The 49,375-nt window shown below is 63.8% G+C and carries 41 protein-coding genes, 1 pseudogene and 2 riboswitches; of the genes and pseudogenes, 16 read left to right on the top strand and 26 right to left on the bottom strand.

What is annotated here, in order from left to right; genetic code table 11:
- The 4 genes from motB to flhD form a co-directional block, all read right to left on the bottom strand.
- A partial coding sequence (gene motB, locus HV675_RS26350) for a flagellar motor protein MotB (protein WP_175114393.1) occupies positions 1–981 on the bottom strand: 981 nt, incomplete at its 3' end.
- A gap of 118 nt (positions 982–1,099) precedes the next feature.
- Positions 1,100–1,960 carry a flagellar motor stator protein MotA gene (gene motA, locus HV675_RS26345; RefSeq protein WP_175114392.1) on the bottom strand — a complete coding sequence of 287 codons (861 nt, stop codon included), beginning with the start codon at positions 1,958–1,960 and terminating at the stop codon, positions 1,100–1,102.
- A 432-nt stretch (positions 1,961–2,392) separates the two neighbouring features.
- Positions 2,393–2,938: a flagellar transcriptional regulator FlhC gene (gene flhC / locus HV675_RS26340; RefSeq protein ID WP_175114391.1), complete on the bottom strand. Its 546-nt coding sequence runs from the start codon at positions 2,936–2,938 to the stop codon at positions 2,393–2,395.
- Positions 2,939–3,022: 84 nt separating this feature from the next.
- Positions 3,023–3,352, bottom strand: a complete 330-nt coding sequence (gene flhD / locus HV675_RS32800; protein ID WP_281364143.1) for a flagellar transcriptional regulator FlhD — start codon at positions 3,350–3,352, stop codon at positions 3,023–3,025.
- A gap of 691 nt (positions 3,353–4,043) precedes the next feature.
- On the opposite strand from flhD, the gene HV675_RS26330 reads away from it, so the two are divergent.
- Positions 4,044–5,111 carry a glycosyltransferase family 4 protein gene (locus tag HV675_RS26330; RefSeq protein WP_175114390.1) on the top strand — a complete coding sequence of 356 codons (1,068 nt, stop codon included), beginning with the start codon at positions 4,044–4,046 and terminating at the stop codon, positions 5,109–5,111.
- Positions 5,112–5,514: 403 nt separating this feature from the next.
- Here the strand turns inward: HV675_RS26330 and HV675_RS26325 are convergent, their stop codons facing one another.
- On the bottom strand, positions 5,515–5,817 hold the full coding sequence (locus tag HV675_RS26325; RefSeq protein WP_175114389.1) for an H-NS histone family protein: 303 nt from the start codon (positions 5,815–5,817) through the stop codon (positions 5,515–5,517).
- Between the two features lie 649 nt (positions 5,818–6,466).
- Here HV675_RS26325 and HV675_RS26320 point away from each other — a divergent pair.
- Entirely contained in the window at positions 6,467–6,754 is a 288-nt protein-coding gene (locus HV675_RS26320) for a PXPV repeat protein (RefSeq protein WP_175114388.1), read from the top strand.
- A 285-nt stretch (positions 6,755–7,039) separates the two neighbouring features.
- Here the strand turns inward: HV675_RS26320 and HV675_RS26315 are convergent, their stop codons facing one another.
- Both HV675_RS26315 and HV675_RS26310 read right to left on the bottom strand, forming a co-directional pair.
- Positions 7,040–7,864: a Cof-type HAD-IIB family hydrolase gene (locus tag HV675_RS26315; protein ID WP_175114387.1), complete on the bottom strand. Its 825-nt coding sequence runs from the start codon at positions 7,862–7,864 to the stop codon at positions 7,040–7,042.
- Positions 7,865–7,937: 73 nt separating this feature from the next.
- Positions 7,938–8,828 carry a glucosamine kinase nucleotide-binding domain-containing protein gene (locus tag HV675_RS26310; protein ID WP_175114386.1) on the bottom strand — a complete coding sequence of 297 codons (891 nt, stop codon included), beginning with the start codon at positions 8,826–8,828 and terminating at the stop codon, positions 7,938–7,940.
- A gap of 214 nt (positions 8,829–9,042) precedes the next feature.
- Here HV675_RS26310 and HV675_RS26305 point away from each other — a divergent pair, with 214 nt between their 5' ends.
- Positions 9,043–9,642, top strand: a complete 600-nt coding sequence (locus HV675_RS26305; RefSeq protein ID WP_175114385.1) for a DNA-3-methyladenine glycosylase I — start codon at positions 9,043–9,045, stop codon at positions 9,640–9,642.
- A gap of 223 nt (positions 9,643–9,865) precedes the next feature.
- Here the strand turns inward: HV675_RS26305 and rpsU are convergent, their stop codons facing one another.
- Entirely contained in the window at positions 9,866–10,078 is a 213-nt protein-coding gene (gene rpsU / locus HV675_RS26300) for a 30S ribosomal protein S21 (RefSeq protein ID WP_075155305.1), read from the bottom strand.
- A gap of 667 nt (positions 10,079–10,745) precedes the next feature.
- Positions 10,746–10,916, bottom strand: a complete 171-nt coding sequence (locus HV675_RS26295; RefSeq protein WP_175114384.1) for a hypothetical protein — start codon at positions 10,914–10,916, stop codon at positions 10,746–10,748.
- A gap of 26 nt (positions 10,917–10,942) precedes the next feature.
- Between HV675_RS26295 and HV675_RS26290 the strand changes: the two genes are divergently transcribed.
- The 4 genes from HV675_RS26290 (at position 10,943) to HV675_RS26275 (ending at position 17,784) form a co-directional block, all read left to right on the top strand.
- Positions 10,943–12,412 carry a flagellin N-terminal helical domain-containing protein gene (locus HV675_RS26290; RefSeq protein WP_175114383.1) on the top strand — a complete coding sequence of 490 codons (1,470 nt, stop codon included), beginning with the start codon at positions 10,943–10,945 and terminating at the stop codon, positions 12,410–12,412.
- 236 nt (positions 12,413–12,648) lie between these two features.
- A complete protein-coding gene (fliD, locus tag HV675_RS26285; protein ID WP_175114382.1) occupies positions 12,649–14,262 on the top strand; it encodes a flagellar filament capping protein FliD in 1,614 nt (537 codons plus the stop codon).
- 52 nt (positions 14,263–14,314) lie between these two features.
- The gene (locus HV675_RS26280) at positions 14,315–14,614 is read left to right on the top strand and encodes a flagellar protein FliT (protein WP_175114381.1); all 300 of its coding nucleotides are present in this window, start codon (positions 14,315–14,317) and stop codon (positions 14,612–14,614) included.
- A gap of 269 nt (positions 14,615–14,883) precedes the next feature.
- Positions 14,884–17,784 carry a tetratricopeptide repeat protein gene (locus HV675_RS26275; protein ID WP_175114380.1) on the top strand — a complete coding sequence of 967 codons (2,901 nt, stop codon included), beginning with the start codon at positions 14,884–14,886 and terminating at the stop codon, positions 17,782–17,784.
- 38 nt (positions 17,785–17,822) lie between these two features.
- Here HV675_RS26275 and HV675_RS26270 read toward each other — a convergent pair whose 3' ends face one another.
- The 4 genes and pseudogenes from HV675_RS26270 to HV675_RS26255 form a co-directional block, all read right to left on the bottom strand.
- Positions 17,823–20,243, bottom strand: coding sequence for a sulfotransferase family protein (locus HV675_RS26270; RefSeq protein ID WP_175114379.1), 2,421 nt, complete (start codon positions 20,241–20,243; stop codon positions 17,823–17,825).
- A gap of 37 nt (positions 20,244–20,280) precedes the next feature.
- Positions 20,281–21,003, bottom strand: a pseudogene (cysC, locus tag HV675_RS26265) (adenylyl-sulfate kinase); the annotation flags it as partial.
- Positions 21,004–21,476: 473 nt separating this feature from the next.
- Positions 21,477–21,929 (bottom strand): hypothetical protein, encoded by a 453-nt coding sequence (locus HV675_RS26260; RefSeq protein WP_175114377.1) that lies wholly within the window; start codon positions 21,927–21,929, stop codon positions 21,477–21,479.
- 276 nt (positions 21,930–22,205) lie between these two features.
- Positions 22,206–23,969 (bottom strand): thiamine pyrophosphate-binding protein, encoded by a 1,764-nt coding sequence (locus HV675_RS26255; protein ID WP_175114376.1) that lies wholly within the window; start codon positions 23,967–23,969, stop codon positions 22,206–22,208.
- A gap of 236 nt (positions 23,970–24,205) precedes the next feature.
- On the opposite strand from HV675_RS26255, the gene HV675_RS26250 reads away from it, so the two are divergent.
- On the top strand, positions 24,206–24,859 hold the full coding sequence (locus tag HV675_RS26250) for an acetyltransferase (protein WP_175114375.1): 654 nt from the start codon (positions 24,206–24,208) through the stop codon (positions 24,857–24,859).
- A gap of 271 nt (positions 24,860–25,130) precedes the next feature.
- Here the strand turns inward: HV675_RS26250 and HV675_RS26245 are convergent, their stop codons facing one another.
- The 3 genes from HV675_RS26245 to HV675_RS26235 all read right to left on the bottom strand — a co-directional run bounded on the left by HV675_RS26245 (position 25,131) and on the right by HV675_RS26235 (position 28,880).
- A complete protein-coding gene (locus HV675_RS26245; RefSeq protein WP_175114374.1) occupies positions 25,131–26,246 on the bottom strand; it encodes a DegT/DnrJ/EryC1/StrS family aminotransferase in 1,116 nt (371 codons plus the stop codon).
- Positions 26,247–26,328: 82 nt separating this feature from the next.
- Entirely contained in the window at positions 26,329–27,717 is a 1,389-nt protein-coding gene (locus tag HV675_RS26240) for an L-serine ammonia-lyase (protein ID WP_175114373.1), read from the bottom strand.
- Between the two features lie 26 nt (positions 27,718–27,743).
- Positions 27,744–28,880, bottom strand: coding sequence for an alginate lyase family protein (locus HV675_RS26235; RefSeq protein WP_175114372.1), 1,137 nt, complete (start codon positions 28,878–28,880; stop codon positions 27,744–27,746).
- Positions 28,881–29,254: 374 nt separating this feature from the next.
- Between HV675_RS26235 and HV675_RS26230 the strand changes: the two genes are divergently transcribed.
- From HV675_RS26230 to HV675_RS26215, 4 genes are read left to right on the top strand one after another with little or no spacing between them, the layout of a single operon-like run.
- Entirely contained in the window at positions 29,255–30,121 is an 867-nt protein-coding gene (locus tag HV675_RS26230) for a phytanoyl-CoA dioxygenase family protein (RefSeq protein WP_175114371.1), read from the top strand.
- The gene (locus HV675_RS26225) at positions 30,118–30,840 is read left to right on the top strand and encodes a TylF/MycF/NovP-related O-methyltransferase (RefSeq protein WP_175114370.1); all 723 of its coding nucleotides are present in this window, start codon (positions 30,118–30,120) and stop codon (positions 30,838–30,840) included. The genes HV675_RS26230 and HV675_RS26225 overlap by 4 nt, the downstream gene beginning before the upstream one ends.
- Positions 30,841–30,877: 37 nt before the next feature.
- Positions 30,878–32,620, top strand: coding sequence for a hypothetical protein (locus HV675_RS26220; RefSeq protein ID WP_175114369.1), 1,743 nt, complete (start codon positions 30,878–30,880; stop codon positions 32,618–32,620).
- 29 nt (positions 32,621–32,649) lie between these two features.
- A complete protein-coding gene (locus HV675_RS26215) occupies positions 32,650–33,195 on the top strand; it encodes a dTDP-4-dehydrorhamnose 3,5-epimerase family protein (protein ID WP_175114368.1) in 546 nt (181 codons plus the stop codon).
- 198 nt (positions 33,196–33,393) lie between these two features.
- Here HV675_RS26215 and HV675_RS26210 read toward each other — a convergent pair whose 3' ends face one another.
- The 4 genes from HV675_RS26210 to HV675_RS26195 form a co-directional block, all read right to left on the bottom strand.
- Positions 33,394–34,617, bottom strand: a complete 1,224-nt coding sequence (locus HV675_RS26210; RefSeq protein WP_175114367.1) for a class I SAM-dependent methyltransferase — start codon at positions 34,615–34,617, stop codon at positions 33,394–33,396.
- Between the two features lie 27 nt (positions 34,618–34,644).
- On the bottom strand, positions 34,645–35,772 hold the full coding sequence (gene rfbG / locus HV675_RS26205) for a CDP-glucose 4,6-dehydratase (RefSeq protein WP_175114366.1): 1,128 nt from the start codon (positions 35,770–35,772) through the stop codon (positions 34,645–34,647).
- Positions 35,766–36,542: a glucose-1-phosphate cytidylyltransferase gene (rfbF, locus tag HV675_RS26200; protein WP_175114365.1), complete on the bottom strand. Its 777-nt coding sequence runs from the start codon at positions 36,540–36,542 to the stop codon at positions 35,766–35,768. Before rfbF ends, rfbG begins: the two co-directional genes overlap by 7 nt.
- A 73-nt stretch (positions 36,543–36,615) precedes the next feature.
- On the bottom strand, positions 36,616–37,386 hold the full coding sequence (locus HV675_RS26195; protein ID WP_175114364.1) for a cephalosporin hydroxylase family protein: 771 nt from the start codon (positions 37,384–37,386) through the stop codon (positions 36,616–36,618).
- Between the two features lie 252 nt (positions 37,387–37,638).
- On the opposite strand from HV675_RS26195, the gene HV675_RS26190 reads away from it, so the two are divergent.
- Both HV675_RS26190 and HV675_RS26185 read left to right on the top strand, forming a co-directional pair.
- Positions 37,639–37,836, top strand: coding sequence for a type II toxin-antitoxin system VapB family antitoxin (locus tag HV675_RS26190; protein WP_175114363.1), 198 nt, complete (start codon positions 37,639–37,641; stop codon positions 37,834–37,836).
- On the top strand, positions 37,833–38,204 hold the full coding sequence (locus HV675_RS26185; protein WP_175114362.1) for a type II toxin-antitoxin system VapC family toxin: 372 nt from the start codon (positions 37,833–37,835) through the stop codon (positions 38,202–38,204). Before HV675_RS26190 ends, HV675_RS26185 begins: the two co-directional genes overlap by 4 nt.
- Positions 38,205–38,234: 30 nt before the next feature.
- Here the strand turns inward: HV675_RS26185 and gcvP are convergent, their stop codons facing one another.
- The 5 genes from gcvP to HV675_RS26160 all read right to left on the bottom strand — a co-directional run bounded on the left by gcvP (position 38,235) and on the right by HV675_RS26160 (position 44,984).
- Entirely contained in the window at positions 38,235–41,165 is a 2,931-nt protein-coding gene (gcvP, locus tag HV675_RS26180) for an aminomethyl-transferring glycine dehydrogenase (RefSeq protein ID WP_175114361.1), read from the bottom strand.
- Positions 41,166–41,246: 81 nt separating this feature from the next.
- Positions 41,247–41,627: a glycine cleavage system protein GcvH gene (gene gcvH / locus HV675_RS26175; protein WP_175114360.1), complete on the bottom strand. Its 381-nt coding sequence runs from the start codon at positions 41,625–41,627 to the stop codon at positions 41,247–41,249.
- 113 nt (positions 41,628–41,740) lie between these two features.
- Positions 41,741–42,859 carry a glycine cleavage system aminomethyltransferase GcvT gene (gcvT, locus tag HV675_RS26170; protein WP_175114394.1) on the bottom strand — a complete coding sequence of 373 codons (1,119 nt, stop codon included), beginning with the start codon at positions 42,857–42,859 and terminating at the stop codon, positions 41,741–41,743.
- 97 nt (positions 42,860–42,956) lie between these two features.
- Positions 42,957–43,077: riboswitch (glycine riboswitch) on the bottom strand.
- Between the two features lie 28 nt (positions 43,078–43,105).
- A riboswitch (glycine riboswitch) is annotated at positions 43,106–43,236 on the bottom strand.
- 148 nt (positions 43,237–43,384) lie between these two features.
- Positions 43,385–43,741: a hypothetical protein gene (locus HV675_RS26165; RefSeq protein WP_175114359.1), complete on the bottom strand. Its 357-nt coding sequence runs from the start codon at positions 43,739–43,741 to the stop codon at positions 43,385–43,387.
- A gap of 193 nt (positions 43,742–43,934) precedes the next feature.
- Positions 43,935–44,984: an oxidoreductase gene (locus tag HV675_RS26160; protein WP_175114358.1), complete on the bottom strand. Its 1,050-nt coding sequence runs from the start codon at positions 44,982–44,984 to the stop codon at positions 43,935–43,937.
- Between the two features lie 194 nt (positions 44,985–45,178).
- On the opposite strand from HV675_RS26160, the gene HV675_RS26155 reads away from it, so the two are divergent.
- Positions 45,179–46,528 (top strand): MFS transporter, encoded by a 1,350-nt coding sequence (locus tag HV675_RS26155; protein WP_175114357.1) that lies wholly within the window; start codon positions 45,179–45,181, stop codon positions 46,526–46,528.
- 261 nt (positions 46,529–46,789) lie between these two features.
- Positions 46,790–48,883, top strand: coding sequence for a UvrD-helicase domain-containing protein (locus tag HV675_RS26150; protein WP_175114356.1), 2,094 nt, complete (start codon positions 46,790–46,792; stop codon positions 48,881–48,883).
- A 173-nt stretch (positions 48,884–49,056) separates the two neighbouring features.
- On the opposite strand, the gene HV675_RS26145 is transcribed toward HV675_RS26150, so the two are convergent.
- On the bottom strand, positions 49,057–49,375 hold a 319-nt coding region (locus HV675_RS26145), incomplete at its 5' end, for a c-type cytochrome (RefSeq protein WP_175114355.1).

Raw genomic sequence — 49,375 nt, 5'->3', positions numbered from 1 at the left:
CGGCGTGCCCGCCGGCGCCGCGATGTTCTGCAGCGGCGGGGCGAGCGCGGCCGAACCGCCTGCGTCGTTCGACAGCGTCGTCGTGGTCGTGTCGTCCTGCATCATCTGGTCCTCGGACTTCTTGTTGAGCACGATGATGCTGATGCGCCGGTTCTCCGGATCGAGCGGGTCGGCCTTGTTCAGGTTCTGCGTCGACGCGAGGCCGATCACGCGCAGCACCTTCGACTCGTCCATCCCGCCTGCAATCAGTTCGCGCCGCGATGCGCTCGCGCGGTCCGCGGACAGTTCCCAGTTGCTGTAGCCCTTTTCACCGCCCGCGTACGGCACCGCATCGGTGTGGCCCTGCACGACGAGACGGTTCGGCACGTCGTTCAGCGTCTTGCCGATCTCGCGCAGGATGTCGCGCATATACGGCTCGACCTCGTCCTTCGCGGTCGCGAACATCGGGCGTTTCTGCGAATCGACGATTTCGATGCGCAGACCCTGCAGCGTCGAGTCGATGCGGATCTGCTGCTTGAACTGGCGCAGCACCGGGTTCGCCTGGATCGCGGCCATCAGCTTCACCTGCAGGTCGTGCAGGCGCACCTGTTCGCGCCGCTCGAGCTGGCCTTGCAACTGCGCAGCCGCTTCATCGTCGTTGTGCGTCACCGAATGCGTGCCGTTGCGCGTCGTGCCTTCGGTCTGGCGCATCACGCCCTGACGGTCGGTCGACACGTCGCGGCCGCCCGCGCGCAACACGCTCGAATCGGTCGAGCTGCGATCGCCGCCCGACAGCGAGATGCGCAGCGGCTGGTTGAAGTAGTCGGCGATGCCCTTCAGTTGCACGGTGCTCGCCGAGCTGAGCAGCCACATCAACAGGAAAAACGCCATCATGGCGGTCATGAAGTCCGCATACGCGAGCTTCCATGCGCCGCCATGATGGCCCTTCTTGTTCGGCGCCGAGCGTTTGACGACGATCGCGCGATCCTTATCCTTGCTCATTCGGCTGCTCCGCCTGCCCTGCCTGTAGATCTGCTTGCCTTGACCTGCCGGATCGCGGCCGCCTGCTTGCGACGGCTTGCGCGGCTCCCGCGTTATTTCGCCTGCCTGTTTCGCCTGCTTACTTCGCCTTCACGCGGCGCACGTGCTCTTCGAGCTCCGAGAACGACGGACGCTCGGTCGAGAACAGCACCTTGCGGCCGAACTCGACGGCAATCGCCGGCGCGTAGCCGTTCAGGCTCGCGAGAATCGTCACCTTGATGCACTGGAACATCTTGGTCGACTCGGTCACGCGCTGTTCCGCGACGCTCGCGAGCGGCCCGATCAGCCCGTACGAAAGCAGAATGCCGAGGAACGTGCCGACCAGCGCCTGCGCGATCATCTGGCCGAGAATTGCGGGCGGCTTGTCGGCGGACGCCATCGTGTGGACCACGCCCATCACCGCCGCGACGATACCGAAAGCCGGCATCGCATCGCCGATCTTCGCGAGCGCATGGCTCGGCGCTTCGCCTTCCGCGTGATGCGTTTCGATCTCTTCGTCCATCAGGCTTTCGATCTCGAACGCGTTCATGTTGCCGCCGACCATCAGCCGCAGATAGTCGGTCAGGAATTCGACGATGTGCCGGTCCGCGAGAATCTTGGGGTACTGCGTGAAGATCGGGCTCTTCTCCGGATCGTCGATGTCGGCTTCGAGCGTCAGCGTGCCTTCCTTGCGCGCCTTCGCGAGCAGGACGTAGAGCAGCGCCATCAGCTCCATGTACACGTCCTTGTTGTACTTCGATCCTTTGAAGAGCGTCGGAATCACGCGCATCGTCGCTTTGATCGTCTTCATCCCGTTGCCGAGAATGAACGCCCCGACGCCGGCTCCGACGATCATGAGCACCTCGACCGGCTGCAGCAGCGCTGCCAGATGGCCGCCCTCGAGCATGTAGCCGCCGAAGACGGACAGCAGCGTCACGAGTGTTCCCAGGAAAATCAGCACCGCGGAGCCCCCAAAATAGGCGACGGAGATCGTCGTTAATTGGGTTTACGGCAGGGCAACGAAAAACCTTTGACGGAAAAACGCCCTGCCGCCCCCGTGTAAACGTTGGGGCGGCGGCACTTTGCGGGCCCCCGCGGCGGGTGATCCGGCGGCGGCTGGGTGGGCATCGCGGGCGGTCGCTGCCGGGGCGCGCCGCGCCTCGCCGGGTCGGCCTGAATGCGCCGGTCCGGATGGGCTGGACCAGAGGAGCCGGTCGGGATGCGCCAGTCCGGATGGGCCGGTCGGGACGGGCCGGCGCCGATCGGCCAGCCCAAACTGGCCAGCCCGGAGCGGCCAACCCACCAGGCCAGCCCAAACCGGCCACCCGAATTTGCCGCCCTGCCGGGCCGACCCGAACGGGCCAATCCAAATGGGCGCCCCCACCGGGCCCGCTCAAACCGCCGCGCGCGTCCGTTCGTCGGCGGCCTTGCGGGTCTTGCCCGCCCGCGAAGGCGGCTGGCACAGCCCGCACACGAATCCGGCGCGCGGATCGTGCGCATGTGCGACGAAATGCCCACCGCAGCGCGTGCACGGCGTGAGCTGCAGCATCCCGGAATCGAAAAAGCGCACGAGCGTCCAGGCACGCGTGAGGCTCAGCACCGGCTCCTCGCCGTGCATCTGCACGTGTTCGCGGTACAGCCGGTAGCCCTTGACGATCGACTGGATCGTCTCGCAGCCGCCGCGCGCGGACATAAACCGGTAAATGTTGTAGAAGAGCGACGAGTGAATGTTCGGCTGCCACGTCATGAACCAGTCGGTCGAGAACGGCAGCATGCCCTTCGGCGGCGACTCGCCCTTCAGTTCCTTGTACAGCTTGATCAGCCGGTCGCGCGACAGGCTGGTTTCCGCCTCGAGCAGCTGCAGGCGCGCACCGAGTTCGATCAGCTCGATCGCGAGCGTGATTTCGCGCACCTCGTGCACGACGCTCTTAGTGGCCATGAGCGATGCGCTCCGTCTGGCGGCGGGCGGCCGGTTGAACCCGATACGGCCCGCGGCGTGTGCCTGCCTGCGACGCAGCGCGCATCAGCCGATCTGCTCGACGGGCTGCCCCGCCATCAGGATCGCGGAGTGCGCCTGGCTGACGGAAGTCGGCTTGCCCTTGTCGGCGAGCGAAGAAAGAATCGTGTGGTCGTCGAACCGGAACCGGCATAGCAGCTGGTTCGATGCGCAAAGCTTGACCGTCTGCGCAAGTGTCAGATTCACGAGCACGTTGGCGAGCTGCTCCGAGATTCCCATGCGGAACATGCCCATCGGCTTGTCCTCGCGCAGCAGTCGTTGCGCGAGCAGCAGATACGACAGGTTCACTTCCTTGATCTCATTGAGCATGTCACTACTAGCGACGGTAGCGCTCATGATTTCCCCCGAATTTGATGCCTGATTGAAGCCCGATTGGTCTTGACTGGTCTTGTCTGGCCGGCACGAAATCGTTTGCCTGTCGACGTCCACTTTCTTCCAAGGGACACGATCGGCAGTGTGATGACCGTGCCAAGATTGTCGCCTTAGCGGATTCGCACGAAAAGCGGACAACCGCCCCGCCTTCGCGACGGAATCGTCCATTAATTCTGTAGGAATTTTTCCTACAAAACGGGGCGAGAGACTTCGGGGATTTTTTAACCGGGCGAATGCGCCGGTCGGGGGAATAAAGAGCCGAAATTATAGGGCGATTTCATCCTGCCGCAACAAAGAACCTGTAACGGCCGACGCGGCGCTTGCCACGAGGCGGCCCCCTCGCCGATCATGTCGGGCGGTCGCACAACGTTGCTGCGCAAGGCTCGCGGGTCGCGCGAGGCAATTGCAACCGCCGGTGTTTCCCGCTGTAACAACATTAAGCGTTTGAAAAATAGGTCGAATTATCGTGCTGGATACCGATAATGGACCTTAAGGGATAACCCGATCCGGCCCGCTTCGGCTTCAGGCCGCCCTCGGGCGAGCGCACCCCACATTTCAGTCCGGGAACGCGCCGCCCGTCCGTCCGACCGGCATTCGCCTTTCGCTGCGCCTCTCGCGCCGTCGTGCGAAATAGCCTCTGAACAGGAGTCATACAATGCGAATCGCACAAATCGCACCGCTTTACGAAGCCGTCCCTCCGAAGCTCTACGGCGGCACGGAGCGGGTCGTGTCCTATCTTACCGAGGCGCTGGTCGACCTCGGCCACGACGTCACGCTGTTCGCGAGCGGCGATTCGGTGACTTCCGCGAAGCTCGAAGCCGCGTGGCCGCGCGCGCTGCGTCTGGATCCGACGGTGCGCGATACGATGGCGCCGCACATGCTGCTGCTCGAGCGCGTGCGTCGCGTGGCGCACGAGTTCGATGTGCTGCATTTTCACCTCGACTATTTGCCGTTTCCGCTCTTCACGCAGCTCGATACGCCGTTCGTCACGACACTGCACGGCCGGCTGGACTTGCCCGAGCTGCAACCGATGTTCGACACGTTCGCCGACGCACCGGTCATTTCGATTTCCGATTCGCAGCGCCAGCCGCTGCCGCAGGCGAACTGGCTGAACACCATCTATCACGGCCTGCCGGCGCAGCTGCTCACGCCGCGGACCGACCGCAAGCCCGAATATCTGGCGTTCCTCGGCCGCATCTGCCCGGAAAAGCGCGTCGACACGGCAATCCGTATCGCCGCACAAAGCGGGCTGCCGCTGAAGATCGCCGCGAAGGTCGACAAGGTCGACATGGATTACTTCAAGACGGAAATCGAGCCGCTGCTGTCGCAGGCGCATGTCGAATTCATCGGCGAGATCAACGAGGCGCAGAAGCCCGAGTTCCTGTCCGGCGCGAAGGCGCTGCTGTTCCCGATCGACTGGAGCGAGCCGTTTGGCCTCGTGATGATCGAGTCGATGGCGTGCGGCACGCCGGTGATCGCGTTCAACCGCGGTTCGGTGCCGGAGGTGATCGACCACGGGCTGACCGGCTATATCGTCGAAGACGTGCAGGGCGCGGTGGCGGCGCTGCAGCGAATCGACGAGCTGTCGCGCGAACAGATCCGCGCGCAGTTCGACAAGCGCTTCAGCGCGAAGACGATGGCGCAGAACTATGTCGACGGCTATATGACGCTGGTCGAGGCGGCGCGCCGCCCGATTCTGCGCCGCGTCGCGGCTGCCGGCTGAAATTGGCGCGGCGGCGCTGCGCAACCGGCGCCGCCGTCGCATATTGCACGGCTCGCCAATGTTTCGGGCCGGACGGTCGCCGCATGCAGTCCCGGTGAATATCCTGATGTAAAACGTTTGCGCACCACGTTCTGTAGCGAAACAGTCGATAAGTCGTAAAAAAGCCGCCTGGAAAAGGCGGCTTTTTATTGCCGGCTGCGCGAACCGGTTTCCGACCGCAGTACCGTTTTTGGCAGATCGTTTGCCGGGCGCTTTCGTATCAGCTTTCAGAACGCATTAGCTGCGCTCGAAGAATTCCGAATTCACTCCGACACGCGTCGGATTTCAGCGGATACGGGATAACAATTGCGTAACCGGCTATGGATGGGTCTGTGAACGGTTACGCAATACCCACGCACCGGGATTACGCCTCGCCGATCAGGAACCGCTCGCGGCTCTTGCCGGCAATCCATTTCGGCGGCTTACCGCGGCCGCTCCACGTATTGCCGGATTTCGGATCCCGGTATTTCGCCGGCAGCGGCGCCTTCTTCGGCGGGCGCCCGCGCCGCGCCGCCGCGGCAAAGCCGAGGTCTTGCGGCGTCAGACCATACTCGGCAATCTGACGTTGAATCTCGGCAATCACATTGCCCACTTCCACGCGGCGGGCTTCCTCCGCCTGCGCTTGCAGCTTGGAGATCTGAACCTTCAGATCAGCATATTGCGACATTTCGGCCTCCCTTTTTTTCCAACCCCGTCGGTTCGGAGATTAGCGTCGTTTAATAAAGTCCGCAACGGACCTAAATCATTTTACGCGAAAACTTCTGATAATTTTATCGAAAGAAACGGTTAAATGCCCTGCAAATTTTACGAAGAATATGGGGGGCACGAGTGCGGAATTAACAAAAGTTGACATCCCGATTGGAAATGCGTCTGTTCGAATCCACTCCAATCGCGATATATCCGGGTATTTACGGGTTCCGTTAGGCGGGTGCGCCAAAACACTTGTCTGCGGTTCATCCGGGTTTGCATTTGCCTGAAGCATCGGTGGCGGACCGGTGTGAGACGGCGGCGAAGATTAAACAGGCGGCACAGATGTAAGGCGGGTTTACGGCGCAACGGATGGGCTGCGCGTGCCGTGCGCGCGTCGGCCTCGCCAGGCCGCGCGCCGGGCGAGGCCGCGGCGCGGCGCGGCGTTCATGCATGCGTCGGGCGGCAAAGAACCGCTTGCACTCCGTAACAACCTGTCTCAGTACGCAACGGGCGCAGCGCGTAGATTGAACTCGTGCGGCCTCGTGGCCGCGTTCGCAACGATGTTGCACAGGACTGGAGTAAGCGTCGAAGCGCTATTCCCGTCGACTCGCCGCAAGGAGGAACATATGAAGCGCATTGTCACTCATCTGCTCGTCGCAGCCGGTCTCGCGGCCGGTGCTGTCGGGGTTGCGCAGGCACATAGCAGCCTCAGCATCGGGTTGTCGCTCGGCGCGCCCGCTTATGTGCAGCCGGCGCCCGTCTACGCGGCTCCGCGCCCGGTCTATTACCCGCGCGATGACCACGGCTGGGACCAGCGCGGCTGGAACCGGGGTGATGATCATCGCTGGGAGTATCGCGATCAGAATCATCGCAGCGGGGATTATGGCCGCACGTGGGGCCATTGGCGTGACTGACGCGGGGCGCCGTGAGGCGGCCGTATAAGGCGGTCGCTAAAGGCGGCAGGTTGGGGCCGCAATTTGAGGCCGCAACCTGAGACCTCAACTTGAGGCTGCGACCTGAGGCGGCCACCTCAGGCAGCCACCTCAGGCGGCCACCTCAGGCGGCCACATGCTCGCCTTGCTTGAACCACCGCCTGAACGCCGGCTCGCCGTCCTGAGCTTGATCATCGTGACCCAGCCATGATCGGCTGGGCCGACCAGCAACGCACTGCGGGCGCAACGGAATGCGCCGCCTTCCGGTCATGAAGGCATCACTTCGTCGGGCAGTTCGAAGAGCTTGCGCAGATGGTGAGCAACGCCCGCCTCGAAGTTATTGCCGATGCGCGGCACGGCCGGCAGCCGCGCGATCAGATCCGGATTCGCGTTGTTCATCATGAACGGGTGGCCCGCGGTTTCCAGCAGATCGATATCGTTCATGTTGTCGCCGAACGCGACGCAGCGCGCCGCATCGATACCGAGGCGATTCAGCACGACCTGCAACGCACGCCCTTTCGACACATTCGGCGCCATCACCTCGAGGCAGTCCGGCATCGAATACGTCACGTAAAGCGACGCGCCGAATTCGCGTTCGAGATTGACCGACACTGCGGCAAGATCGTCGGGCTCGCCGATATAGAGCACCTTCGCGACGCCATCGCCATCGTGCGAATTCAGATTGACGACCTCATAGACGAAGCCCGAGTCCTGGTGATAGCGCAGCAGATGCGGCGCGGCGCGATCGATAAACCATTCACGGTCCGCGAACAGATTCGCGATCACACGGCCATGCGCACCGGTGATGGCCGGCTGCACGAGGCGCTGCACGGTGGCCGGCAAAAGATTCTGCGCGTGAATCATCGTGCCGTCGGGCGCATGGATGCGTGCGCCGTTCGACGTGACCAGATACGGCCGGATGCCAAGCACATCGCAAATGCCGGCGACATCGCAGTAATGCCGCCCGGTCGCGATCACGAAGTGCAGACCTTGTGCTTCGAGATTGCGCACGGTCGCGACCGTGAACGGATCGACCTGGTGATCGGCGTTGAGCAGGGTGCCGTCGAGATCCGTGGCGATGACGTTATACATAGTGTGGGCAGCGAACGACTTCGGAGTTCATCTTGACTTCGGAGTTCGTATTTTATCGCCGGCCGCCGCCGCTTCACGCTCCCGACGGGAAAACCTTGGCGGCTTGCTGCTGCGCGAGCTGCAACGCGCCGTGCGCCGAGTCGGCCAGCGGCGCGCGCAGACGCGCTTGCAAATGAGCGGGCACGAACTCGCGCAACGGCACCGAGAGCCCGCCGCACAGCGCAACGGGCAACGCGCCGCCCGGGTCCAGCGCGCTCGCCATCTGTTCGATCTGCTCGCCGGCCTGCGCGAGCAGGCGCGCCGCGACCGGATGAGCGCGATGCGCGAGCACCACCGGCGCGAGGCTCGCGTACGCGGTCTGATTGGCATTGCACAGCCACACGACGAGACTGTCGCGGTCCTGCGCGCCGACCTTCTCGAGCAGCGCGCGCGCCAGTTCGTCGAGCGGCGCGCGGCCGTCGAGCGCGCGCTGCGCGTGGACGATGATGCGCAGCCCCAACCAGGCGCCGCCCGCTTCGTCCGCAGTCGGATAGCCGTAGCCGCCGGCAATCCGGCACGTGCCGTCATGATCCAGCGCGGCCGCGATGCTGCCGGTGCCGATCGCGACCACGACGCCCGGTGCGCCGCCATGCGCGCCGAGCAGCGTCGTGTAAGCGTCGCTTTCGACGGCGAGGCCCGCGACCGCCGGCGCCCGCTCGCGAAACGCGGCGAGCCAGTCACGATTATTGACGCCGGCCAGCCCGCAGCCGACCACGCAGCGCGACCAGTCGAGCGTCAGCCCGGCGCGCGCGAATGCATCGGCACTGGCCGTTTCAATCGACTGCCATGCACGTTCGACGCCAAGCGCGAGGCCCGATGGGCCGCTCGTCGCGATCGCGAGTTCACGGCCTTGTGCATCGCCGAGCACGACGCGCGTGCCCGTGCCCCCACCATCGACGCCAATCAGATAGAAGTGCGTATCCATCGGATAAAGATTGATTGAGAGTAATGCCGCAGTTTGCCCGTGCTATGCCCGTGCTGTCTGCTTCGCCGGTGCATCGGATGGGCGGGCGCCGCGATCGTGCAAGCAGTCACATGGTGGATCGGCCAGTTGGCCGGCTTGCGCAGCGGGCTCGATCCGCTATGCTTGCAAAGCCTTTCCCACCCCACCTCACACGATTTCCGCAGGAGCGAACACCGTGACGCAGCGATGCACCTGGGCAACAAGCGAAGCACTCGCACACTATCACGACAAAGAGTGGGGTGTCCCCTCCCGCGACGATCGCCACCTGTTCGAGATGCTGGTGCTCGAAGGCGCGCAGGCCGGCTTGTCGTGGTCGACCATCCTGAACAAGCGCGAAGGGTATCGCCGCGCGTTCGCCGGCTTCGATGTGGATGCGGTCGCCCGCTTCACGCCGAAACAGATCGACGCGCTGATGCTCGATGCGTCGATCGTACGCAATCGCAGCAAGCTGGAATCGGTTGTCGCGAACGCGCGCGCGGTCCAGCAGATTCGCGACGAACACGGGTCGCTGTCGAACTTCGTCTGGTCGTTTGTCGACCAGACGCCGATCCAGAACAGCTGGACTTCGTACCAGCACGCGCCGGCGTCAACCGAAGTCTCCGACGCGCTCAGCAAGGGCCTGAAGGCTTACGGCTGCAAATTCGTCGGCACGACGATCTGTTATGCGTTCATGCAGGCGATCGGCATGGTCAACGACCATCAGGGCGACTGCGAATTTCATGCGAAATGCGCGGCGCTCGGCAAGAAGGGACGTAACCGGAAGGCGAGCCGCTGACGAACGCGCGGCTCAACACGCCACGCAACCCGAGCCGCGCCATGCAACCCGCGCGGCGCAACCGCGACGCACATGGACCGCGCCGGCACACATGGCGCAAGTACGCGCTACACGCAAAAAAGCGGGTGAACCTGAAAAGTTCATCCCGCTTCCTGGACTGAGCTGAAACTGTGCCCCGCGCGCCCGACGTTCAGGTCTTATCGCGTGGACGTGCCGCCACTGTTTAGTGGAGCTTCTTCGGCAGCATCTGGCTGCGCAGGCGCTTGTGCAGGCGCTTCACCGCAGCAGCCTTCTTGCGCTTGCGCACGGCCGTCGGCTTTTCGTACGACTGACGCTCACGCAGTTCGGCGATCAGGCCGTTCTTCTCGATGGCACGACGAAAGCGGCGAATCGCCACTTCGAACGGCTCGTTTTCCTTCAAAAAAATGGTCGTCATGAGTTTCCTAACTCGATCATTGATACGTTTTAACAGCGTGAACGTTCACTGCCGGATGCCTGCGGGCAGCCTGATTTGCACTGATCACGCGCCGGCGCTCCGGTGATGCCCCGCTCGACTCACGTCCGGCGACTCACGTCCGGCTCATCGCCTTTCAAAGCCGGCACTACGGGACAAACAGCTTACGAAGCGGCCCGGAGGCCGGAAAAGAGAGGCGGAAATTCACCGCAGACGCCGGCTTGCGCTGACCCCGCCTGATCAACCCGACCAGACCGGCTTGCCGCGCCGCGCTTGACTGTCGCCGGACCGCACGCGCCTCTGACATCATGCGCAGCCGCCCATAAGCGATCTCAATCCAATCCGCGATTATATCAGGAAGATCGGCTCGAGACCAATCATTTTTCCGCTTTTCCTCGCTCCAACGGCGACTTGCAGCACGCGGCCGACGCACGGTAAACCGAGCCGGCTCGCCGCCGTCCTGTCCATTGCTTACCGCCCGTTACACCCGCCCACGCGGCCACGTCCAACCCGTTGAGGATCGCAACACATTCGCAAAAATCCAGCCTCATCGGCCGCGGCAACGGCAGGTTGGCCGCCGTCATCTGAAAGCCTCGATGCGCGCCGTCGACCGCACGGGGCCTCCCGTCAATCAATCTAACCATTTGAATCAGAAAGATTTTTCTGAAATTTCCGAAGCACCCGCATGACGTGCGCTCCGGGCAAATCCGCGCAGTCCCGTTTTCTCCCTCAAGTTTTTTTTCTCAACGCCGTCAACCTTCACTGAGGCGGCCAGCAATGAACGAGTGCTTCCGCCGATCTCAACGTTGCCTTGATTCAAGACTAAACGCCTCTACGGAGAACCTCATGCTCAGCCTTCTTACAAACAACCCTTCACTGACCGCTCAGCAGAACCTGAACGCGTCAGGCAATGCACTCAACACGGCGATCACGCGCCTGTCGTCCGGCAAGCGCATCAACAGCCCGTCGGATGACCCGGCAGGTCTGGCGATTACGACGTCGATGCAAACGCAGATCAACGGCCTGAACCAGGGCGTGAAAAACGCGAACGCGGCCGTGTCCGTGGTTTCGACGGCAACGACCGGCCTCCAGGTTATCACCAACGCTCTGCAGTCGATCCAGACGCTGGCCTTCGAAGCAGTAGGCGGCACGGAGTCGCCCCAAAACCAGCAGGCACTGCAAAAGACGGTTGCGCAAGAGATCCAGGAAATCAACCAGACTGCTCAAGGCACGTCGTACAACGGCATCACGCTGCTGACCGGCACGAACGGCATCCTGAACATCCAGATCGGCGCGACGCTCGGCGACACGGTCAGCCTCGACCTGAGCCAGGGCGTCTCGGCAGCATCGCTCGGCGGCGGCTTCGTCCAGGCAGGCAACACGCTCAGCACGATCTCGGGCCTGAACCTGAACGCGAACGGCACGGAGTACACGGGCGCGGCAGGCACGCACGGCGCGATCACGTCGATCAGCATCAACTCGAACGGCACGGGCGGCTTCACGTTCACCGACCAGAACGGCATCGCTCTTTCGTCGGCTGCTACCGCAGCGCTGTTCTCGACGACGACGACGAACGGCTTCGGCGCACTGTCCGTGAACAGCAGCGGCGCGCTGTCGACGACGACTGAAATCAACACGATCTCGGCCGCTGTCGCCGCCGGTAGCGGCGCGGCCCAAGGCACGGTCTTCGGCACGATTTCGGGTATCAGCATCGATCCGAACACCGGTCTGAACGCGAGCGCGAACACGCCGGGCGCGATTACGTCGGTGACCGTCGAAGCGAACGGCAGTGGCGGCCTCGAGTACTTCGACCAGAACAACCAGCAAATCCAGGCGAGCGCAGTCTCGGGCCTGTTCAACGTGACGTCCAACGCAAGCAACGTAGCCACGGCCATCGGCTTCGCCGCGGCGCCGACCAGCACGATCGGTTCGACCTCGACGGGCGCTCAGCCGGCCAACTCGAGCCTCGCGAACGTGAACACGCTGAACCAGCCGACCTCGGTTGCGGACATCGACATCAGCACGACGACCGGCGCGAACAACGCAATCAACGTGATCAACAACGCGTTGGCGGCGATCAGCAACCTTCAGGCATCGTTCGGCGCTGCACAAACGCACTTCAACGATGTCGCGCAGTCGCAGCAGGAAGAGTCGACCGACGCAACGACCGCACAGGGCCAAATCGCGGACGCAGACTTCGCTGCAGAAACGGCGAACCTGAGCTCGGCGCAAGTGCTGCAAAAGGCCGGTATCTCGGTGCTGGCGCAAGCGAACAGCCTGCAACAAAACGTGCTGACGCTTCTGCAGAATCTGTAATGCAGTAACCGCGGACGATCCGGCAGTCACGCAACACGGCTCGTCCGCGCGCAACGGTGGCAAAACGGGGCTATGCCCCGTTTTGCGCTCACCGTCGCAAGCGGCGTATGGCAAGCCGTCAAGCAATTGCCGCAAAAATACGGTAAAACACACGGTCGTATTGCAGGCACCACCACCATGCCTGTGCCGAATTGTCGTAATTTACGTGGCCGGACAGGCCGCATGGAGCCTCTCAGATGTCGTCGACCTCATCCTTAACGCCTCTTCAACAGCAGGCAGCCTCCAATGCTGCCGCGCAGGCAGCGCTTCAGGAAGCTGCCCAGTCACTGATTTCCGCTTCGACCGGCACGCCGCTCGACACGTCCTCGATCATCAGCGCACTGGTGAACGACAAGGTCTCCGGCCAGGGCACCGCGATCAAGACAAAGCAAGGCATCGACACGACGCAATTCACCGCGCTCGGGACGCTGTCCTCCGCGCTGTCGGGGTTGCAATCCTCGCTCAAGCCATTCCTGAGCGGCGCCGCACTGTCGTCGCTCACCGCCACGGCAAGCGCGTCCGGCATCACGGCGACAACCGGCACCGGCGCCACGGCAGCCACCTACCAGGTCACCACGTCGCAGATCGCCACCGCGCAAACCATCACGTCCGGCGCCTTCAGCTCGGCCGATGCAAACGCGATGGGAACCGGCACGCTGACCATTTCGCTCGGCACCGGCACGCCGTTCACCGTCAACATCGATTCGTCGAATGACAGCCTCAGCGATATCGCAACGGCGATCAACCAGGCTGCAGGCAATACCGGCATCAAGGCGCAAGTCATCAAAGGCGCGAATGGCGGCGAGGCGCTCAGCTTGCAGTCGACGTCGCCTGGCGCGGCCAACACGATCAGCGTGTCGGTTGGGAGCGGGGCGACCGGCCAGCTCGCGAACCTGGGGGTAACGTCCACCCCGGGTACCGACTTGACCGCGTCCGGCCAGCCGAACACGGCAGGCTCCCCGCCGGGTTCCCTCTCGACGATTACGTCGACTTCCGGCGGTTGGACGCAGTCGCAGGCCGCGGGCGATGCGCTATTGACCATCAACGGCACGGTCGTGACGAACTCGACCAACACGATCAGCAATGCGGTTACCGGCTTGACGCTGACGCTCTCCGCGGCAGCCACCCAGACCGACAATCAGTCGCAAACGATCACGGTCTCGCCGGACAACGATTCGGTCGACACCGATCTGTCCTCATTCGTCTCCGCATACAACGCGGTGATCGAAGAGATGAATTCGCTCGCCGCGCCAATGGTCAACCAGAATGTGCCAGGCAGCGGCGGCGCTCTGCTCGGCGACGAAATGATCAACCAGCTTGGCGCGGCCCTCGGCAACATCGTCGGCAGCCAGGTGTCGAGCGGCGGCTTGAAGGACACGCTCGCGTCGCTCGGCATCACGTTCCAGGCGAATACAAACGGTCAGCCGTTCGCGGAACTGCAAATCGACGCCAACCCGGACAATCCGTCGCTTGACGATGCGGTCGCAACGAATCCGGCCGCCCTCGCCAACCTGTTCAACAGCACGAACGGCATTGCGGACAAACTCAACTCGCTCGTCACGACCTATACGGATCCGCAAAAGGGTCTGATCACGAGCCGCACGCAGGCGCTGACCGATGACCTCGCGAATCTCGCCAAGCAGCAGGACGACCTGCAGGACTACACGAATCAGCTGACATCGATGTACCAGGATCAGTTCACCTCGCTCAATACGCTGATGTCGACCGCGAACACGAACTCGAACTACCTCGACGCACTGTTCGGTAGCGGCAACAACCCGGGCGCGCTGTCACAAGGCAGCGGCGGCTGACCCCCGCATCGTCGGCACACACTCCGTTCAATAACCGGGAATTCGCAACGCCATGGACCAGAATCAGCTGCTCGAGCGAGTCGTCGACTTCACTCGCATGATCGAAGAGGCCGCGGCGATCGCCGACTGGCCGCGCGTCGCGCGGCTCATGGAGCGGCGCTCGCCTCTGCTTGAATCGCTGACCTTGCCGACCTCGCCCGCCGCGCTGCAGGCGCTGCGCCAGGTGCGGGCATCGATCGACACGTTGCGCGCGCGGGCACAGACGGCACGCACCGAACTCGAAGTGGAGTTCGGCGCCTCGTTCAAAAACGTGCAGGCCGCCAACGCCTACGTCAACGTCGGCATGCTTTGACCCGACATCAATAAGAAAAACGCGCCGGTTGCCACGGCGTGCTCGTTCGACTCAGGCCCGCCCAAGCGGGCCTTTTTTCTTCGCGCGTCCGCCCGGTGCGCTGGTGCGCTGCCCGGGCGATCCGGGTGGTTCGCACCGCCCGCCCCGCGCCCGCAACGCGCCGAAAAGCGGGGAAATCCAGCGTCTGCTTGCCGGATCGTGCATCGACTCAGGTCTCTAGACTGTTCATGGGGCACTGTGCCTCGATGTCCGATGCCAGGAAAGGAACCATGACGCTCGACGCCACTCTGCAGCAGGCCGTGCAACATCATCAGGCCGGTGCTTTCGCGGAAGCCGAACAACTGTACCGTGTGATCCTGCAGGCGCAGCCGGATCACGCGGACGCGAATCATCAGCTCGGCATGCTGGCTGTGCAACTCGAACAGCACGCGATGGGGTTGCCCTTCCTGAAGGCCGCGCTCGACGCCAGCCCGCAGCGCGAGGACATCCGGCGCGACTATATTCGCGCACTCGAACTGGCAGGCCAACCCGACGAGGCCGCGCGCGTGCGCGACGCCGGACCCCGGCACGGCACGGTGGCAAACGCCGGTGTGCGCGGGCTGGCCGAAGATTTCATCGACACGATCACCCGACTGATCTCGCAAGGCGACCACGCGAACGCTGAAGCTGTCGGCCGCCAGATGACGCAGATGCTGCCCGAGCACGGCTTCGGCTGGAAAACGCTCGCGCACAGCGCATTGTCGCGCGGCGACCTGGACGGCGCGCGGGTCCCGCTGCAGCACGCGGCCCGGCTGTCGCCGGAAGACACGTCGTTGCACGGCCACCTGAACGCCGCCAACGCGATGCACGACGCGCGCGCACTGGACAGCGCCGGCGACTATGCGGGCGCGGAGCCGTTGTACCGCGTCGTCGTCGCCAGCTATCCGCACTATCCTGACGCGCTGCACAAGCTCGCCGTCGTGCTGCTACGCCTGCGCCAGCCGGAGGGCGCCATTCCGCTGCTGCAGACCGCGATAGGCGTCAACCCGCATCAGCCGCAGTACTGGCTGAACTACGTCGACGCGCTGCTGCAAGCCGGTCAGACGCGGGCCGCGTGGATCGCACTCGAAATGGGTCAGCAGCGCGGCATGAGCGGCCCCGCCGTCGACGCCCTGATTCAGTTGATGAGTTCGCTCCCGGAAGGCGTGACGGTCAGGCAGAGTCCGTTGACCGAGCCGTCGCAAGCCGCCGCCGATAAAGCGGCGCTGACGCCGGTGCAAGCGGCGTCCGGCGCGCCGGCGGCGCCCGCACGCGCGACGCATGCCGCTGCCGCCGGCGAGCCTCGCCCGTCGCAGAAGGAATGCGACAAGGCGGTCGCTCATTTCAACCAGGGGCGCCTCGAGCAGGCGGCGGCCGCCGGCCGCTCGCTCACCGAACGATTCCCATCCCTGCCGCTTGGCTGGAAGATACTCGGCTGCGGCTGCTACCGCCTCGGGCAATATGACGAAGCATTTGGCGCGCTGCGTACCGCGAACCAGCTCGCGCCGCTCGACGTCGAGGTACTGCAAGCCTGGACCAGCATTCTGCTCGGAAAGGGCATGCATGCGGAGGCCGAATCATCCTGTCAGGCGATGCTGAACATCGAGCCGAACAACGAGCATGGACATCGCATCATGGGCATCGTCCTGCTCGCGCAACGCCGCCTGAAAGAAGCGGAGCAGCATACGCGCCAGTCGCTCGCCGCCAACGACGACGCATCCGGCACGCACGTCACGCTCGGCGCGATCCTGCTGCATCAGGGACGGCAAAACGATGCCGCGGCGGCCTTCCGCCGGGCGCTGGAAGTGAATCCGGACCACCATGTCGCGTTCGAAAATCTCAACTTTTGCCTGACGCACAGCGAGGAGATCGGACCCGACGAACTCTTTGCCGAGCACGTGCGCTACGCCGAGCAATACGAAAAGCCGCTGAAGAAAAAGTGGCTGCCGCACCGCAACCGCAAGGACACGGACCGGCCGCTGCATATCGGTTTTATTTCGGGGGACTTCCGCGCGCATGCGGTGATGAGCTTCCTCGAGCCGATGCTCGAGCATCTCGCGAAGGACAAGACGCTGATCTTGCATGCGTATTCGAATACGACCGGCGAAGACCACGTGACCGCGCGGCTGCGGCCTTACTTCGCGCACTGGCATTACATCTTCGGCGCCGCCGACGACGTCACGGCCAGGGAGATTCGCGCCGACGGCATCGACATTCTGGTGGACCTCGCGGGCCATACCGCGCACAACCGCCTGCTCGCGATGGCGCGCAAGCCGGCGCCGGTGCAGGCGACCTGGATCGGCTATCCGGGCACGACTGGCCTCAGCTCCATCGACTATTTCCTCGCTGATCGTTTCTGGGTGCCGTCCGACGCATTCCGCGACCGTTTCACGGAAAAAATCGTCTACTTGCCCGCTGTCGCGCCGTTCCAGCGCGAAGCGCTGTCGCCGCCGGTCAACGGCCTGCCCGCGCTGCGCAACGGCTACGTGACGTTCGGCAGCTTCAACCGCATCGAGAAGTTGCGGCGCGATGTGATCGAACTGTGGGCGCAGGTGCTGCACGCGGTGCCGGGCTCGCGCATGGTGCTCGCGTCGATGCCGAAAGACAGCGTGCCCGACGAGTTGATCGAGTGGTTCGCCGGTGCGGGTATCCCGCGCGAGCGGCTCGAGTTCAAGCCCCGCTCGTCGGTCGCCGTGTATCTGCAGCAGCACTACCACGTGGATATCTGCCTCGACACGTTCCCATTCACCGGCCTCACGACAACCATGCAGGCGTTGTGGATGGGCGTGCCGACGCTGACGCTGCCGGGCCGAACCGTGCCGGGCCGCAGCGGCGTGACGGCGCTCTCGCATGTCGGGCTGCAGTCGTTTATCGCCGACGATCGGGACGACTACGTGCGCAAGGCGGCCGCTCACGCGAGCGACGTGCCGGCGCTCGCGGCGCTGCGCGCCGGCATGCGCGCGCGCTGCGAACAATCGCCGATGTTCAAGCCGGAGCTGATCGCGGCAAGCTTCACGAAGGCGCTGCGCGTGATGTGGCGCCGCTGGTGTGAAGGCAAGCCGGCGGAATCGTTCGATGTCGCGCAGCTGGAGGACGCAAGCCTGGCGCCGCACGCGGACGATCGCGAAACCGCCGACGTGGCCGCGCGATAAGCGGGCGCACGTCAGGCGGCTTGCCTTCGATCACGCTGTCACGCTTGCGCGGCGGAGTCGCGCAGAGACTGGAAGACAGGATTTTCGACGCCCGCGCCGATCAGCCGGTTCGCTGCTTCGATCGCGCGGCGCTCGAGTTCATTGTGACGCGCGTTCACTTGCAATTTGCCGAGCGCGTCGAGGCTCGACTCGTGATAGCGGATCATCTCGATGCCCACGCCGCGGTCGAAATACCGATGCTCGCTGTTCAGATGCACGGTGTAATTCACGTTCGACGGCGCGGCGCTATACGGAATGCGGTCCATCACGATCGCAAGCCACATCGATATCTGATCGACGTGCTGTGACATGCCGTTGCGCATCAGCGGCTCGTTGTGCGCGAGCAGCCACTGCGCCCAGTGCCGCCATGACTGGTCGACTATCTGCGCGAGCCCTTTCGGAATGCCGTAAAAACCGCCGTTGCAATAGCCGGCAAAGGTCGGCTCGAGCGCGGCATCGACGGTGCCCATCGGCGGCAGGTCGCGCATGCCGGCGGCGCGCGCGATCTCCTCGAGCACCGGCAATGGCGGATGCGCGAGATCGGTCACTTTGCCGACCAGCGCATGTTCGTCGAGGTTCGGGCGCGGGTCCGCGAGCGCGATCATATCGGTGTCGAGCAGCACGACATGGTCGAAATCGAACGGGTGCAGGTTCGCGAGCTGCGCGATCTTGTTGCAATGGCGGCCGTCGCCGAAGCGCTCGATATCGTGCAGCGTGCAGCCGAGCTCGCGAAACAGCGCGCGTGTCGATGCGTCGACTTCCGGCGTGAACTGCACATTGATGTCCGATGCCTGCTCGCAACCGTGCTCGATCAGCGAGCGCGCGAGGTGATAGCCCTCATACGCAAAGCGCGGCTGCGTGTCGACGACGAACGAGTAGAGGGTGGCGCCGCGCGATGCAAAACGGGGACGCGCGGTCGGTTGCGCAGCGGGGGCGTGGGGAGCGTAGGGGGCGGCGGCTTTGGCGATTGCGGCCGCAACGATCGGTGAACCGACCGGTGATTGCGGGGAAGCGGCGCGGGTTGCCGCATTCTCTGCTGCCGCCTTCTTTGCCGCCGCTGCGGCCATCGCCGCCGCGACGATTGGAGAACCAACCGGCGATTGCGGAACCGCGGCGCCGTTTGCCGCGGTGTCTTTCGCTGCCGCCGCGGCCATCGCAGCCGCGACGATTGGCGAGCCAACGAGCGATTGCGGTGCGGCGGCGCCGTTTGCCGCAGTGTCCTTCGCTGCCGCTGCGGCCATCGCCGCAGCAACGATTGGCGAACCGACAAGCGATTGCGGTGCGGCGGCACCATTTGCTGCAGTGTCCTTCGCTGCCGCTGCAGCCATCGCCGCCGCAACGATCGGCGATCCGACAAGCGATTGCGGTGCGGCGGCGCCGTTCGCCGCGGCATCCTTCGCCGCGCCCGCAACAGCCGGTGACCCCACCCCCGCCTGCGCAGATACCGGCCCATTAGCAAGCTGCTGCTGCAATTCGGCAATGCGTTTATCACGGTCCGCCATCACCAGTTTCGACGCCTCGAGCGTCGCCCGCAGCAGCGTCGTATCGTGATGCACGCGCAGCAACGGCTCGACATCCGCCAGGAATTGCTGCCCGCGTTCCAGCGCGCTTTGCAGCGCCGCGTCTTCCTCGCCCGCGCGGCAAACCGTTTCCAACGCCGCGAACAGCGCCTTCACCGCGCTCGGCGCGGCACGCACGCCCGTCAGGTCAGCGGTCGAAAAACGCGGATGCGGCAATTCCTGTTCGAGGAACGCATGCGCGAAGTCGCCGGCGCACGCCGCATCGACCGGCAACTGCAACCGGTTCGCGAGCTTCGCCAGTTCGCCGGCCGGATCGAGCACCATGCTGGCGTAATCGAAGAATGCGCGCACCGAGCCGTGCGTATCGCGCAGCGCGGCGACCATATACGCAAGCCACAACGGATAAGCCTGTTCCTCGGTCATGTGGTCGCGCTTCGCGAGCGCACGCGCGACGCTGATCGGATCGCGCACCGCGACAGCGTAGACGACCGGCACGCCAACCTCTTTGAACACCAGCTGCCAGAACGGCAGCAAGCGCGTGAGCCGCGGATCCCTCAAGGCGAACGTGCGGCCGGCGCACTTCGCACGCAGCACATTGACCCCGCGCGCGCGCAACGCATCGAGCAGCGCCGGCGCAAGACCGGCGAGTTCGATCTCGCCGACCGTGTGCCAATGCGCACCACCCGCCGACAGCAGTTCCTGATTGATCTGCGCAACATCGGCGTCTTCGAACAGGCCTTTATCGTTGAGAGCGGCCGCCGGCGGCAACGGATGGTCGCCGGGTTCGGCGCCGAGCGCCTTCATCGCGCGCGTCATCGCGCTCGTGCCGCTACGGTGCATGCCCAGCACCACGACGAGTTTCCCCGACGCCGGCCGCGCGGCGTTCATGCTGTTGTTCATTCGTCTTCCTGACATGGGACTATCGCCCGTTTTGCTGTTACATCGCGGCGCGCGCCGCCCGCGGCATCATGCCGTTTTGAGCGGCCTCGTTCTGCCAGCTCTGCTGCAGAACGGACAGAACCTGAAACGCGGCGGTAGCCGGATCGCACTGGGTGGTTTCGACGCGCACCTCCGGGTGTTCGGGCGGCTCGTACGGCGAGTCGATCGCGGTGAAGTGCTTCAGTTCGCCGCGCCGCGCCCGCTTGTACAAGCCCTTCGGATCGCGCGCCTCCGCCACTTCGAGCGGCGTGTCGACGAAAATCTCGATGAAATGGCCGGGCTGCATCAGTTCGCGCGCCATGCGCCGTTCCGCGCGGAACGGCGAGATCAGCGACACGAGCACGATCAGGCCGGCATCGGCCATCAGCCTCGCGACCTCGGCGACACGGCGGACATTTTCGGCACGATCGGCGTCGGTGAAACCGAGGTCGCGGTTCAGGCCGTGCCGGACGTTATCGCCATCGAGCAAATACGTCGGCTTGCCGAGCGCGTGCAACTGCTTTTCAACGAGATTCGCGATGGTGGACTTGCCGGCTCCGGACAGGCCGGTGAACCACAACACGCACGGCTGAGTGCCGAGCAGCGCCGCGCGCGCGGCCCCGGTCACTTCCAGCTGCTGCCAGCGGACGTCATTCAGCCGCGTCGACACGGCAACGCGCGGGATGTCGTCGTCCGACTCCTGAGCCATCGAAACACCCTCCGTTCTGTTCCGTCCGCGATCCGCCGGATGCCATGCCGGTCCGGTCCACCCACGCGGCGCCCGGACCCTGGACAGAATGTCGCGATTATGCGTGACAGTTTTACGCGCCGAAGCACCGAATAACGCCCGAAATTCGCCCTAGTTTGCGATAGCCAGGCATGCTGGATTTCAGGGACGGCAATACGCGATGCAGTTTAACTCCACGCGAAGTCGCGTACATGTTAGGCGTCGCGTTTCGGGAGCGTGATTCGCGACGTCCGCGTCGCACCGCAATATGCTTACTGTACCTTCCGCACCGGCGCAAACTTTCGTCCCTGTAACTGAGGATAGTGTGCGGTGCGGCGCAGCGCCGCTGCTGTATCGCGACATTCTCGAAAAAACGATGCGGGTGGCCGGAATGATGTGGGCCGTCCGCCTTTGCGTTGAGTGACGAACGACCGCGTGTCCGGTTCTTCACGCCGGATGGCCGAAGATGGAAAGGGCTGTGCCTTCGGCTACACCCGTGCGTCAGCCTGCTGGGCGCGCTCACCCATCAAGCTCTTCAGCAAACCCTCCGCTTCCGCTTTCCTGCTGACGCGCTCCCGTTTCCAGTCAGCCGCGCTCTTCTTCCATGCTTTGCTCATTGCGGTGTGTTCGACCTTCCGCTGCCGTTCGTACTCGACGCGCTTCGCCTCTCGCGCCGCCTGGCTTTCCTCTTCGCGCGGCGCCGTGATAACCAGACAGCGACGCGCGCAGTCCAGCGAAATGGTGACCGGCTGCCCGGCTTTGAAAAAGCCCGCATCGCCCAGCCAGCGGTCGACCGAGTCCCACGGCATGTATGGCTGGGCCGGCTGGGGATGCGCCGGGTGGAATGTGGAGTGGCCTTCCGGGGCGTCACTCAATACCGTCTTGAGCGTCTTGAAGCGTTCCGATTTGGACAAGCGTTTTTTATTATTGGCGGCGGCCATGGTCAACTCCCTTTTAGTTGATTGTGGTTAGCGGGCCGCGGGGCTATTACACCCGCGGCCCGCGCCTCGTTCAGCACGGTCGCTGTGACCACTGTGTACCACTGTGTATCGGAAACATACAGCGCCGGCAGGGCATGGGGACGAGCGCCGCCTATTTTATGAGGAAAGCTATCTAGATGTCATTTTGGGATGAAGGCCATCACCTCTCAAAAAAGGGCTGCGCCAAACAATCCGATTATCAGGAAACGAGGCCTTCACTCCCTTCACGCACGCCCTTCACGCCCCGCGCAACTTCTTCCCCTGCTCCCGGATCCGCTCCAGTGTCGCGCCCGGCGTGCTCGCTTCCTTCGGCATCCGGATTTCGATCAACGCGGGCCGCTGCGCCGCCACGGCGCGCTCGAACGCCGGCATGAATGCTTCGGTCCGCGTGACGGTCTCGCCGTGCGCACCGAATGATTGCGCGAACACCGCGAAATCCGGATTCGTCAAACCCGTGCCATGCACGCGGTTCGGATAGTGCCGCTCCTGATGCATCCGTATCGTGCCGTAATGGCCGTTGTTCACGACGATGAAAATCACCGGCAGGTCGTACTGCATCGCAGTTGCGAGTTCGTGGCTCGACATCATGAAGCAGCCGTCGCCCGCAAACGCGACGACCATTCGTTGCGGATACATCGATTTCGCGGCAATCGCCGCCGGCACGCCATAACCCATTGCGCCGCTGGTCGGCGCGAGCTGCGAGTGAAAATGCCGGTACGCGAAATGACGATGCAACCACGTTGCGTAATTGCCGGCGCCATTCGTGATGATCGCGTCGTCCGGCAGGCGTGCACGCAACTGTTGAACGATCTCGCCGAGCTGCACGTCGCCCGGAATCGGCCGCGGCTTGCGCCATTCCAGATACGCGACGTGCGCGTCTTGCGCGGCGCCGCGCCACGCGGGCTCTGCAGCCGGACGCAGCACGGCAAGCGCGGATGCGATCTCCGGCATGCCCGACACGATCGGCAGGTCCGCCGCATACACGCGGCCCAGCTCTTCCGCGCCTTGATGGATATGCACCAGCGTTTGCTTCGTGTTCGGAATGTCGAGCAACGTGTAGCCGTTCGTCGTCGCTTCGCCCAGTCGCGGTCCGAGTGCTATCAGCACGTCGGCGTCGCGAATGCGTTGCGCGAGAGCCGGGTTGATGCCGAGGCCGACATCGCCCGCGTAGTTCGGATGCTCGTTGTCGAAGGTATCCTGAAAGCGGAACGCGAGGGCAATGGGCAGCTGCCAGGTCTCGATGAAGCGTCGCAAATCCGCGCACGCTTCGGGCGTCCAGCCGCTGCCGCCCGCGATCACCATCGGCCGCTGCGCGCCGTCCAGCAGCGACTTCAAGCGCTCGATCTGCGCCGGCGACGGCGCCGCCGCCACGCGCTGATACGCCGGCGCGCCCGGCGCCATCGCGCATGCATCGCTCAGCACATCTTCCGGCAACGCCAGCACCACCGGCCCCGGCCGCCCCGAGGTCGCCGTATGAAAGGCATGGCTCATGTATTCGGGAATGCGGCGCGCGTCGTCGATCTGCGCGACCCACTTCGCCATCTGCCCGAACATGCGCCGGTAGTCGATTTCCTGGAAAGCCTCACGGTCGAGATGTTCGCGCGCGCATTGGCCGATCAGCAAAATCATCGGCGTCGAATCCTGAAACGCGGTGTGCACGCCGATCGACGCGTGCGTCGCGCCCGGTCCGCGCGTGACGATTGCAACGCCGGGCCGCCCGGTCAGCTTGCCGACCGCTTCCGCCATATTCGCGGCTGCGGCTTCGTGTCGGCAGACGATGGTCTGAATGCGTTCGGTCTCGTCGTGAAGCGAATCGAGCACGGCCAGAAAACTTTCACCGGGTACGCAGAATACGCGTTCGACACCATGCGTCAGCAACGCATCGACGATGAGCCGTGCGCCGGTTGTCGCGTCGCTTGTCGCGCTGGTTGCCTGATGTGTTGCCTGATGTGTTGCCTGATTGATTGCCTGATCGGTTGCGGACGGGTTCGACTGGGACATTGCCACAATACCTCCAGTAGGTCCAATGAGTCGGCTTGTTGGAGCCGCGCGAGAAGCGGCGATTAAAACCGCATTAAAGCCGCGAGAGAAGCCGAAAGACAGAATGCTAGTGAAGCGCGAAGCGCCCGGCTAGCTTACGCCGATCGAGGCGGCGATGTCACGGCGGCGCGGGCGTAAAAGCCGGTTACCATGAGCGCTTTCCACTCTCACGACACTCGCGCGCGGAGCCTTCGACCATGTCGAGACAGCACATCATCTTCTGGGGCGCCACCGGACAGGCCAAGGTGCTGCGCGAACTGACGCGCGACGATTTCGATCTGCAAGCCGTCTTCGACAATAGCCCCGATGTGCCGCCGCCGTTCGTCGATGTGCCGTTGCTGCGTAAATGGGAAGGCTTCACCGGATGGCGAGCGGCGAGACAAAGCGGCGCGCCGCTGCACTTTCTGGTGGCAATTGGCGGCGACCGCGGCAAGGCGCGGCTCGAGCTGCATCGTATGCTGGAGCAGGCCGGATTGATTCCCGCTGTGGCGCTTCACCGTACGGCGTTCGTTGCGCACAACGCGAAGATCGGCGACGGCAGCCAGATTCTCGCGAACGCAGCGGTGTGTGTCGAGGCCGAACTCGGCAAGAGCTGCATCGTCAATACATCCGCGAGTGTGGACCACGAATGCCGTCTCGGCGACGGCGTGCATATCGCGCCCGGCGCACGGCTGGCCGGAGCAGTCGAGGTCGGGCCGTGCAGCATGATCGGCACCGGCGCTGTGGTTCTGCCGCGCGTGAAGATCGGCAGCCACTGCGTGGTCGGCGCGGGTGCGATCGTTACGCGTGATTTGCCGGATGGCGCGGTGGCTTATGGCGCGCCAGCCAAGGTGAAACGCGTCGTCGAATAACGGCTGACGGCGCGGCGCGGCGGGTGCGCAGTGGCGCGGCGGGCGGTGGGTCGGCCGCGCTTCGACGCGGTCAAGGGCCAGGACGTCTCAAGTGCGTCAAGCGCTGAAGCGCGTCAAGCTTCTCGAGCGCGTTAAGCGCTGAAGCACCTCAAGCCTCTCGAGCGCGTTAAGCGCTCGCCTCAAGCACTGAAGCACCTGGAGCATCTGAAGCCCCTGAGAAGCACCTCACGCACCTGAAGCCCCACAAGCGGCCCCAACCGCCGAAGCCTCCTCAAGCGCCGTACAGCCGCAGCATCACCGCCACCACGCGTTCCACTTCCGCTTGCCCCATATCGTGATAGCTGGGCAAATTCACCGCACGGCGATGCAGCCCATGCGCCACCGGCGCGTCGACCCCCTGCTGCAACCCATTAAGCTCCAGCGTGCTCAGCGGCCAGAAAAACACCCGCCCGTCGATGCTCTCTTCCTTGAACGCCTGCAGCAACGCTTCCCGATCGAACTTCACGTCTTCGCGAAACACCGCGGTCGGCATCCAGTAGCCGTTGACCGTGCCCGGATGTTCGACATTGAGGTCGATACGCGAAGCAAGCGGCGCGAGCGCCGCACGATACATCTCGAAGATACGGCGCTTCTGCGCGGTCAATTCGTCGATACGCTCCAGTTGCGCGCACCCGATCGCGGCCTGCAGGTTCGACATCTTGTACTTGAAGCCGATCTCCGAAGGCCAGAACTGCCGCGTTTCGCCACGCGCGCGGCCGTGATTGCTGAGCGTCAGCACACGCTCGTACAGCGCCTTGTCGCTCGTGACGAACATGCCGCCTTCGCCGGTGGTCAGCGTCTTGGTGCCATGAAACGAAAACGTGCCGAACCGTCCCATCGCCCCCGCACGCCGGCCGCCATGCGCCGAGCCGAGCGCTTCCGCCGCGTCTTCGATCACGGCGACGCCGTGCCGCTTGCCGATTTCGAGCAGCGCGGGCATATCGCAGACGCTCCCGTACAAATGCGTCGCGACAATCGCCTTCGTGCGCGGCGTGATCGCCGCTTCGACGCGCTTCGGGTCGAGGCACCACGTATCGGGCAGGATATCGACCAGCACCGGCTGCGCGCCGAGATGCACGATCGGCGCGGCCGTCGCGATCCAGTTGATATCGGCAAGAATCACTTCATCGCCGGGCCCGACGCCGAGCGCGGCCAGCCCCATATGCGTCGCCCCGGTGCAGCTCGATGTCGCGATCGCATAGGGCACGTCGAGATAGTCGGCAAAACCGCGTTCGAAGCGGTCGATATAGGCGTAGCACTGTTCGCCCCAGCCGTTCGCGGCGGCGTCCGTCGCATAGCGCACTTCGAGTTCGGTAATCGACGGCTTCGTATAGTAAATGCGGGACACGCGGTTTTCTCCGGCTAACGACCTACCTGGTATACGGTTCAAACGGGTGCAGGCTTGAGCGGTTTCAGCCGGCCCAACCGCTTCAGCATTCGACGATATTCACGGCAAGCCCGCCGCGCGAGGTTTCCTTGTACTTCGTCTTCATGTCGGCGCCGGTTTCGCGCATCGTCTTGATGACCGAATCGAGCGACACATAGTGGCTGCCGTCGCCGCGCAGCGCCATGCGCGCGGCGTTGACGGCCTTTACGGACGCCATCGCGTTGCGTTCGATGCATGGAATCTGCACCATCCCGCCGACCGGGTCGCAGGTAAGGCCGAGATTGTGTTCCATGCCGATTTCAGCCGCATTCTCGACTTGCTGCGGGGTGCCGCCGGTCACCGCGGCAAGCGCGCCCGCCGCCATCGAGCACGCGACGCCGACTTCGCCCTGGCAGCCCACTTCGGCGCCCGAAATGGACGCGTTCAGCTTGTACAGAATGCCGATCGCCGCAGCCGTCATCAGGAAGTCGATCACGCCCTGCGCGTCCGCGCCGGGCACAAAGCGCGTGTAGTAATGCAGCACGGCCGGAATGATGCCCGCGGCGCCATTGGTCGGCGCGGTGACGACCCGGGCGCCGGCCGCATTTTCTTCGTTCACCGCGATCGCATACAGGTTGATCCAGTCGATCATCGACAGCGGGTCGCGCAGCGCACGCTCCGGGTTGCCCGATAGCGCACGATACAGTTGCGGCGCGCGGCGCTTCACCTGAAACGGCCCCGGCAGATTGCCATCCGCCTCCGGGTTGCCGATGCCGCAGCCGCGTGCGACGCACGACTGCATCACGTCCCAGATCTTCAGCAAGCCCGTGCGAATTTCGTCTTCGGTCCGCCACGTCTTCTCGTTGTCCCACATCACCTGCGCGACCGACATGCCGGTCGCCGCGCAGATCTCGAGCAGCTCGTTGCCGGTGCGAAACGTATGCGGCAGCTGTTCGGCCGCGGCCAGCACCTTCGTGTTCGGCGCGCCGGCCGTCACGACAAACCCGCCGCCGACCGACAGATACGTGGCCTCGCGCAACGGCGCGCCGGCCGCGTCGAACGCATGCAGCTTCAGGCCGTTCGGATGCTCGGCAAGCGATTGACGGTAAAACGCAATGTGGTCTTTCGGCACGAACGGCACATCATGCTTGCCGAGCAGCGCAAGCGTGCGCGTCGTGCGAATCTGGTCGAGGCGTTGCTGGACCGTATCGGGGTTGACGGTGTCCGGCGCATCGCCGAGCAGACCGAGCATCACACCGCGATCGGTGCCGTGCCCTTTGCCGGTCGCGCCGAGCGAGCCGTACAACTCGACCTTGAGCGACGCGGTCGCGTCGAGCAGGCCGTCGCGCTCGAGTCCTTGCGCGAACATCAGCGCGGCACGCATCGGCCCGACCGTATGCGAACTGGACGGACCAATGCCGATTTTAAAGAGGTCGAACACGCTGACTGCCATCACGCCTCCTGCGAAGTTCCGCTAGTTTACCGCGCGGGCAGCGGCAGACATACGGCCAGCCATGCGGGCGGCGTCGCGGCGAGGCCGAGCGCCACCGGCAAGTAACGGCCATTGAGCCGCGCGGCCAGATGAAACAGTTCCGCCGCGTTCTTCGGGTCCCATTTGCCGGTGAAGCCCGGCAAACCGGCCTCGCGGCGCTTGCTGTCGAACGGCACGCTCGAATGCGCGAATTCTTCATGCGTCTTCGCACCGGTCGCATACGGCGTCAGCCAGTCGAGCGCCGCGGCCAGCGACGCGCCGTTTTGCGCCTTCTCCGGCAGCCAGTTGCGATTGTGGCGGCGCGCGGCCAGCGCGGCGGTCACAAGCGGCTGCAGGTCGTAAGTCACGTAATGCAGCGCGTCACGTTCGGCGAAATCGACGGTCGAGCCGTCCGGCGCGATGTTGTCGCCGATATGTTCGACATACAGCCGCTGCGCGGCCTCGATCATCTTGCGGTTATCGAGCGTGAACGCGGCCATCGCAATCAGCTTGATGCGATGGCTTTGCCAATTGTTGCGAAACGTGCCGGTAAGCGGCCGCGGTTGCGCGTCGATCTGCGCGATATAGCCGTTCGCGAACTTCGTCAGAAATGCGACCGCCGCGTTGCGCGTCTTCACCGGCAACGCGCTCGCGGTCATGTCGTACGCGAGAATCAGCGCTTCGAAGCGCGTTTCGTCGATCGGGTTGAAGCTCGGCTGATAGGTGGTCACCCATGCATACAGCACGCGGTCGACGTACTTCAGGTAGCGCTCGTCGCCGGTCGCCCGCCATGCGAGCGCCGCGTCGCGCATCAGGTCGAGATCTTCCTCCGCCGCCACGCTCTGATCGTAAATGCCTTCGTGCGGCAGCGTGCCTTCGGTATGCAGCTTCGCAACGGCGCGCGGCGCGTCGTTCAGATGGGCCTGCACGTTCGCGAGCAGCGCTTTCGCGGCCGGCATCGAATTCGTGCGCTCGCTCGATTGCAGCGCCGGCGCCGCGCAAAGGTTCATTGCCGCGTGCGCCTGCCCAGGTTGCAGAAAGCCGGACCCGTAGGCCACCAGTAACGTCGCGAATGGCAATCCGGCAAAGTGATACCGCGGTGTACGCGCAGCGCGCTGTGTCGTCGCTCGCACCTTTCGCAGCATGCAAAACTCCTCTATCGGGCTGATCTGGTGTGAGATGTTAGCCGGTCTTCGGGGCGAACGGGGCGAACGATGGTTACCAATTGTCGATGGCGGATGCGCGCTCGGGCGGCGCCGGCCGTTCCGGCGTCTGTCGCGCGCCGGTGCGGGCTGCTGCAAGGGGCGCCGGCCGCGGCGGCACTTTCCCCCAGTTCACTTGATAGCATCGGCGCACAACGTCTTATTGATCAAATTGAGCCCCGATCAGCCGTCAATTTGCCGGCTCGGCCGCGTGCGGTCTCGGCGATACTGTGATCCAGTGCAGATAAACCGGTCTTTTCGGGCGGACCGTTCGATGACGCGTCCAGTCTGCCGCGAATCGACGTTTGGGACGGACGATGAAACTATACGTAAATCAATCGCGCAACCGGGCAACGCTGAAAGAAGACATTTACGCGGGGACGATTTTTCTCGAAACGCAATTGCGCACCGCCCAGAAGCTCTGTGGCTTCGCGAGGGAGCGGATTGCCGAAGCGTTCGGCGCGGACGCCGACCCTCGCCAGGTCCATCTGACGATGCCGGTCGAGACTTTCGTCTCGACGGTGTCGAAGCTGAAGAGCGGCTTTACGAACAGCGTGGAAACGAAAGAGCTGATTCGGGAATTTGTCGTCGAACTGGGCGAAGACCCGGCGCATTACCTGTTCGACGTGCCGCGGCTGCGCGTCGTGCCGCATTACGACTATCTGCACGCCGGCGTCAGCTATGCCTACAAGCCGCACCGCGATACGTGGTACGGCGGTGTCGCGTGCCAGGTCAACACATGGATGCCGGTCTACGCGATCACGCCCGACCAGACGATGATGATCAACGCCGCGTACTTCGACGCGCCGGTCAGGAATTCATCAGCCGATTGGCAGTTGAAGGAGTGGATCAGCACGGAGCGCTGGCTTGCCTCCACCAATGTCAAGGAAGAAACGCGTCCGCACCCGGTGCCGCTCGAAGAGATCGATGCGACTCACGAGACGCGTATCGCGCCGAACGCGGGCGAAATGCTGATCTTCTCCGGCTCGCATCTGCATGGCACGGTGCCGAACCGCAGCGGCCAGACACGTTTTAGCATCGACTTCCGACTGATGCATATCGCCGATCTCGCCGCCGGACGCGGCGCGATCAACGTCGATAGCGGCTGCGCGGACCCGCAGGCGGGCTTCAAGGATTATCTGCACGCCGATACGTTCAAATCGTTTCAAGGAGTAGAGGCATGACCCGCCGCCGACTGACCGAAGCCGAACAGGCGTTCCTCGCCAAACGCACCGACGTGCTGGGGCGCGTCGATGCGAGCTATGTGGCGAGCGCGCCGTTCCTGTTCGCGGACCGGGTCACCGTGACGACCGCGCTGTCACGCATGGAACTGTTCAAAAAGGTGCTCGACATTCCGGGCGCTATTGTCGAATGCGGCGTCTACAAGGCGAATTCGCTGATGCTGTATATGCATCTGTCGACGATTCTCGAACCGTATGCGATCAACCGCTCGATTATCGGCTTCGATACCTTCGAAGGCTTCACCGGCATCGATGCCGAACGCGATCCGAACGATATCAACACGTCGATGTTCTCGGACACCGATATGTCGCTGATCGAATCGATGATCGAGGCAAACGACCTGGTGCGTCCGGTGAACCGCATTCCGCGTTGCGAGCTGGTGAAGGGCGATATTGTGAAGACCGTGCCCGAATTCGTGAAGACGCGCCCCGACCTCGTGGTCGCAATGCTGATTCTCGACACCGACCTGTACGCATCGACGAAAGTTGCGCTCGAAACGTTCCTGCCGTACATGCCGAAGGGCGCGGTTGTCGTGCTCGACGAAGTCGCGTATCGCAACTTCCCGGGCGAAACGAGCGCGCTGCGCGAAGTGCTGGATCTGAACAAGGTCGAGTTGAAGCGCTTGCCGTTCGACTCGTGCACCGGCTACTTCCACGTCTGATCCAGCCGCACTCCGGCCGCATATCACGCAGGCACTCATGACCGCCCATCTCTTTCAGATTCTCCCGAGCGGCGAAGCGCCCCACAGCGCCGACGCCGCTTTCAGCAGTTTGGGCCATGCCGACGGCGCGCGGCCGGTGCTGCAGGACTTTGCGGCGATCAAGCAGTTCTTCGCGACGCATCCGCTGGAAGAGTCGGACCTCTACGGCTTTTTTCCGGCGGATTTCCAGCACAAGACCGGGCTCACCGGCGATGCTGTCAAAGCGTTTATCCGCGACAACGCGGGGCACGACGCGTACACGTTTTCGTCGCGCGTGCCGCTCGAAACCTGCTATCTGAACGTATTCGATCAGGCGGAGCAGACGCTGCCGGGGTTTATCGACGCCGCATCGGTATGGCTCAAGTCGCTGCCGCTCGATCTCGATCTCGGCACGCTGCCGATGGATGCGCGTTCAACGGTGTATGGCCATCATATCGTTGCGAAGCCGTCGTTCTGGCAGACGTGGTTCGCAATTGCCGACCAGCTGTCGCAACAGATCGAAGACGAAAACGCGCCGCTGCGCAAGCAGCTGGACGCGTTGCGTACGGCAGGCGGCGAAGCGGACGCGAAGCGCATGCTGTTTGAGCGGATCGCTTCGCTCGTGCTGGAACTGTGTCCTGACGTCGACGTTTGCGCCTGCGCGGCGCCGCTGACGCAGCAGATATCGGCAACGGAAAGCACCTATCACCACCAGCTCTCGCTGTTGCGCGAGTGCAAGGCCGGCTACGGCAAGACGCTCGACCGGCAGTATCTGAACAACTTTCTGCAGTTGCGCAATGCGGTGCTGAATGACAGTACCGGCACATTGCCGGCCCGTGCGGCGGCGGCGAATGCGGCCACGGCTGCGGCCTCGCTTGCTGCAACGCATGCGCCGGCGAGCGTGGCAGGCGCGCCGGCGATCAGCACCGAAACCGCCGCAGCCGCCCTCACCCCAGCCGGCGACTTGCTGTACGTCTGTTTCACGCACGTGCCGTTGCAGTTCGAATTTCCGTCGTTTGTTTCGACGTTGTATATGGGCGCCGCGCAAGGGCCCGGCAAAGTCAATCTGCGCGACCTTGCGCCGGAATGGGAGCCGCATCATCCGATCCTCGGCGCGGTGGCGGGCAGCTTTGCGCTGAAGAACTACATCGTGAAGCATGAACTCGAGTTGCGGCATGTCGGCATTTGCCAGTACCGCAAATTTGTATCGAACCGGCGTTTCAGCCACACGCCCGCCTCGAACTACCCGGTCATGGACACGGTCGCGCGGGAAGCGATCGACGTGCAAATGCTGACCGACCTGATGGCGCCAGGCGATCGCGATTTCGTGCTCGGCCGTCTCGGCGTCGTGGAAGGCGGCTACTTCACGCAGTACAAGAACGCGCACGTCGCGGAAGATTTCCTGCGCTTCACGGCGGCGGCTGTCGAACTCGGCGTGCTGAGCCGCGACGATGTGATGCCGTTCTTCGCGCAGAGCGCGTTTATGCCCGGCGGCATCGAGGCCGGCGTGTTCCCGGCCGGCTACTGGGTCCAGACGATCGGCGCGATCGAGCGCGTCGTACGCGCGTGCATCGCGCAGTTCCCGCTCAGACGCTATGGTTATCAATCGAGGGCATGGGCGTTTTGCGCGGAGCGTCTGGGCAGCTTCCTGCTGCTGCGCCATCTGATCGCGACTTACGGTCTGGACTGGGAGAAGCGGACAAGCGGCTACCTCAATCTGGTCACCGAGACCGAGCAGGCCATTTATCAACCTGGGCGGTAGTTCGCCGCGCCGCCCGTTCGCCGACTCCGATGCCCGCAACGCTCACCGCCCTGCCCATTCCCGGCGCGTTCGTCGCGCAGAGCACGCCGCATCAGGATGCGCGCGGCAGTTTTATGCGCCTGTTCTGCGCGAACGAATTCGGTGACGCGCACGGCGACCGGCCGATCGTGCAGATCAACGAGTCGCATACGGTGATGGCCGGCGCCGTTCGGGGTCTGCATTTCCAGCATGGCGATGCGGCCGACGCGAAATGGGTGCGCTGCCTGCAGGGTCACGTGTGGGATGTGATCGTCGATCTTCGACGCGATTCCTCGACCTTTCTGCAGTGGCATGCGGTGGAACTGTCGGCGGAAAATCGCTGCGCGGTGTTCATACCGGAAGGATGCGCGCACGGGTTTCAGACGCTCGCGGCCGACAGCCGGCTGCTTTATCTGCACACCGCGTTTCACAACCCCGCCGCGGAGCGCGGCGTTGCGTTCGACGACCCGACGCTCGCGATTCCATGGCCGCGCGAAGTGACGATGACGTCGGAACGGGATCGCTCGTTGCCGGGGGTCAAGGCGCTGTTTGGCTGAGGTTCGTTTGGCTTTGGCCTGGCACTGCGGTGCGGTGCGGTGCGGTGCGGTGCGGTGCGGTGCGCTCAGTCTGAGCGTCCGGAGACCCGTCGGGCAGTTCCCATCAGGTGAAGATGTCGCTAAGGCTTGCGCGTGCTGCGCGGCCGAGCGCCGCGCAGCACGCGATCCGCTCGCGCGCCACGCTCTACACCCCACGCTCTACAAATAGCGTATCGCCGGAATCGCGACAGCGAAACGCGCGTCGCGCCCCAGCGCATGCGACTGCTGCGCGACCACTTCACCCGCGATATTCCACGGCAGAATCAGCACGACATCGGGCTTCGCCGATGCGAGTTGCGCCGGCGACACAATCGGAATATGACTGCCCGGCATGTACTTGCCCTGCTTCGACGGCGCCGCGTCGCACACATACGGCAGCAGGTCCGGCTTCACGCCCGCGTAGTTGAGCAGCGTGTTGCCCTTCGCGGCGGCGCCATAAGCGGCCACCGCCAGCCCCTTCTCCTTGCACTCGATCAGGAACTTCAGCAGTCCGTTCTTCGCTTCGTCGACGCGCGTCTGGAACCCCTCATACGTCTCGCGCCGCGTGATACCGCGCGCTTCCTCCAGCGCGCGAATGCGTGCGACGGACGCGTCGTCGGCGCGCGCATCGTCCGCGTGGCAGCCGTACACGCGCAGGCTGCCGCCGTGCGTCGTCAGTTGCTCGACGTGACGCACGCGCAAACCCGCCGCACGGAAGATATGCTCGACCGCGTGCAGCGAGAAATACGAAAAATGCTCGTGATAAACGGTGTCGAACTGCACTTCGTCGAGCAGCCGCACCAGGTGCGGAAATTCGAGCGTAATCGTGCCGCCCGGCTTGAGCACCTTCTTCAGGCCCGCGGTGAAGTCGTTCACATCGGGCACGTGCGCATAGACGTTGTTGCCGGCAATCAGGTCGGCCAGCTTGCCTTCGGCGGCCAATGCGCTGCCCAGCGCCTCGCCGAAAAACTCGCGCCGCACCGGAATGCCCAGTTCTTCCGCTTTGGCCGCGGTGCTCGCGGTCGGCTCGATGCCGAGGCACGGAATGCCGGCTTGCACGAAGTTGCGCAGCAGGTAGCCGTCGTTGGACGCCACCTCAATGACGAACGACTCGCGGTTCAATCCCAGCTGTTCGGTGATGGAAGCCGCATACTGCCGCGCGTGCGCGAGCCACTGCTCCGACACCGACGAGAAATACGCGTAGTTCGCGTCGAACAGCGTCTCGCGGGCCGCACAGTCTTCCGTTTGCACGAGCCAGCAATGGCCGCACACAAACAGCTTGAGCGGATAGTAGCGCTCGGCGCGGCCGAGGTCGTCGTCGGTCAGATACGCGTTCGACGGCGGCGCGAAGCCGAGGTCGACAAACGGTATCGTCAGCGGTTCACCACAGTGGCGGCAGTTCACAGTCTCTGTCCTTTGGACTTTAGGCTTTCAGGCGAACGACGATGAGTTCGCCATACGCGTTGCGCTCGCACCGATAATCGCCTCATAGCGCGCGATCTGCTCCAGCGTGAGCTCGCGCGCATGTGCGCCGTCGCGGCGCGCGCGATGCCATTGCGCGATCCATTGCAACGCGTCGTCGAGCTTCAGGCCGGTGCGCCAGCCGAGATCGCGTTGCGCGTGACTTGCGTCGAGCAGCAACAAACCGGCTTCGTGCGGCGCGTCGACGTCTTCGTCGACGATAAAGCCCGCGTTACCGCCGTACGCGCGCGCAAGCGCGGTCGCGATCTGATCGACCGAACGCATGTCGTCCGGGTCCGGTCCGAAATTCCACGCGTTCGAGTAGCGCGGCGCGTCGTCAATCAGTCGTTCCGCGAGCCGCAGATAACCGGCCAACGGTTCGAGCACGTGCTGCCACGGCCGCACCGAGCGCGGCCGGCGCACGCGCGCCGGTACGCCTTGCTCGAACGCGCGCAGCAGGTCCGGTATCAACCGGTCGACGGCCCAATCGCCGCCGCCGATCACGTTGCCGGCTCGCGCGGTCGCTATGCCGACGCTGCGGCCGCCGGCCGTTGCCGGCTGCGCAAAAAACGACTGCCGATAAGCGGACGTCACCAGCTCCGAACACGCTTTGCTATTGCTATATGGGTCGCGTCCGCCGAGGCGATCGCTCTCCACGTATCCACGTTCGGTCTCGAGATTTTCGTAGCACTTGTCGGTCGTCACATTGACGACCGCGCGCACGCTTTCCACAGCGCGCACCGCATCGAGCATGTGCACGGTGCCCATCACATTGGTCGCGTAAGTGCCGGCGGGATCGGTATACGAAGGCCGCACAAGCGATTGGGCGGCCAGATGAAACACCACCTCGGCGTGTGCGGTACGCATCGCATCGAGCAGCGCAGCCTGATCGCGCACATCGCCGACGATGTGGTGCATGCCGCGCGCGACATCGGCTTCGACAAACAATGACGGTTGCGTCGGCGCGTCCAGCGCGAACCCCGTCACCTCGGCGCCCAGACTTTGCAGCCACAGACACAGCCAACTACCCTTGAAGCCCGTATGGCCGGTCACGAACACCCGGCGACCGGCCCAGAACACCGACGCTTGCGTCACCATGTCTTCCACGGTGCGTTGCCGCTCGCCCAGATCGCGTCGAGTTGCAGTTTGTCGCGCAGCGTGTCCATCGGCTGCCAGAAGCCCTGGTGACGATACGTCTGCAATTCGCCTTCCGACGCGAGCCGCTCCATCGGCGCGCTTTCCCACGGCATCAGATCGTCGTCGATATAGTTCAGCACGCGCGGCGACGCGACAAAAAAGCCGCCGTTGATCCACGCGTTGCTGTCCTGCGGTTTTTCCGTGAAGCCGATCACCGCGCGCTCGTCTTCCGCGAACTGCAGCACGCCGTAGCGGCCGGGCGGCTGAACGCCGGTCACGGTCGCGAGACGGCCGTGGCTCTTATGGAAGTCGATCAGCGCGCCCACGTTCACGTTGCCGACGCCATCGCCATAGGTGAAGCAGAACGCCTGTTCGTCCTTCAGCAGATGCGACGCGCGCCGCAAGCGGCCGCCGGTCATCGTTTTCTCGCCGGTGTCGAGCAGCGTGACGCGCCACGGTTCCGCGTACCGCTGATGCACTTCCATCGAGTTCGACGACAGATCGAACGTCACGTCGGACGAGTGCAGAAAGTAGTTTGCGAAGTATTCCTTGATGACGTAGCCCTTGTACCCGCAGCAGATGATGAAGTCGTTCATCCCGTAGGACGAGTAGATCTTCATGATGTGCCACAGGATCGGGCGATCGCCGACTGTCACCATCGGCTTCGGCCGTGTTTGAGTTTCTTCCGACAGGCGTGAGCCGAGTCCGCCGGCGAGAATGACGACTTTCATCTTGGTTGTTTCGTCCTGGGTCGGTGCGCCGCTGCGATGCCGCGCGCGATGGCGCGCGGCATCGCGGCCGGCGTCAACGTACGCGTTTCAGGTAGCCTTCCGGCGCAACGGAAATCAGCAGCTTGTGGTCGACGCTGAAGTCGATCTCGAACTCGGGATGCTTGTTGACGAACTCGCGCACCGCCGTTTTCGGGTTGTTGCCGATGTCCCATGGACGGTCCGGAAAGCTGCCCGCCGGCATGTCCTCGATCACCGTGTCGAACGCGACGCAGTAGCTGCCGGGCGTGACCAGCGGCGCATAGGCTTCGAGCTCCGCCATCACGTGGTCGTGCGTATGGTTCGAATCGAGGCACACGAGCACGTTCCTGTAGCCTTGCGCAGCCTCGTGCACTTGCGCGATCACGTCCGGCGCGATCGACGAGCCTTCAATCATGTCGATGCGGTTCGCGAGCGGATGCGCTTCGATCGCCGCGCGGTTGTGCGCGCGGATGTCGATATCGACGGCCAGCACGCGGCGCTTCGGCTTCGACGGATCGAGCATCTGCCTGCTTTCGATCGCATCGGTGTAGTCGAGCAGCGCGAGCATCGACGCGCTCAGCATCAGCGAGCCGCCGTGCGCAATGCCCATCTCGATGACCAGATCGGGCCGCACGTTCCAGATCAGTTCCTGCATCGCCACGATGTCCTGCGGATACTGGATGATCGGGCGGCCGAGCCACGCGAAGTTATAGGAGTAGCGGTGCTCGGCGCTCGTGAGCAGGAAGGCCAGGCCGGCCTCGAGCAACGCAGGGTCGCGGCCGTTGGCGGCGACACGCTGCTGAACCTCGAGCTGAAAGTCGCTCATGATCGGTATCCGTGGGAGGGCGAAAATCGTTGCGGAAAGACTGACTGTGAAGTCTACGGGGACGGCTGTCCGCGCATTTTGGGGAACAACGGGCGAAATTTGGGTTAATTCGCCGGCCCTGCATCCATCGGTTTGCGATTCGGCGGTTTCGTTTTTCCAATGCCAATGTCCGCGCGGGTTGCAAGACGCAGCACGCACCGATTATCGCATCAAATGATGCGATAATCGGTGCATACCCTGACGGAGGTTCCCATGCGCACGACCATCACGCTTGATGACGACTTGCTCGCCAAGGCTCAAGCCTATACGGGCCTGGACGAGAAGACGGCGCTCATCCGCGAAGCGTTGAAGGCTTTGATCCAGCGTGAAGCCGCGAAACGACTCGCGAATCTCGGCGGCAGCCAACCGGGTATCAAAGGGGCGCCGCGTCGCCGGCAGGACGTCGAATGATTCTCGTCGACACGTCGGTCTGGATCGACCACATCAACGCTTCCGATCCCATGCTGGTTAGCCTGCTTGGCGAGGAGCGTGTGCTGGCTCATCCCTATGTGATAGGTGAGATTTCGCTCGGCAGTTTGCGTAATCGTGACGTCGTGCTTGGCGCGTTGCTCGATCTGCCGCGCGCGCCCGTAGCAACGCCGGAGGAGACGTTTTATCTGATCGAGCGCGAGAATTTATTCAATCGCGGAATCGGATATGTCGACACGTCGCTGCTGGCGTCGGCGCGCCTGCAACCCGGCATCACCCTCTGGACGCGCGACAAGCGATTGAAGAAAGTCGCCGAGGAACTCAACCTCGGCGCAAGGCTCGCGCACTAGATAACGAACAAGCGCGCGCTGCCTGACACATCACTCGTAGTCCGCGATCGGCACGCACGAGCAGAACAGATTGCGGTCGCCATACACGTTATCGGCACGGCCGACCGGCGGCCAGTACTTCTTCGCGACCAGCGACGGCAGCGGATACGCCGCCGTTTCCCGCGAATACGCGTGCTTCCAGTCGTCCGCCACCACAGCCGCCGCGGTATGCGGCGCATGCTTCAGCGGATTGTCCTCGCGATCGGCGCGGCCTTCTTCCACTGCGCGGATCTCGTCGCGAATCGCGATCATCGCGTCGATAAAGCGGTCGAGTTCTTCCTTCGACTCCGACTCGGTCGGCTCGACCATCAGCGTGCCCGGCACCGGGAAGCTCATCGTCGGCGCGTGGAAGCCGTAGTCCATCAGGCGCTTCGCGACGTCGTCGACCGAAATGCCGCTTGCGTCCTTGATCGGCCGCACATCGAGAATGCACTCGTGCGCGACCAGTCCGCCCGGACCCGCGTATAGCACCGGGTAGTGCGGCGCGAGCTTCTTCGCCACATAGTTCGCGTTCAGAATCGCGGTTTCGCTCGCAGCGGTGAGGTTCTTCGCGCCCATCATCGCGATATACATCCACGAAATCGGCAGGATCGACGCGGAGCCGTACGGCGCGGCGCACACTGCGCCGATGCCATGCGGGTCGCGCTCATAGCCAGTCGACGTCTGGTTCGGCAGGAACTGCGCGAGGTGCGCGCCGACCGCGACCGGGCCGACGCCCGGGCCGCCGCCTCCGTGCGGAATGCAGAACGTCTTGTGCAGGTTCAGATGCGAGACATCGCCGCCGAACTGACCCGGCGCGGACAGACCGACCATCGCATTCATGTTCGCGCCGTCCACATACACCTGGCCGCCGTGCGCATGCACGATCTCGCAGATGTCGCGTACGTTCTGCTCGAACACGCCGTGCGTCGACGGGTACGTGATCATGATCGCCGCGAGCTTTTCCGCGTGCTGCGCGGCCTTTTTCTTCAGGTCTTCGATATCGACGTTGCCTTGCGTATCGCACGCGACCACCACGACCTGCATGCCCGCCATCTGCGCGGACGCCGGGTTCGTGCCATGCGCGGACGCCGGAATCAGACACACGTTGCGATGACCTTCACCGCGCGACGCGTGGTACGCGTGAATAATCAGCAAGCCCGCGTATTCGCCCTGCGAACCCGCGTTCGGCTGCAGCGAAACCGCCGCATAACCGGTCGCGGCGACCAGCATCTGCTCGAGCTGATCGATCATTTCGCGGTAGCCGACCGTCTGCTCGGCCGGCGCGAACGGGTGAATCTGGCCGAATTCGGGCCACGTGACCGGCAGCATCTCCGACGTCGCATTGAGCTTCATCGTGCACGAGCCGAGCGGGATCATCGAGCGGTCGAGTGCGAGGTCCTTGTCGGACAGGCTGCGCAAATAGCGCAGCATTTCCGTTTCCGAATGATGGCGGTTGAATACGTGGTGCGTGAGGTACGTGCTCGTGCGTTCGAGCGACGCCGGGAACGTGTTTGCGGCGCCCAGTTGCGCGTCGAGCGTATCGACGGCCGGCACATCGTTGACGAAGGCCGCTTGCGCGAATGCGGCGAGCAGATCGGCGAGGTCCGCGCGGCTCGTCGTTTCGTCGAGCGAGACGCCGACGCGCGTGTCGCTCACATGCCGCAAGTTGATGCGCTTCGCCGTTGCCGCATCGTGCAGCGCCTGCGTGCGCGCGCCGGTTTCGAACGTCAGCGTATCGAAGAACGTATCGTTGACGAGCGTATAGCCGAGCTGTTTCGCGCCGGCCGCGAGCAGCGCGGCCATCCGGTTCACGCGCAGCGCGATCGCTTTCAGGCCTCGCGGGCCGTGATAGACCGCATACATGCTGGCCATAATCGCCAGCAGCGCCTGCGCGGTACACACATTCGACGTCGCCTTTTCACGGCGGATATGTTGCTCGCGCGTTTGCAGCGCGAGACGCAGCGCCGGATTGCCTTGCGCATCGACGGTCACGCCGACCAGACGCCCCGGCATCTGCCGCTTGAATTCGTCGCGCACCGCGAGATACGCGGCATGCGGGCCGCCGAAGCCGACCGGCACGCCGAAGCGCTGCGAGTTGCCGACTGCCACGTCCGCGCCCCATTCGGCGGGCGGCGTCAGCACGGTCAAGGCGAGCAGATCGGCGGTGGCGATCACATGGCCGCCGGCCGCGTGCACCGCGTCGGCGAGCGCGCGGTAATCGCGCACGTCGCCGTTCGCGCCCGGATACTGCAGCAGCACACCGAATGCATTCGCCTTTGCGGCGTCCGCCGCGGGACCGACCTTCACCTCGATGCCGACCGGCTTCGCACGCGTTTTCACCACTTCGATGGTTTGCGGCAGCACGTCATCGGCCACATAGAACACATTCGACTGCGATTTGCCGACGCGCTGCAATAGCGTCATCGCTTCGGCCGCGGCGGTCGCTTCGTCGAGCAGCGACGCGTTCGACATATCGAGGCCGGTCAGGTCGACAATCATCTGCTGGTAGTTCAGCAGCGCTTCGAGACGGCCTTGCGAGATTTCCGGCTGATACGGCGTGTACGCGGTGTACCACGCCGGGTTTTCGAGCACATTGCGCAGGATGACGGCCGGCGTGTGCGCGTTGTAGTAGCCCTGCCCGATATACGAGCGGAACACCTGGTTCTTGTCCGCGAGCTCGCGCAATGCGGCGAGCGCCTCCGCTTCGCTTTTCGGTTCCGCGAACGGGCCGAGCGGCAAGTCGTCGGCCCGGCGGATCGCCTTCGGAATCACCGCATCGATTAACGCGGCGCGCGATGCGAAGCCAAGCGCTTCGAGCATCGCCTGCTGATCGGCGGCATCGGGGCCGATATGCCGTTCGGCGAAGGCATCATGCACTTCGAGCGCGGCGAGCGAGAGAGGGGTGCGGTTCATCAGACGGTCCGGGTGTTCGAGCTTCATTGATGGTTCCTGCTGGCGCGGCATGCCGGGTTGCGTACCTCGTGCGTTATTTTTTCCGGCAGCCGCGCCGGTTGTTAAAAGTTACTCGCCGATCGATTTGCCGTAAGCGGCGGCGTCGATCAGCCGGTCTTGCCCCGCGCCGGCGGTCGGCTTGATCTTGAAGAGCCAGTTTTCATACGGCGCGCTGTTCACCGAATCCGGCGCATCGACCACGCTCTGGTTCATTTCGATGATCTCGCCCGAAACCGGCGCGTAGATATCGGAAGCGGCCTTGACCGATTCGATGACGGCGACCGTGTCGCCGGCCGAAACCGTCTTGCCGAGTTGCTGCACTTCGAAGAAGACGATGTCGCCGAGCGCTTCCTGCGCGTGGTCGGTGATGCCGATTGTCAGCGTGCCGTCCGCTTCAGTGCGGACCCATTCGTGCGATTCGGTGTATTTCAGATCGGCCGGGATGCTCATCGGATGCTCCTATGCGGTTGAACGCGCGGTTGAATGCGCAATATGCTGCGAATGGTAAGAAAGGGTGGACGCACGCGACGCGCTCCATAACTCTTCGATCACCGGACCAGGGCTCAACCGACAAGCACTTTGCCGTTGCGTACGAACGGCAGTTTTACCACGCTTGCGGGAAATGCTTTGTCACGGATGTGCACATGCACGACATCACCGGGTTGCACGCCTGTTGGGACGCGCGCGAAGGCAATCGATTCCTGCATCGTCGGGGAGAATGTGCCGCTTGTGATCTCGCCCGCGCCGTGCGGCGTATCGACTTTCTGATGCGCACGCAGCACGCCCGCGGCCTTGCCGTTTTCCTTCTGCAGAATCAGGCCGACGAACGCCTGCTGCGCGCCCTTCGCTTCGAGCGCGGCGCGGCCGACGAAGTCGCGCGGCGCGGCGAGGTCGACGGTCCACGCGAGGCCGGCGTCGAGCGGCGACACCGCGTCGTCCATATCCTGGCCGTACAGGTTCATGCCGGCTTCGAGGCGCAGCGTATCGCGCGCGCCAAGACCGGCCGGGCGTACGCCCTGTGCCTGCAACGCTTTCCACAGCGCGTCGGCATGCGCGGCCAGCGCGATGATCTCGAAGCCGTCTTCGCCGGTATAGCCGGTGCGCGCAACGGTCAGATCGCCGAACGGCGTGCCGGCAACGTACGCGGCGTTGAACGGCTTCAGCGCTTCGGTCGCGGCGCGCGCGGCCGGCACGGTCTGCCAGACTTTTTCGCGGGCCTGCGGGCCTTGCACCGCGACAATCGCGAGATCGCGGCGCGGCGTAACGGTCACGCCGAAGCCGCCTTCCTCGTTGAGCTTCTTGAACCACGCGATGTCTTTATCCGCGGTCGCCGCGTTCACGACAATACGGAACGCCTCTTCGTCGAAGTAATAGACGATCAGATCGTCGATCACGCCGCCCTGCGGATTCAGCAGACACGAGTAAAGCGCCTTGCCCGGCGTCTTCAGCTTGCCGACGTTGTTCGCGAGCGCGTGTTCGAGGAAAGCGCGAATGCGCTGGCCGTGGAAATCGACGGCGCACATATGCGACACGTCGAACATGCCCGCGTCGGTGCGCACCGCGCGGTGCTCTTCGATCTGCGAGCCGTAGTTGACAGGCATATCCCAGCCGCCGAAGTCGACCATGCGCGCATTGAGCGCACGATGCGTGGCGTTGAGCGGAGTGCGTTTGAGTTCGGTCATCGGGGCCTCGGCCTGCTCAGGGTGTTCGACGGATTCGGAAGCCATGCGATGCGGACTCGCAGCCCAATGAACCAAAGCGGCTGACGAGTGATGCTCACATGACCCCTCTGTCCTCGATACCTGAGAGATTGCGCCGGTGTTGCCACGGTCAGCGCGCGCCCCTTCGGTGGGCAGCCTGCGTGCGCTGCACGCTACTGCCGCTCTCCAGAGTTCGAAAAACCGGTGCCCGATGGCTGGGTGGGTTTCTCGACGCGGTCGGTCCTTTTGCCTGAGAGTTTGCGGGTGTGCCCCTTCGGCGGCGCGGCGTTGTGTTGCTCAATGCCCTTGATGCTTAGGTGCATTGCAACGAAGCCAGCGCGCTCTCCCGACGCGTGCGGCGAATGTACGCGACGGTCTGAGGCTTGTCAATTGCAGGTTGCGACGCCCGGGCAGGCAAGCGCCAGGCGGGTGTCGCGGTGCGGCGCGGGTCAAAAATCGCGGGGCCTGGCGAGGCTCCGCGATGCTTCAGTGTGCGGCGCAGCGAAATCAGCGATTGATCGCGATCGACTCCGTATCCAGCTCGTCGTTCAGCGTGCGCTGTTCGTCGCCGGACAAGCCGCCGCCGCGCTGTGCGGCCATCTGATTCGCCTGCTGACGGATCGCATCGAGACGGTGATGCAGCGCGTCGCCTTCGCGCGGCGGATAGTAGCCGCGGTTCACGCGCTCGTCGATATGACGGCTCATGTCGTCGAGCCGGCCTTCGACCTGTGCGTAGCGATGTACCGCAATTTCATGCGGGTTCGGAGCCGCGGGGGGCGCGACGGCCTGCGGCGATTCGACCACACAGGCCGCCAGCGACGAAACCAGCACACAGCAGCCGAGCGCACGAACGATACGTTGCATGAAAGGCTCTCCTTATCGAGGGTTGTTCGTTCTATTCGATAACGGATAGCAACGGTCGATCCGACACGCGCGATGACACATCACCGCACGTTTATGTAACGGGTTGTGCGCGGCGGGTTCGAAGAGGTGGAGCGCGCGTGGCGCGCACCTGCCCTTTTCGAAGGCGCGTTGGCGGCGAAGCGAAACCGGATTGTCAGCTAGCGCGTTTGAACGGTAGCCGCACGCCTTCCCGTTCGCTGCGGTCGGCGAGTTCGATCACCGTCATCACATCGACTGCATCTTGCGCGCTCACCGGGAACGGCGCGCCGTCCTTGATCGATGCCGCCAATGCGCGATAGAAATCGACATAAGCGCCATCGCGTGTCGGCCATTCACGCTCGGCCTCCTGTTCACCTTCGAGCACCCGCAGCGTTCCCGTTTCGTTACTGCCGCCGAAACCGGCATTGCCGGGACGCAAGCCCGCTTTCAACTGGTCTTCCTGTGTGTCGAGACCGTATTTCACATAGCTGCCGCGCGTGCCGTGAATCGTGAAGCGCGGTGCGGCAATCGCGGTCAATGCGCTCGCGTGCAGCACGACTTCATGCGCCGCATAGCCCAGCTGCAGATGCACATAGTCCGGCGCGCTCGCGTGGTCGCGATGCGCTTTCACCGTTGCGTAGACAGTCTCTGGCGTGCCGAACAACGCCAGCGACTGGTCGATCAGATGCGGCCCGAGATCGAACAGCAGACCGCCGCCGCGCGTCGCATCCTCGCGCCAGCGTTGACGGATACCCGGCCGAAAGCGGTCGAAGTGCGATTCGAACTGCGTGACGCGGCCGAGCTCGCCGCTTTCGAGCAATGCGCGCACGGTCATGAAATCGCCGTCCCAGCGGCGGTTGTGAAATGGCGCGAACACAAGCTTGCGGCGCTGCGCGAGGTCGGCGAGCGTGCGCGCATCGGTAGCACGCAATGTGACCGGCTTGTCGACCACTACATGCTTGCCCGCTTCGAGCGTGCGCTTTGCGAGTTCGAAGTGCGTGTCGTTCGGCGTTGCAATCACCACGCATTCGACGTCGGCACGCGCGAGCAGCGCATCGAGGTCGGCCACGATTGCGGCTTGCGGATAGTCCGCGCGCGCCTTATCGGGCTGGCCCGTTGTGATCGCGGCCACGGCCGCGCGGCCGCAATGCGCGATGACCGGCGCATGAAACGTCGCGCCGGCAAAGCCGTAGCCCATTAGTCCAATGTTCAGCGGTGCGCTCATGCCTGCTCTTTGCTCCTGCAAAACGGCGCGCGGCGATGGCTGCACGCAACGCCTCGATTGTGGCATGGGTGCAAGCGCAAATCGTGAGATCGGCATCCGGAAAAAATTCGCACGCCCGAGCAGCGATCGTTGCTCGCCGCTATCATCGGAACAAACGCAGATCCCCGAACAAATCGACGAGGGAGGAGACACGGATGGACAACAAGGCCATCGCGAATGGCGCAGCTGCCGCCACGACGCGCATGCATTTCCGCTGGACCGTGCTGGTCTGGCTGCTGATTGGCGGCGTGATCAACTATCTGGACCGCGCGAATCTGGCGATTGCCGCGCCCGGCATGATTCACGAACTCGGGCTCACGCGCACGCAGATCGGCCTGCTCGGCACCGTGTTCTCGTGGACCTATGCGGTGATGCAACTGCCCGCAGGCTGGATCATCGACCGCTTCGGCGCAAAGAAGGCCTACGCGATCGGCATGATCTGGTGGAGCGTCGCGACGTGGCTGACCGGCGTGGTCGGCTCGATCGGCGCGCTGCTCGCGATGCGCATGCTGCTCGCGATGGGCGAGGCGCCGTGCTGGCCGACTGGCGCGAAGATCACCGCCGCGTGGTTTCCCGGCAAGGAGCGCGGCTTCGCCACCGGTATCTGGGATTCGTCATCGAAATGGGGACCGGCGATCGCGCCCGCGTTGCTCGTGTCGCTGATGATCGCGTTCGGCTGGCGCTCGCTGTTCCACGTGACGGGTGCGATCGGCATCGTGTTCGCGGTGCTGTTTCTGCTGCTGTATCGCAACCCGAATGAGAGCAAGCGGCTCTCGCGCGAAGAGTTCGCGTATATCGAAGCGGGCGGCGGCGGCCACGAGCGTTCGCTTGCGACATCTACGATCAAATGGCGCGAACTCTTTACGCATCGCAGCGTGTGGGGAATGGTCTTCGGTTATTTCTGCGCGATCTGGCTGTGGAATCTGTTCCTCGTGTTTCTGCCGCTCTATCTGATCGATCGCTTCCATATTTCGCTCACGCAGCTCGGCGTGTACGCGAGTATTCCGTGGATCGGCGGCGCGGTCGGCGAGATTGCCGCCGGGTGGATGGTCCGCGCGATGGTCGATCGCGGCATCGCGACATCGATGGTCGCGAAGCGGATGGTGATTGCTTTCTGCTCGGTTGCCGCCGCGCTGTGCGCGATTGCGCTGCCGTTCGTGCAGTCGATCGGCGCGACCATCACCCTGATGACGCTCGGTCTCGCATTCATCTCGGCGACGATCGGCAATGCATGGGCGCTCGCGGCGGATATCGCGCCGCCGTCGCTGGTCGCGTCGGTGAGTTCGGTGCAGAACTTCGGCGGTTATTTCGGCGGCGCGTTTTCGCCGGTGGTGGCCGGGTTTATCGTCGATCGCACCGGGTCGTATTCGCTCGCGTTCATTATCGGCGGTGTGATTGCGGGATGCGCCGCGCTGTTTTACTGGTTTATGGCGCGGCGGCGTGTCGATGAAGATGGGGCTGCGCGCGACGCGAGTGGAGTGAAACGGGCGGACGTGCTGCGTTAGATGGCGTGGGGGCGATCGTGATTCGACACGCCTTTCCTCGCGCGCGACGGCCCTTATCGCCCGATGCATCCGTCACCGTTCTGTCACGGTCATCCGTGTTAACATCGCGGGTCCCTTGCGGGCGGCAACGCAGGTAAAGACACCCGCACCGACGATGCGCTGCGCGTTTCGCGCGCCATCCCAACCCGCCGCTCGCTTTAGCACGTATCGCGGGCCGGGCTCAGCGCCGCCGCCCGCCCTTCATTGCCGAACCCACTGACGATGTCCGCAGGCCTTAACTCCGCGCAAAGCGAAGCGGTGCGCTATCTCGACGGTCCCTGTCTCGTGCTTGCCGGCGCGGGCAGCGGCAAGACGCGCGTCATTACGCAGAAAATTGCGCATCTGATCGAAGCGAAAGGCTTCGAGCCGCGCCATATCGCAGCCGTCACGTTCACCAACAAGGCCGCCGCGGAAATGCGCGAGCGCGTCGGCAAACTGCTCGAAGGCAAGACGCTCACCACGCCCGGCAAGGAAGGACGCAAGGTGCCGGTCAATCAGCTGACCGTGTGCACGTTCCACTCGCTGGGCGTGCAGATTCTGCGTCAGGAAGCGGAGCACGTCGGGCTCAAGCCGCAGTTCTCGATCATGGATGCGGACGACTGCTTCGGCATGATCCAGGAGCAGGTCGGGTCGACCGACAAAGGCTTTATCCGCAAGATGCAGTCGATCATCTCGCTGTGGAAGAACGGCCTCGTGATGCCCGACGAAGCAATGGCGATCGCATCGAACGAAGATGAACACCAGGCGGCGATTGTCTATCGCAACTACGTCGCGACGCTGCACGCGTATCAGGCGGTGGATTTCGACGACCTGATCCGCCTGCCGGCCGAACTGTTCGCGCAGAACGAAGCGGTGCGCGACCGCTGGCAGAACCGGCTGCGCTATCTGCTGATCGACGAGTACCAGGACACCAACGCGTGCCAGTACGCGTTGCTGAAACTGCTTGCCGGACCGCGCGCCGCATTTACCGCGGTCGGCGATGATGACCAGGCAATCTACGGCTGGCGCGGCGCGACGCTCGAAAATCTCGCGCAGCTCGGCAAGGATTTCCCGAAGCTGCATCTGATCAAGCTCGAACAGAACTACCGGTCGACGGTGCGCATTCTGACCGCCGCGAACAATGTGATCGCGAATAACCCGAAGCTGTTCGAGAAGAAGCTGTGGTCCGAGCACGGGATGGGCGATTCGATCACCGTCACGCCGTGCAACGACGAGGAGCACGAGGCCGAGTCGGTTGTGTTCCGGCTGTCCGCGCACAAGTTCGAGCGGCGCACGCAGTTTCGCGATTACGCGATTCTGTATCGCGGCAATTTTCAGGCGCGCATTTTCGAGCAGGTGCTGCGGCGCGAGCGAATTCCATATGTGCTGTCGGGCGGGCAATCGTTCTTTGATCGCGCGGAGATCAAGGATCTTTGCGCTTACTTGCGGCTGATCGCGAACGCCGATGACGATCCCGCATTTATTCGCGCGATCACCACGCCGCGGCGCGGCGTCGGCAATACCACGCTCGAGGCGCTTGGCGCGTTCGCGGGGCAAGCGAAGGTATCGCTGTTCGAAGCGGTGTATATGGGCGGCATCGAAGCGCGGCTGTCCGAGCGGCAGGTCGAGCCGTTGCGCATGTTCTGCGATTTTATCCAGCGACTGACCGAGCGCGCGGATAAAGATCCGGCGAGCACCGTGCTGGACGACATGATGGACGCGATCCATTACGAGGCGTACCTGTACGACGCATTCGACGAACGGCAGGCGCAGACGAAATGGCAGAACGTGCTGGAGTTTCTCGAGTGGTTGAAGCGCAAGGGCACGAAGCCGGAGCCTGAGATTACCGACGACGGCGAGGCGACCGGCTTCGACAACGCGGACGGTCTCGCGGACACCGGCAAGAACCTGCTCGGGCTGATCCAGACGGTTGCGCTGATGTCGATGCTCGAGGGCAAGGATGAAGACCCGGACGCGGTGCGGCTGTCGACGGTGCATGCGTCGAAGGGGCTCGAGTATCCGCATGTGTTTCTGGTGGGCGTCGAAGAAGGAATCATGCCGCACCGCGGCGGCGCCGACGACGATGGCCCGGTCGACGATGCGCGCATCGAGGAGGAGCGGCGGCTGATGTATGTCGCGATTACGCGCGCGCAACGCAGTTTGCATTTGAACTGGTGCAAGAAGCGCAAGCGGGCGCGGGAAACGATTGTGTGCGAGGCGTCGCGGTTTATTCCGGAGATGGGGCTGGATGAAGCGCCACCACCGACTGAGGATGAAGCGCCGATGTCGCCGAAGGACAGGCTGGCGAGTTTGAAGGCGTTGTTGCAGAAGGGGTGAAGAGGGTTGTTGGGCTTGTCCTGCGTTGCGCTTTTCGCTTCGTGCTTTACCTTTACCCTTGCGCTTCACTTCAACGAAAAATCCCTGTGAGGCTTTTAGTGGCCTTCACAGGGATTTTTGTTTTGCGCTTTCGCGTTTGGCGCGTTCGTTTTGCGGCTCTCGCGCTTTGTGGCTTATTTGACGGCGCTGACCATGTAGTCGACGGCCGCTTTGACATCGGCGTCGGACGCGTTCGAACCGCCCTTCGGCGGCATCGCGCCTTTGCCGTGCAACGCGTAGTTGTAGACGGTGTCGATTGGGTCTTTGAGGCGCGGCGCCCAGGCTTCCTTGTCGCCGAACTTCGGCGCGTTCAGCACGCCGGCGGCATGGCAGGCCTGGCAAACCTGCTGATACAGCGCCTTGCCGGCCTGCGACGCATCCGCGCTTTGCGCGCCGCCGCCGGCTGCGGGGGCGGCTTGCGGCACGCTTGCGAGTGCGGCGACCGCGGCGGCG

The organism is Paraburkholderia solisilvae (genome assembly GCF_902859875.1).
Taxonomy (GTDB): domain Bacteria; phylum Pseudomonadota; class Gammaproteobacteria; order Burkholderiales; family Burkholderiaceae; genus Paraburkholderia; species Paraburkholderia solisilvae.
Note: the sequence above shows the minus strand (reverse complement) of the source record. Positions and strands in the feature narration are given on the sequence as shown.

Coding starts and splice junctions, on each gene's coding strand:
- flhC (WP_175114391.1), bottom strand. CDS start 2,938: ATGGCCACTAAGAGCGTCGTGCACGAGGTGCGCGAAATCACGCTCGCG.
- flhD (WP_281364143.1), bottom strand. CDS start 3,352: ATGAGCGCTACCGTCGCTAGTAGTGACATGCTCAATGAGATCAAGGAA.
- HV675_RS26330 (WP_175114390.1), top strand. CDS start 4,044: ATGCGAATCGCACAAATCGCACCGCTTTACGAAGCCGTCCCTCCGAAG.
- HV675_RS26325 (WP_175114389.1), bottom strand. CDS start 5,817: ATGTCGCAATATGCTGATCTGAAGGTTCAGATCTCCAAGCTGCAAGCG.
- HV675_RS26320 (WP_175114388.1), top strand. CDS start 6,467: ATGAAGCGCATTGTCACTCATCTGCTCGTCGCAGCCGGTCTCGCGGCC.
- HV675_RS26315 (WP_175114387.1), bottom strand. CDS start 7,864: ATGTATAACGTCATCGCCACGGATCTCGACGGCACCCTGCTCAACGCC.
- HV675_RS26310 (WP_175114386.1), bottom strand. CDS start 8,828: ATGGATACGCACTTCTATCTGATTGGCGTCGATGGTGGGGGCACGGGC.
- rpsU (WP_075155305.1), bottom strand. CDS start 10,078: ATGACGACCATTTTTTTGAAGGAAAACGAGCCGTTCGAAGTGGCGATT.
- HV675_RS26290 (WP_175114383.1), top strand. CDS start 10,943: ATGCTCAGCCTTCTTACAAACAACCCTTCACTGACCGCTCAGCAGAAC.
- fliD (WP_175114382.1), top strand. CDS start 12,649: ATGTCGTCGACCTCATCCTTAACGCCTCTTCAACAGCAGGCAGCCTCC.
- HV675_RS26280 (WP_175114381.1), top strand. CDS start 14,315: ATGGACCAGAATCAGCTGCTCGAGCGAGTCGTCGACTTCACTCGCATG.
- HV675_RS26275 (WP_175114380.1), top strand. CDS start 14,884: ATGACGCTCGACGCCACTCTGCAGCAGGCCGTGCAACATCATCAGGCC.
- HV675_RS26270 (WP_175114379.1), bottom strand. CDS start 20,243: ATGAACAACAGCATGAACGCCGCGCGGCCGGCGTCGGGGAAACTCGTC.
- HV675_RS26260 (WP_175114377.1), bottom strand. CDS start 21,929: ATGGCCGCCGCCAATAATAAAAAACGCTTGTCCAAATCGGAACGCTTC.
- HV675_RS26255 (WP_175114376.1), bottom strand. CDS start 23,969: ATGTCCCAGTCGAACCCGTCCGCAACCGATCAGGCAATCAATCAGGCA.
- HV675_RS26250 (WP_175114375.1), top strand. CDS start 24,206: ATGTCGAGACAGCACATCATCTTCTGGGGCGCCACCGGACAGGCCAAG.
- HV675_RS26240 (WP_175114373.1), bottom strand. CDS start 27,717: ATGGCAGTCAGCGTGTTCGACCTCTTTAAAATCGGCATTGGTCCGTCC.
- HV675_RS26235 (WP_175114372.1), bottom strand. CDS start 28,880: ATGCTGCGAAAGGTGCGAGCGACGACACAGCGCGCTGCGCGTACACCG.
- HV675_RS26230 (WP_175114371.1), top strand. CDS start 29,255: ATGAAACTATACGTAAATCAATCGCGCAACCGGGCAACGCTGAAAGAA.
- HV675_RS26225 (WP_175114370.1), top strand. CDS start 30,118: ATGACCCGCCGCCGACTGACCGAAGCCGAACAGGCGTTCCTCGCCAAA.
- HV675_RS26220 (WP_175114369.1), top strand. CDS start 30,878: ATGACCGCCCATCTCTTTCAGATTCTCCCGAGCGGCGAAGCGCCCCAC.
- HV675_RS26215 (WP_175114368.1), top strand. CDS start 32,650: ATGCCCGCAACGCTCACCGCCCTGCCCATTCCCGGCGCGTTCGTCGCG.
- rfbG (WP_175114366.1), bottom strand. CDS start 35,772: ATGGTGACGCAAGCGTCGGTGTTCTGGGCCGGTCGCCGGGTGTTCGTG.
- rfbF (WP_175114365.1), bottom strand. CDS start 36,542: ATGAAAGTCGTCATTCTCGCCGGCGGACTCGGCTCACGCCTGTCGGAA.
- HV675_RS26195 (WP_175114364.1), bottom strand. CDS start 37,386: ATGAGCGACTTTCAGCTCGAGGTTCAGCAGCGTGTCGCCGCCAACGGC.
- HV675_RS26190 (WP_175114363.1), top strand. CDS start 37,639: ATGCGCACGACCATCACGCTTGATGACGACTTGCTCGCCAAGGCTCAA.
- HV675_RS26185 (WP_175114362.1), top strand. CDS start 37,833: ATGATTCTCGTCGACACGTCGGTCTGGATCGACCACATCAACGCTTCC.
- gcvP (WP_175114361.1), bottom strand. CDS start 41,165: ATGAAGCTCGAACACCCGGACCGTCTGATGAACCGCACCCCTCTCTCG.
- gcvH (WP_175114360.1), bottom strand. CDS start 41,627: ATGAGCATCCCGGCCGATCTGAAATACACCGAATCGCACGAATGGGTC.
- gcvT (WP_175114394.1), bottom strand. CDS start 42,859: ATGACCGAACTCAAACGCACTCCGCTCAACGCCACGCATCGTGCGCTC.
- HV675_RS26165 (WP_175114359.1), bottom strand. CDS start 43,741: ATGCAACGTATCGTTCGTGCGCTCGGCTGCTGTGTGCTGGTTTCGTCG.
- HV675_RS26160 (WP_175114358.1), bottom strand. CDS start 44,984: ATGAGCGCACCGCTGAACATTGGACTAATGGGCTACGGCTTTGCCGGC.
- HV675_RS26155 (WP_175114357.1), top strand. CDS start 45,179: ATGGACAACAAGGCCATCGCGAATGGCGCAGCTGCCGCCACGACGCGC.
- HV675_RS26150 (WP_175114356.1), top strand. CDS start 46,790: ATGTCCGCAGGCCTTAACTCCGCGCAAAGCGAAGCGGTGCGCTATCTC.